Genomic DNA, 57,454 nt, shown 5'->3' on the forward strand with positions numbered 1-57,454 from the left:
CTACCTTATTTTTTCATTATCCAAATTTATTTTTCAAAATCTTTCTTAATGTTTTTTAAGGATACTTTACTCTTATTTTGTATTAGAACGTCTGCCTTGAATGCGGATGCAAAAGTAGAAACTTCCGAGCAACTTCCAAACTTTATTTTACTTTATTTTACTTTATTTTTCACTTCAAAAGTTAATCACCTAACAACAAATATCTTACATTACAATTACTACAAAATATTTTTTTTTATAATTCTTTCATCAGTTCGGCAAACAAAGTTATACTTTTTTGCCTCGCTCTATAATCATAAATAGGAGATGTTACCATTAATTCATCTACTTCTAAGACATCGCAAAAACGTTTGACATCAGAAACAAGCTCCTGCTTTGTTCCTATAAAAGAACAAGCAGTCATATTGTGCACATATTCCTTCTCCGTATCATTCCAAAGACCTTCCATACTACCTATTGGTCGTTGTAAAGGTTTTCTATCGTTTCTAATGATACCTAGAAACATTCTATAAAATGAAGTAGCTAAATAATCTGCCTCTTGTTGGGTATCGGCCAAGATAGCATTCACACAAGGCATAAAGTAGGGTCTATCCAAAAATTCACTTTTTTTAAAGTTCTTCCTATATATAGAACCAGCTTGCTGAATTTGATTGGGAGCAAAGTGACTTGCAAAGGCATAAGGCAATCCCAATTCTGCTGCTAAATAAGCACTATCAATACTAGAACCTAATATCCACATCTTCACATTAGTACCTTCTCCTGGAAATGCGCGCACAGGCACACTCGAATCATTTACACTAAAATACTGCCTAAGCTCTTGAATCTGCCTAGGAAAATCACGGGGATCAAAACTTGTATTTCTCCTTAAAGCCATAGCTGTTAACTGATCCGTACCTGGAGCCCTACCTAACCCCAGGTCAATACGGTCAGGATAAAGTGTTTCTAAAGTACCAAATTGTTCAGCCACTACTAGGCTTGAATGATTTGGCAACATAATACCCCCTGAGCCAACTCGAATACTACGGCTTCCCTGTGCCACATAACCGATTAATACAGCTGTTGCAGAACTAGCTATGTTTTCCATATTATGGTGCTCCGCCAACCAAAAACGACGATAACCCAAATTCTCAGCCATTTGAGCAGTTAGTAAAACATTATTAAGTGTTTCTTGTGTTGTCTTACCATCACCTATAATCGCTAAATCTAAAAAAGAAAAAGATATTTTTTTTTCACTCATAATACACTAATATAATATGTCTAAATATAACCAATTGACATTAAAGTAACTCCTCTATTAATCAAAGTTTAACAACCTGTATTACTATAATTCCCATAATAAACAAACCCCGCATTAAACAATACGGGGTTCATCAACAAAATAAACTAACAACTCACAACAATAAGCGGAGTATATTATTATTTACAACAATGACTTTTATAATTAAGATCTATTGTAGCAAACTATATTCAAATCTCGGGTATCCTCTGTTTCCCTTATCATCGGTAAAACTAAGCATTCTAAACTTATAATAGTTTCCTTCAGCGTCCTTTAATACATAGAAAATGTTCTTAAATAAAATCTTATCACTAGTAACATCCCTCCAGGTCCCACCTATTGTACGTAAATCAAAACTAAATTTACCTGGATCTACTTGAGATAGTTCAAAATCCTTATAATAGTTTTTATCTCCATCAGCAATAGTTACCATATATGCTGAAACTCCACCATATCTATTATTTAAGATAAAATCAGAAAACCCATAAGACCCTTTAGACTCACCTCTTTGATCTATTGTATTGGTGAAAACTGTAAAATTCATATCCCATTTATGAGCAGTGGGCTCTACTTGGGTTAAATTATTAGTATTGAAGCTAAAAAAGTTAAAATTATAACTACTATCTTTCTTTAATAACTTTTGTTCATAAGTGCTTGATTGCAAATCTGCCCATTGCAACAAATAATCATCACCTCGCTTTAAAATACGTATCTTTTTCCAACCTCTAGCCTTACCAGCTACATTAACACTACCTGCAACCACACCCACATTACTACCGGGCTCACTACCCATATTAAGAAAATAAACAAAATTCTCGTTATCATTCTCACTAATCTTGGCTATAGCTGTTTTACTTAAATTCCCACTTGGATCATCAATATATGCAATATTATAGGGGTCAAAAGTCCCAATTTTCACGCTCTGTTTTAATTCCTCTATCAAAGAAGTTGATAACGGTTGTGTTATATCAGTAAATGCAAGTTTTTTTGCAGCCATATAAATAGAACTATTTAATTTAACCACAAAATCATCTTGATTGTAAAATGCTAAATCCCAAGAATCTCTCTCCACCACATAAGTTGCTTTATCGGCAAGACTCACATAAACTTGATTTTTCTCATTTGGTCCTCCCAAATCTGGAGCAATTACCCCGCCCATCGATGCATTATTACTTACATATAAAATATCAAATCCCCTAATTACAGGCTCTGCTGCTTGATAGTTAATCTTTTCAATTTTAAATTGAACTGTCCCATCGGTTATTTCGTTTTTTTCCAGTAAATTTTCAAAAACAAATCCCACACTCGAATCTCCTTTTTCAAAAGGTAAATTTAAACGAAAACTAGAATTTGGTTCAGGAATTGTCTGAAATTCCACCCCAAGTTCAACATCTGTAGGCACCACCAATACTTCAACACTACCGCTTTGTTGAGCTATATGTGAAAATACCAAAGGAATTTCAACACTACCATTAATATCTTTATAAAGAATAGATTGTTCTTTAAAAGCAACTATGAATTCTCGCACTTCGTTATTACCTGAATTTGAATCCTTTTCACAAGAACAAACACCTAGTATAATTGTTAAACTTACAAGTATTTTACAAATTTTATTTATCATTTCTTTTAAAACCCTAAATTATATTGAACTTTTAAAAACACACTTCTCCCGTAAGCAATTGGCATTACAGTTGACCCAGGTTCATGTGCAGTGGCACCATTGGCTGTGGTTTTTAAATTTGTAACATTAAAAATATTTCGAACACCTAAAGTAGCAGTAAACTTTCTTTCTAAAAAAGGTTGTCTAACACTAAAGTCCAACCACGAATAACTATCTTGCTTACCTTTATAATAATAATCACCTATTAAATCAGATTCCATAACGTACTTATACTCGGCACCATTGTATTTATAATACAATGATAAACTAGTATTTGTTTTTGGTAGTCTGTAACTCACATTGGCGGTAACCTCTGGCGTATATAAAAATTTATCGGTATCCGTTGGAGCTTCATACATTTGCTGTGCTGATCCTGAGATAGTAAAGCCAACCCCAAAATCTAAATTCCTCCAACTAAGTTGATTTAAAAAAGTCACCCCCATATTTCTATAGCGATCAACATTCATATATTTAAATTTCAACCCAGTTGGATCACTTATTTGAACAACATCTATCTTATCGTCAACTTCTAAGTAACGTCCAGTTAAACTTGTACTTACCTCCAAATCAGACGAAAGTTCAATATCCTTTTTCAAATTTATAAAAACGGTGTTTCCTTTCTCTGGTTTTAAATTCGGATTACCTTGTAAATCATGATTAACATCTACAAAATAAGTATACATTTCTTCATAATTTGGCAATCTAGGTGAAGTACCCAATGTAGCACGAATTTCATAGCCACTATTCAATACATATTTTAAAACTAAACTATAGGCGTTCTCACTTTTAAAGGTGTTAGATGTTAATAGTCGATAACCAGGACGTATCATAAAACGCGGTAAAACATTTATTTCTGATGAAGCATAAAAATCATAACTACCTAAAGTATGGCTTTGTGGCTTTTCCCCTAACCCAGCACTCATAGCAGAAAAACCTTTACTATTTGTTAGCTCATAACCAACTTGAAATTTAGCATTTTCCCACTTAATAAAATCACTAAAAGTACCTCGAGAAAATAATACCTCTCTACTTTCTGACTTTACATCATTTCGATCAAACTTTTCATCATATTTAATTCTATACCTATAACTATCGGTATACTTATCTTGCTTTTGATAAGAAAAAGAAAGGTCAAAGAAAACCAAATCTTTTACTCGTCCGGAAGTATTCAAAACATTTGACCATCTTTGTGTATTTAATATTTTATCTGAAGCTACTGGATCGGTAGTACCAAATAAAGGATCCTCATTAATATCAAATAACTTAGAGTAGTTTTTCATTCTCTCATCAAAGTATTCAAATTTATAAAAAACACGATATGAACCTTTATGGTAATTTATAAATGCTTTTACGTTATTTTGATTCTTTGGAAGCCATTCATGTCCGCGCTTATCTTCATCTCCAAAATACGTAAATCCCTTGCGTTTATCATACCAGCCCTTAAAGTCATTATGCGTATAACTTACACTTGCATAAATATTATCATTTATATTATGTCCAATTGTAGCACCTTGTATATGTTTACCCTGATTTGTTAAATTGTATTCTTTACCAACTGTCTCTTCCTGAACAAAAGCGCTTACATTCCAATCATTAATATTATTCTTTTTTGTAATAATATTAATGATTCCCGTAACGGCATTAGCTCCATAATCCACTCCCATAGCTCCCTCTACAATTTCTATTTGTGCAATATCATCCAAATTGATTTGAGTAAGATCGGTATTATTACCAAAACCTTCATCACTTATCATAGGAACATTATCAACAAGAATCGTAAAGTATTGTCCATCTAGTCCAAACATTTTCACGCTAGAGCGTCCTGTTGAGGCATTAGGTAAAATCGAAATATTCATAACTTGATTAAGCGCGTCGGCTAGAGTTACCGCTCCAAGATTTTCAATACGTTGTCTATTTAGCACAGTAACATTATTAACTGCTTTATTTATAGATTGCGGATTATATTGCCCAGTAATAACGATTTCCTCCAATTTATGTTGCGGTGAACTTAAAGTATCTTGAGCTAAAGCACTAGAACCAAGAAAAGAACATAAACCAAGTACGTAAAGTGACTTGCGTTTCATTTATATTTTTTTTTATTAAGACCAATTTTAATTTGATAGTGCAAATATATATAAATTATTATTATTTATACTCATTTTAAATAATAATAATTAGCAAAAAAAAAGTGAAGATTATCTCTTCACTTTTGCGATCTTTATTTATGCTTTGGGCAAGAAAATCTCAGCCATCATACAACGGGCACTTCCTCCTCCACAAGCTTCTATGGTATCTAAATTACTGTGTAAAATTTCACAATGTTTTTCAATTGCGGATATCTGTTGGTTAGTTAAACAATTAAAGGCCTGACTAGACATAACCAAGTACTTCTTATCTTGAGATCCTAGGACTTCTAACATATTTCCCGCGAAAAAATTCAACTGCTGCTCAGAAATTGTTATCACTTCCTTACCAGACCTTTTTAAATGATTAAGCACAATTTTTCTTTCTTGCTTATCATCGATAGAATCTTCACAAATAATTGCAAAGGTATCACCTAAACACATCATCACATTGGTATGATAAATATTTTTTCGCTGACCATCTACTGTATGAAAAGCCTCGAAAATAACAGGATCCATTTCAAATTCTTCGCAAAACTCAATCACTAAATCTTCATGTGCACGTTCTGATAAAGCGCAATAGGCTATGCGATTAACTCTATCAAGAATTAAACTTCCAGTTCCTTCTAAAAATACATTATCTTGCTCCGCACTGGTATAATCCCATATATCCTGAATAAGAAATCCTTTCTCTTCAAGAATATCTAATATATCTTCACGTCTTTCTGCTCTTCGATTTGGAGCAAACATAGGATATAAAACAACTTCCGCTGTGTCGTGAAAAGAAATCCAATTATTAGGAAAAATACTATCTGGAGTGTTAGGCTCCACAGTATCCTGTACTACAGTTACATCTACCCCAACAGCCGTTAACTTATCAACAAAAGCATCAAATTCAGCTTGTGCCTTAGCATTTACGGTATCCGGGGAAACATTATCTAAAACCTTTTGGTAATAATTATTAACAGCCGTTTGCTCATTCATACGAAACGCAACAGGTCGTATCATTAAAATAGAATTTGTTATTTGCATACTTATATTTTTTAATTAATCTCTAATAAGTGGTAAAGTACTGCATCTTAAAAGACCTTCTTGTTTAGCTATCTCATGATAGTTTACCTCTTCTACAGTGAAACCCTGATTTTTCAACCAATTATTTAAACGAGTAAAATATTTCTCGGAAATAATAATATTTTCATCAATGGAAAAAACATTGGAAAACATGTGGTACATCTCATCCTTAGTGATATGAAATAAGTTATTCATTCCAAAAATATCCACTAATAAATGATATTCCTTAGGATCATAAAATCCCTCCTTATATATAATAGCTCTATTGCCGCCAATAGGTTGGAAGCAACAATCTAAGTGTAAAGCGTTATCTCTTGCTTGGGTTCTAGACTTTATTAAATCAAAACTTAAAACTGTTTTGTGCGGAAATAAATCGGCAATAAACTCAACTCCCAAACCATTTGTACGAGCGGTAATAAAATCCTTATAATTATCACGTTTATATGTTCCAACAAAAATATAATCATTCCATAACATTACATCGCCACCTTCAAAATGTACTTCCTCGGGTGCTGATATAATTTTATTTGGATCTATTTTGTTTAAAACATAATCTATTGCTGAAAGTTCAGCTGCGCGATCAGGAAGTATATTGGCTTTTATAAATTTATCCTCGATAACAAAACCAATATCTCTTGTGAAAATTTGATTATAATCTGGTATAACCTCTGGCCTAAAAACCTGAACGTCATACTTAAGAAAAACTTTTTCAAGGCCGTCCATCTCACCTATCATATCTTTTTCCAAGGGATAAGTTCCTTGCAAAATATGCTCTAAAGATTTCGGATCGTATGCCTCATGTGCTAAAGGGGTGGGTCCATTACTGACAGCTGTGCCAAGGACCACAGCCCGCAATCTACTAGTCTCGTTTACTACATTTAAATTCAACATATGTATACTTTTTGACAAATATAGTAAAAACACTATATAGATACTGCGCATCGCTATACAAAAACAAAAGAGCCACTCTTAAGTGGCTCTTTTTATGAATAAAAATTAATCTCTATCCTTCATAGGTACATATTCGCGTAAATTCTCACCAATATAAACCTGACGTGGTCTACCAATTGGTTCTTTGTTTATACGCATTTCTTTCCATTGCGCAATCCATCCTGGAAGACGTCCGATAGCAAACATTACAGTGAACATTTCTGTAGGGATTCCCAAAGCACGATAAATAATTCCTGAATAGAAATCCACATTAGGATATAAATGACGATCCACAAAATAAGGATCCTTTAAAGCAGCAGCCTCAAGCTTTTTAGCTATTTCCAAAACTGGATCATCCACACCTAATTTATCTAATACTTCATCAGCTGCCTTCTTGATTATACGTGCACGTGGATCAAAGTTTTTATAAACTCTATGTCCGAATCCCATTAAACGGAAAGAATCGTCTTTATCTTTAGCCTTAGCAATATACTTATCCACATCACCACCATCGTTCTGAATAGCTTCAAGCATTTCTAAAACTGCTTGATTAGCACCACCGTGTAATGGCCCCCATAAAGCAGAAACACCTGCTGAGATAGAAGCAAATAAACCTGCATGAGATGACCCAACCATTCGAACTGTAGAAGTAGAACAATTTTGCTCGTGATCAGCATGTAAAATAAATAATTTATCAATCGCATTCTTAACCACCGGATCTATCACATAAGGTTCTGTTGGCAAAGCAAACATTAATTTTAAAAAGTTATCCACATAGCTCTCTGTATTATCATAATAATTTAATGGATATCCTTTTGCTTTACGGTAAGTCCAAGTTGCGATAACAAGAAATTTAGCCATAGTCTTACACACAGCATCATACAGTGATTTTTTGCAATCAGCATCAACAACTTTAGGATTAAACGCTGTTAAAGCACTAGTTAATGAAGCTAAAACGCCCATCGGGTGTGCTGTTCTAGGAAATCCATCAATAATCTTGCGCATTTCCTCGTTTACTAAAGTATATTTTTTAATATCGGTTTCAAAATCAGCTAATTGATTTTTAGTCGGTAATTCACCAAAAATGATTAAATAAGCTACTTCTAAAAAATTAGAATTAGCAGCTAAATCCTCTATAGAGTAACCTCTATAACGTAAAATCCCCTCTTCTCCATCTAGGTACGTAATTGCACTTTGGCATGAACCTGAGTTCTTATACCCTGGGTCATATGTAATAGCTCCAGTTAGAGCACGCAATTTTAAAATATCAATTGCTACTTCATTCTCAGTACCAACTAACACAGGAAATTCGTGTCTTTGACCGTCTATTTCAATATAAGCTGTTTTAGACATATTGTATTTATTTTATTTTTTTACTATTTCTTTTTAATCTTTACTAATGCATAAAACGTTAGTAATTTTTGAGAAGGAAAGATATAAAAAAATAAACATATCTACAAGTTAAATACACACAACAACAGCAATATTAATCATATATACAAACCTTTTACACACAGAATAATTGAATAAAAATCTAAGACAATCAAAATTATCATTTCAGCAATAAATTTGGTAAAAAGATTATAAAAAAACAATACCTCGAAAAATTCGAGGTATTGGTATACTTTGTAGTTTTTAATTTATTTTAAAAGCCTTATTGCCAGGATAATAAGCAACAGAACCTAACTCTTCTTCTATTCTTAGTAATTGATTATACTTTGCCATCCTATCAGAACGTGAAGCAGATCCCGTTTTTATTTGTCCACAATTAAGCGCTACTGCCAAATCTGCTATGGTACTATCTTCAGTTTCCCCTGATCGATGAGACATAACTGATGTGAATCCAGCATTTTTAGCCATATTAACTGCCGCGATAGTTTCTGTTAAAGTACCAATTTGATTAACCTTAATTAAAATAGAGTTACCAATACCCTCTTTAACTCCTCTTTGTAATCTATCCACATTTGTAACAAACAAATCATCTCCAACTAATTGGACCTTATCTCCAATTTTTTCGGTCAAATACTTCCATCCTTCCCAGTCATCCTCATACATCCCATCCTCAATAGAAATAATCGGATACTTTTGGGTTAATTCTGCTAAGTAGTCAGCTTGTTCAAATGAACTACGCACTTTGCCACTATTACCTTCAAACTTCGCATAATCATACTTTCCATCTACGTAAAATTCCGAAGCAGCACAATCTAAAGCCAACATTATTTGATCTCCAAAGGAATAACCTGCATTCTCTACTGCTTTTTTAATGCAATCCAGGGCATCCTCTGTACCATTTAAAGTCGGAGCAAATCCTCCTTCATCACCCACAGCTGTACTCAAACCACGTTGGTGCAACACATTTTTAAGGCTATGGAAAATTTCGGCACCCATTTGCAAAGCCTGTGAAAAACTCTCTGCCTTAACAGGCATGATCATAAATTCTTGAAAAGCTATAGGAGCATCAGAGTGAGATCCACCATTAATAATATTCATCATTGGAACTGGCAAAGTATTTGCGCTAACTCCACCAATATAACGATACAAAGGCATACCTAATTCTAAAGCTGCCGCTTTAGCCACAGCTAAAGACACCCCTAAAATAGCATTTGCACCTAAGTTACTCTTATTACTTGTCCCATCTAATTCAATCATCAGCTGGTCAATTGCATTTTGATCCATGGCATCCATACCCACTATACTCTCAGCAATGATAGTATTTACATTCTCAACAGCTTTTAAAACTCCTTTACCTAAAAAAGCTTTACCTCCATCACGTAGCTCTACAGCTTCATGCTCACCAGTAGATGCTCCAGAGGGCACTGCCGCTCTACCTAAGAAACCTTGATCAGTAACCACATCTACCTCTACAGTAGGGTTCCCCCTAGAGTCTAAAATTTGACGTGCGTGCACACTAACGATTGTACTCATATTATAATTGTGTCTTTAAAATTTAGTTAAAGCAAAACTACAAATTTAAAAGCAAAAAAACTTTACAATTCAATAGTTAAAACCCACAGTAAGCAAAAAAAAGTAGCTATTATATAGCTACTTTCGTTTTTTTCATATTTTCTACAAACTCATCAAAAAGATATCTTGAATCATGTGGTCCTGGACTTGCTTCAGGGTGATACTGAACAGAGAAAACATCTTTGTCCTTCATACGCATTCCTGCAACGGTTCCATCATTTAAATGTACATGCGATAACTCAAGACTTGCATGCTCATCTAAATCTTCTTTTTTGATTGCAAATCCATGATTTTGCGAAGTAATCTCTCCTAGACCAGAAAATAAATTTTTCACTGGGTGATTAACACCACGGTGACCACTAAACATCTTGAAAGTTCCTACACCTTGAGACAAACCAATTAATTGATGTCCTAAACAAATACCAAAAACCGGTTTATCAGCATCTAATACTTGTTTTACTACTTCTAAAACACCAAGTTCTCCAAGTGCTGCAGGATCCCCAGGGCCATTAGAAAGAAAAATTCCATCTGGATTAAATTCCATCATACTTTCAAAGCTAGAATCATAAGGAAAAACCTTAACAAAGCAATCACGCTCAGCTAAACAACGTAAAATTCCAGTCTTTATTCCAAAATCTAAAGCAGCAACACGATATGTAGCATTTTCACTTCCATATGTATAAGCCACTTTAGTAGAAACTTTAGAGGCTAACTCTAATCCATCCATAGATGGTATCTGCTTAAGACGAATTTTTAATTCTTCAACAGGTGTACCATCTGTACAAATAATAGCATTCATTGCTCCATTATCGCGAATATAAGCAGTCAAAGCACGTGTATCTACATCACTTATAGCTACTAAATTATGCTCTTGAAAATAACTTAACAAACTTGCATAAGAATCTGGTCTTGAATGGAAATTGCTGAAATTTTTACAAACTAATCCAGCAATCTTAATACCATCTGAATCTGTTTCCTGCTTATTAACACCATAGTTTCCAATATGAGGACTAGTAGCTAACATTATTTGACCGAAATAAGATGGATCGGTAAAAACCTCTTGGTAACCTGTCATTCCAGTATTGAAACAGATTTCTCCATAAGCAGTACCGGGGATACCTACAGATTTTCCATAAAAAACAGTACCATCATTAAGTACTATTACTGCGCTTTCTTTCTTGTTATATTCCATTATTAACCGTTGTTTAACGCTACAAAATTAATTTAAAAAAAAACATAAAAAAAGGACATTCTCTAAAAGAATGTCCTTTTATATTATTATTTCACTAATCTATGAAAAGCAAAATTATTATTCATTAGTCTCACCTTCGTTTGAAGATTGAACTTCTGCATTTGTTACCTCTTCAGTAGCTTTTTTCTTACCTCTACGAGTAGTCTTTTTAGCTTCTTTTTTAGCAACGTTATAGATTTCGTTAAAATCTACAAATTCAATCATAGCCATATCAGCATTATCTCCTAAACGATTACCTAATTTGATAATACGAGTATAACCACCTGGACGATCTCCAACTTTTTGAGCAACCTCTCTGAATAATTCAGTAACAGCTTCTTTTTGTTTGATATAAGAGAAAACTACACGACGATTATGAGTGTCATCAGTTTTAGCCTTAGTTACTAATGGTTCGATATATTGTTGTAAAGCTTTAGCTTTAGCAACAGTAGTATTAATACGCTTGTGCTCAATTAAAGAACAAGCCATATTAGCTAACATAGCTTTTCTATGACCAGCTTTTCTACCTAAGTTATTAATTTTTTTTCCGTGTCTCATTACTTTCTAGAATTTAGACTTTATTAGGTCTAGTTTATTCTTTATCTAATTTGTATTTGGATAGATCCATACCAAAATTTAATCCCTTAACAGAAACTAATTCTTCTAACTCTGATAAAGATTTTTTACCAAAGTTTCTGAACTTCATTAAGTCATTTTTGTTAAATGAAACTAAATCTCCTAATGTATCTACTTCAGCCGCTTTCAAACAATTCAATGCTCGAACTGAAAGATCTAAATCTACCAATTTAGTTTTTAGAAGCTGTCTCATATGTAATGATTCCTCATCATATGATTCAGTTTGAGCGATCTCATCTGCCTCTAAAGTAATTCTCTCGTCAGAGAACAGCATAAAATGATGAATCAAAGTTTTTGCTGCTTCCGTTAATGCATCTTTTGGATGAATGGAACCATCAGTAACAATATCAAAAACTAACTTTTCGTAGTCAGTTTTTTGTTCCACACGATAGTTCTCGATTGCATATTTAACGTTCTTAACTGGAGTATAAATTGAATCTGTAAAGATAGTTCCGATAGGTGCATTTGGCTTTCTATTTTCTTCAGCTGGCACGTACCCTCTACCTTTTTCAATAGTTAAATCCATATTTATAGTAACACTACTATCTAAATTACAGATAACTAAATCAGGGTTAAGAACTTGAAAACTAGAGATGAACTTTTGAAAGTCACCAGCAGCTAATTGCTCTTTACCAGAGAAAGAAATACTTACAGTTTCGCTATCTACCTCTTCAATTTGACGTTTAAAACGAACCTGTTTTAAATTAAGAATGATTTCTGTTACATCCTCAACCACACCTGCTATAGTAGAAAACTCATGATCCACACCTTCTATACGAACTGAAGTAATTGCATATCCTTCCAAAGAAGAAAGAAGTACTCTTCTTAATGCATTACCAATAGTCAATCCATATCCCGGTTCTAAAGGTCTAAATTCGAATTTACCTTTAAAATCGGTCGAATCAATCATGATAACTTTATCGGGCTTTTGAAAATTAAATATTGCCATATTTGTTTCGACTGAATGTCAATTATTATTTGTTGTACAACTCTACGATTAACTGTTCTTTGATGTTTTCTGGAACTTGAAGTCTTTGAGGAATAGCTACAAAAGTTCCCTCTAAAGTTTCAGGATTCCAAGTAATCCATTCATAAACAGTACTAGAATTAGATAACGAACGTTCAATGATTTCTAGAGATTTAGATTTTTCACGAACTGCAACTTTATCACCAGGTTTTAATTGGTAAGAAGGGATATTAACTACCTCTCCATTAACAGTAATATGTCTGTGAGAAACAATTTGACGCGCTGCTGGACGAGAAGGAGCAATACCCATTCTGTAAACAACGTTATCTAATCTTGATTCACATAATTGAATCAATACCTCACCTGTTACTCCACGAGCTGCAGCAGCTTTTTTGTAAAGGTTACGGAATTGCTTTTCTAAAATACCATAAGTATATTTAGCTTTTTGTTTTTCCATTAACTGGATAGCATACTCAGATTTCTTTCCTCTTTTCTTTGCTAAACCATGTTGTCCTGGAGGGTAATTTCTTTTTTCAAATGATTTATCATCACCGAAAATAGCTTCGCCGAATTTACGCGCGATTTTAGTTTGTGGACCAGTATATCTTGCCATTTCTAAAAAATTAAAAAAAGGTAGGAGATTATGAATTCAGGTCACTTTCCTCCGATAATCCATTCCTACCTTATGTGTTATACTATAAAATTAAACTCTTCTTCTTTTCGGAGGACGACATCCGTTATGTGGCATTGGAGTAATATCAATAATTTCTGTTACTTCAATTCCGTTGTTATGTAAAGAGCGGATTGCAGATTCTCTACCGTTCCCAGGTCCTTTTACATAAACTTTAACTTTTTTAAGTCCTGCCTCAAGTGCAACTTTACCACAATCTTCTGCAGCCATCTGCGCAGCATATGGAGTGTTCTTTTTAGAACCTCTGAATCCCATTTTACCTGCTGATGACCAAGAGATCACTTCACCTTTTTTGTTAGTTAATGAAATGATGATATTGTTAAACGTCGCATTAATATGAGCCTCACCTGTTGATTCAACAAGTACTTTACGTTTTTTTGTATTCGCCTTAGCCATATTACTACTTATTATTTAGTTGCTTTTTTCTTGTTAGCAACAGTTTTTCTTTTACCTTTTCTTGTTCTAGAGTTATTCTTAGTTCTTTGTCCTCTTAGTGGAAGACCAGTTCTATGACGAATTCCTCTGTAACATCCAATATCCATTAAACGTTTAATGTTTAATGAAATCTCAGAACGTAACTCTCCTTCGATTGTGAATTGCCCTACAGCTTCACGAATTGCCCCGATTTCATCATCGTTCCAATCCTGAACTTTTTTATCTTCACTAACTTGAGCTTTCGCTAGAACTTCTTTTGCTCTACTTGAACCAACTCCGAAGATATAAGTTAAAGCAATAACTCCTCTTTTGTGTTTAGGTATATCTACCCCTGCGATTCTTGCCATAATTATCCTTGTCTTTGATTAAATCTAGGATTCTTTTTATTAATAACGTAAAGTCTACCTTTTCTACGTACTATAATGCACTCGGCACTTCTTTTTTTAACTGATGCTCTTACTTTCATTTTAATAGCCTCTTTAATATCTATAAGTAATTCTTGCTTTGGTCAAGTCATATGGACTCATTTCCAATTTAACTCTGTCTCCTGGCAGCAACTTAATATAGTGCATACGCATTTTACCTGAGATATGAGCTATTACAACATGTCCATTTTCTAATTCCACACGGAACATGGCATTAGATAATGCCTCTATGATTGCTCCGTCTTGTTCTATTGCTGATTGTTTTGCCATAAAAACTAAGCTATTGCTCTTCTATTTTTACCACTAGTCATCATGCTGTCATACTGTTTATTTAACAAATAAGCATTGACTTGCTGCATAGTGTCGATTACTACACTCACCATGATCAATAGTGAAGTTCCACCATAAAACATCGCCCATCCTTGTTGAACTCCTAAAACACTAACCACGATCGCAGGAAAAATTGCGATAACGGCTAAGTACAGAGATCCAGGGAAAGTGATTAATGACATAATCTTATCTAAGTAGTCAGCTGTCTCACTTCCAGGCTTAACACCTGGGATAAAACCACCACTTCTTTTCAAATCGTCTGCCATTTTATTAGTAGGTACTGTAATTGCGGTGTAAAAGTACGTAAAAATTATGATTAAAAAAGCAAAAAGTAAATTATACTGCCATCCAAATACATCATGAAACGTATTACTAATAGATTTCGCAGTATCAGAAGTAGACAGTCCAGCGACTGCTGCAGGCACAAACATGATTGCTTGAGCAAAAATGATTGGCATAACTCCCGATGCATTTAACTTTAATGGAATCCACTGACGATTACCGCCTAACATAGATTGATCATAACTTCCAGAAGCACTTCTTCTTGCATATTGAACTGGAATTCTTCTTACAGCAAGAGTTAAATAGATACAAGCAACAATGATTAACAACCATAAAATTACTTCTATTACCACCATCATTAGGCCTCCATTATTTTCACTAATTCTAGACTGGAATTCTTGAATAAATGAGACAGGAAGTCTCGCAATAATACCAATCATAATTAATAATGAAATACCATTTCCAATACCTTTATCAGTAATCTTTTCACCTAACCACATTGCAAAAACAGTTCCGGTAACTAGTATAATTACTGAAGAAAACAAGAATGAGAAAGAATTGAAACCTAGCAAAAATGCATCCGAAGGCAATTGCACATACAAGTTATAGATGTAACTTGGACCTTGTAACAAGGTAATTCCTATTGTTAACCATCTTGTAATTTGGTTCATTTTCTTTCTACCGCTTTCTCCATCATTTTGTAGCTTTTGTAAATATGGAACCGCAATTCCCATTAGCTGTACTACAATAGAAGCAGAAATATAAGGCATAATACCTAATGCGAATACAGAAGCTTGTGCGAAAGCACCTCCTGTAAAGACATTAATTAACCAACCAATACCTTGATCAGTCTGCTCTGTTAAAGCTTGCAATTTTGTTGCATCAATACCTGGAAGGGTTACTTGTGTACCAAAACGGTACACAAGTAATAGTCCTAAAGTTAAAAAGATTTTGTTCTTTAATTCTTCGATTTTCCAAATACTGGCAAATGTTTCAAAAAACTTTTTCATCTTGTTCACTAAGATTTTATAACGTTACAATTTCTCCTCCAGCTGCTGTGATAGCCTCTACAGCAGATGCTGAAAACTTGTGAGCTGAAACTTTTAATTTTGCTTTTAACTCACCACGTCCTAAAACCTTAACTAAACTATTCTTAGAAGTTAAACCTAAATCAACTAATAGATCAAAATCTACAGTATCTGTAATGATTCCATTATCTACTAATGACTGTAACTTCTCTAAATTAATAACATCGTATTCTACTCTGTTAATATTTTTGAAACCAAATTTAGGTACACGTCTTTGAAGTGGCATTTGCCCTCCTTCAAATCCTAGTTTTTTAGAGTATCCTGAACGTGATTTAGCTCCTTTATGTCCTTTTGTAGAAGTTCCTCCTTTTCCAGACCCTTCACCACGACCAACACGTTTGTTTTGGTTGTGTACTGAACCTTCTGCTGGCTGTAAATTACTTAAATTCATACTTTACAAAATTATTTAATTTCTTCTACAGAAACTAAGTGTTGAACTTTTTTTACCATTCCCATGATTGAATTAGTAGCTTCATGTTCCACTACTTGATTCATCTTGCGAAGTCCTAAAGCCTCCAATGTTCTCTTTTGTTCAAGAGGACAGTTGATTTGGCTTCTTACTTGTTTTACTAATATCTTTGACATAACTTCTTTCAATTAACCTTTAAATACTTTTTCTAAAGAAATTCCTCTTTGTTTTGCAACTGTAGAAGCATCTCTTAGGCGTAATAAAGCATCGAAAGTAGCCTTCACCACGTTATGTGGGTTAGAAGAACCTTGCGATTTAGATAATAAATCCGTAATACCTACAGCCTCTACAACCGCTCTCACAGAACCTCCAGCAATAACTCCAGTACCTAATGATGCAGGCATCAATAAGACTCTAGCTCCACTAAATTTTCCTTTTTGCTCGTGAGGGATAGTATGTCCATTTAAAGGAACTCTTACTAAATTTTTCTTCGCGTCTTCAACTGCTTTAGCGATAGCTTCAGAAACATCTTTCGATTTACCTAAACCATGACCCACTACACCGTTCTCGTCACCTACAACAACTACTGCAGAAAAACCGAATGCACGACCTCCTTTAGTTACTTTGGTAACACGATTTACACTAACCAAACGGTCTTTTAAATCAAGACCACTTGGTTTTACAAATTCTACGTTTTTATAATTTTGATACATAACTAATTAGAATTTTAATCCAGCTTCTCTAGCGCCTTCGGCTAGTGATTTAACACGTCCGTGGTATAAATAACCATTTCTATCGAAAGAAACAGTTTCTATCCCAGCTTTTAAAGCTTTCTCTGCAATTAGTTTCCCAACCGATGCAGCAGTTTCAATATTGGTTCCTCTTGTTATACCAGCTTCTCTTGAAGATGCTGAAGTTAGAGTTACTCCACTCACGTCATCTATGATTTGCGCATAGATCTCTTTATTACTTCTGAATACAGAAAGTCTTGGTTGAGCAGCTGTACCGCTTACAACCTTTCTGATTCTGAATTTTATACGTTGTCTTCTTTCAGATTTTGTTAATGACATAGTCTTAATTTTTAAGCTGATTTACCTGCTTTTCTTCTTAACTCTTCACCCACAAACTTGATACCTTTTCCTTTGTAAGGTTCTGGTTTACGGTATGAACGGATTTTAGCTGCAACTTGACCAACTAATTGTTTATCAAATGAAGTCAATTTTACAATTGGATTTTTTCCTTTCTCAGAGATAGTTTCAATAGAAACTTCTGGTGCTACATCAATAACGATGTTATGAGAAAATCCTAATGCCAAATCCAACTTTTGCCCTTGATTAGCAGCACGGTAACCTACCCCTACTAATTCTAAAGCAATTGTGAATCCTTCTGACACTCCTGTGATCATGTTGTTCACTAAACTACGGTATAATCCGTGTTTTGCTCTTTCTTCTTTTAAATCAGAAGAACGCTCTACTACAACGTGATTATCTTCAACTTTAATACTAACTGTATCGAATTTCTGAGTAAGCTCTCCTAATTTCCCTTTAACAACGATTTCCCCATCTTTAACGTCAACCGTTACACCTGCAGGAATTGCTATTGGACTTTTTCCTATTCTTGACATCTCTTAGTCTTTTTAAATTAGTATACGTAACAAACTACTTCTCCACCAACATTAAGTTGTTTCGCTTGTTTCCCAGTCATCAATCCTTTTGATGTTGAAACGATAGCGATTCCTAAACCATTCAAGATTCTAGGAAGATCAGCTGCAGAAGCGTATTTACGCAAACCTGGTTTACTAATTCTTTGGATATCTCTAATTACAGACTCTTTCGTGTCTTTATCATATTTTAAAGCTATTTTGATTGTACCTTGTACAGTACTATCATCAAATTTATAGCTTAAGATATATCCTTGATCGAATAAAATTTTCGTGATTTCTTTTTTGAAGTTAGATGCAGGTACCTCTACCACTTTGTGGTTAGCACGAACAGCATTTCTAACTCTTGTAAGATAATCTGCTATTGGATCTGTATACATTGTTTTTACCTTTAAATCTTAATTACCAACTTGCCTTTTTAACTCCAGGTATCAATCCTTGGTTAGCCATTTCACGGAAAGTAACACGTGAAATACCGAATTGACGCATATACCCTCTAGGTCTTCCTGTTAACTTACATCTGTTATGTAAACGAACTGGAGAAGCATTTTTAGGTAATTTTTGTAGTCCTTCGTAGTCACCTGCCTCCAAAAGAGCTTTTCTTTTAGCAGCATACTTATCTACTAATGCTTGTCTTTTTACCTCACGGGCCTTCATTGATTCTTTAGCCATACTTAATTCTTTTTAAAAGGTAATCCTAAATTAGCAAGTAAAGATTTCGCTTCTTTATCTGTTTGTGCAGATGTTACAAAAGTGATATCAAAACCAGCGATTTTGTTTACTTTATCAATATTGATTTCTGGGAAAATTATTTGCTCAGTTACACCTAAGTTATAATTTCCTCTTCCATCAAATCCGTCAGATTTAATACCTGAAAAATCTCTAACTCGTGGTAATGCTGAAGTTACTAAACGGTCTAAAAATTCATACATTTTTTCACCACGTAAAGTTACTTTAGCCCCAATAGGCATTCCTTTTCTTAATTTAAAAGAAGCAACGTCCTTTTTAGAAATTGTAGCTACTGCTTTCTGACCTGTAATCTTTGTTAACTCTTCTACTGCGTAGTCAACTAATTTTTTATCAGATACAGCTGCACCTACACCACGGCTAACAACGATTTTTTCAAGTTTAGGAACTTGCATAACGTTTTTGTAACCAAATTCCTCAGTAAGAGCAGAAATTATTCTGCTTTTATATTCCTCTTTAAGTCTTGGTATATAAGCCATAACTATAATACTTGATTTGATTTTTTAGAAACTCTTACATTTTTTCCATCTACTTCTTTGATAGCTACTTTAGTTGCAACATTGTTTGCATCTAAAACCACTAAATTAGAAATATGAATTGGAGCTTCTTTTTTAACAATTCCACCTTGAGGGTTAGTAGCACTAGGCTTAACATGCTTAGAAATGATGTTAACCCCTTCAACAATAGCTTTGTTTTTTTCACGTAATACTCGTACGATTTTTCCTTCCGATCCTTTGTGATCTCCAGCTATAACGCGTACTGTATCTCCTGTTTTTACTTTTAGCTTAATCATCTTTTTGAAAGAATTATAACACCTCTGGTGCTAATGATACAATTTTCATGAATTGTTTTTCACGAAGTTCTCTCGCTACTGGACCAAAAACACGAGTACCTCTCATCTCACCTGCAGCATTTAATAACACACATGCGTTGTCATCAAATCTGATGTAAGATCCATCGGCTCTTCTCACTTCTTTTTTGGTACGTACAACAACTGCAGTTGATACAGCTCCTTTTTTAACGCTTCCGTTTGGAGTAGCATCTTTAATAGTAACTACAATTTTATCACCTACAGAGGCATAACGACGTTTCGTTCCTCCTAAAACACGAATAGTCAAAACTTCTTTTGCTCCCGTGTTATCTGCTACTTTAAGTCTAGATTCTTGTTGTACCATAATTATTTCGCTCTTTCAATGATTTCAACTAATCTCCAACATTTAGATTTAGATAATGGACGAGTCTCCATAATCTTAACTGTATCTCCAATGTTGCAGTCATTTGTTTCGTCGTGTGCAACGTATTTCTTCGTTTTCATCACGAACTTTCCATATAATGGGTGTTTTACTTTACTTACTTCCGCAACTACAATAGACTTATCCATTTTGTTACTAGTAACAACACCTATTCTCTCTTTTCTTAATTTTCTATTTTCCATCTTTCAGCAGAATACAATTATTGTAACTCTCTTTTGCTTAATTCAGTCTTAACTCTTGCAATACTTCTTCTTACATTTCTGATTTGAAGAGGATTCTCAATCGGAGAAACTGCGTGAGTTGACGTCAAGTTATTGTATGTAGTAGTCAACGTTGCTAGTTGATCTTGTAATTCAGCTACAGATAGATTTACTATTTCTGATTGTTTCATGATAAAATAAAATTATGCTTCGAAATCTCTAGCAATTACAAATTTAGTTCTTACTGGAAGTTTTTGTGCAGCTAAGCGTAAAGCTTCTTTTGCTACTGCGATTGGCACACCACCAACCTCAAACATAACTCTTCCCGGTTTTACCACAGCAACCCAATATTCTACTGCACCTTTTCCTTTACCCATACGTACTTCAAGAGGCTTTTTAGTGATTGGTTTGTCTGGGAAAATATTAATCCATAATTGTCCTTCACGTTTCATGTAACGAGTAGCTGCGATACGAGCTGCCTCAATTTGACGAGAAGTAATAAATGATGAATCTAATGATTTGATTCCAAACATTCCACTTGAAAGCTCATGCCCTCTTTGAGCAATCCCCTTCATCTTACCTTTCTGTACCTTACGGTATTTTGTTCTTTTAGGCTGTAACATTTTTCTTCAGTTTAAAAATTACTTTCTTTTGCGTTGGTTTGGTTTACCTTTAGATCCTGCAGGTTTAGATTGTTTTTTATCCATTCCAGCTAACGGAGAAAGATCTCTTTTACCGTAAACTTCACCTTTCATGATCCACACTTTAATACCCATTCTACCATAAGTAGTGTGAGCCTCAGCAAGTGCGTAATCGATGTCAGCTCTGAAAGTTGATAAAGGAATACGTCCTTCTTTGAAACTTTCTGAACGTGCCATTTCAGCACCGTTTAAACGACCTGAGATTTGAATTTTGATACCTTCTGCATTCATTCTCATCGCTGCTGCGATAGCCATACGAATTGCTCTACGGTAAGAGATTCTGTTCTCAATTTGACGAGCAATACTTGCAGCCACAAGTAACGCGTCTAATTCTGGACGTTTGATCTCAAAGATATTGATTTGAACTTCCTTATCAGTAATCTTTTTTAATTCCTCTTTTAACTTGTCTACCTCTTGTCCACCTTTTCCGATAATGATACCAGGTCTAGCAGTAGTGATAGTAACGGTTACAAGTTTTAAAGTTCTTTCAATGATTACTTTTGAAACACTAGCTTTTGATAAACGAGCATGGATATACTTTCTGATTTTATAGTCCTCAGCGATTTTATCACCGTAGTCATTTCCACCATACCAGTTTGAGTCCCATCCTCTAATAATACCAAGGCGATTCCCGATTGGATTAGTCTTTTGTCCCATACTGCTTATTAATTGCTTTGTGTGTTATTATTAGATCCTAATACGATTGTAACGTGATTAGAACGTTTTCTTATTCTGTGTGCTCTCCCTTGAGGTGCAGGACGTAATCTTTTTAACATCATACCACCATCAACTCGAACTTCCTGTACAATAAGACCAGCTTCTTCAATATTAGCTTCACTGTTCTTTGCTTGCCAGTTAGCGATTGCAGATAAAAGTAATTTCTCTAGTTTACGAGAAGCTTCCTTTGAACTGAATCTTAATATATTTAGAGCTTTTTCTACTTTCTGTCCTCTTACTAAATCCGCTACTAAGCGCATCTTTCTTGGAGAAGTAGGGCAATTGTTTAGCTTAGCAAAAGCAACTTGCTTGTTTGCTTCTTTAATTTGCTCAGCTCTTTCTCTTTTACGAACTCCCATAGCTTCTTATTATTTTTTACCTTTATTCTTTGCACCAGCGTGACCTCTAAACGATCTTGTTGGTGAAAATTCTCCTAACTTATGTCCTACCATGTTCTCTGTTACATATACAGGAACAAATTGACGACCATTATGTACTGCAATAGTTTGTCCAACAAAATCTGGAGTAATCATTGAAGCTCTTGACCAAGTTTTGATCACAGCTTTATTACCACCCTCAGCATTAACTTGAACTTTTTTCTCTAATTTATAGTGAACATAAGGTCCTTTTTTTAACGAACGTGCCATGTCTTAATCTTTTATTTCTTTCTACGTTCAACGATATACTTATTACTCGACTTAACTTTAGAACGAGTTCTGTAACCCTTAGCAGGTAAACCTTTTCTTGAACGTGGGTGTCCTCCTGACGAACGACCTTCTCCACCTCCCATTGGGTGATCTACTGGGTTCATTGCTACAGCTCTTGTTCTTGGTCTTCTACCTAACCATCTAGATCTACCAGCTTTACCAGAAACGATTAATTGGTGATCGTGATTAGATACAGCTCCAATTGTAGCCATACACTCTAATAAAATTAAACGGATTTCTCCAGAAGGCATTTTTATAGTAGCGTATTTACCATCTCTTGCAACTAACTGAGCGAAAGTACCTGCTGAACGCGCGATTAACGCACCTTGTCCAGGACGTAATTCGATACAAGAAATAACAGTTCCTAGAGGAATATTTCTTAAAGGCATTGCATTACCAACTTCTGGCGATGCATCAGGTCCAGAAACTACAGTTTGACCTACTTTCATACCGCTTTGTGCAATAACATAAGCTTTTGCTCCATCCGCATAGGCAATTAATGAAATAAATGCTGAACGGTTTGGATCATACTCTATTGATTTAACAGTAGCTGGAACACCAACCTTTGTTCTTTTAAAATCAATAACACGGTATCTTTGTTTATGACCACCACCCATGTTGCGCATGGTCATTTTTCCTTGACTATTTCTACCTCCAGATTTTTTTTGCGGTGCTAGTAAACTACGCTCCGGCTTATCAGTTGTAATAGCGTCAAAACTATTCACAACTCTAAAACGCTGACCTGGGGTAATAGGTTTTAATTTTCTAACTGACATTATTTATTAGATATTTGAATAAAAGTCTATACTCTCTCCTTCTTTCAATTCAACTACTGCTTTTTTATATGCATTAGTCTTAGCGTTGATCATACCACTTTTAGTGTATTTAACAGAACGCTTCGCAGCATAGTTCATAGTATTTACACCAACAACAGTAACTCCGTAAGCTGCTTCAACAGCTTTTTTGATTTCGATTTTGTTAGCTTTTCTATCAACTACAAAACCAAAGCGGCCAAAAATCTCACCGTCTTTAGTTATTTTTTCTGTAATTATAGGCTTAATTAAAACACTCATGCTACTATTATTTACTTAAATTTTCAACAATTCCTGCTACAGAACCTTCAGTTAACACTAAGCTACCAGCATTTAAAATTGCGTAAGTGCTTAATTCTGAGTTAGTTACAACAGCAGCCTTCTCTAAATTGCGTGATGACAAATATACATTTTTATTTGATTCACCCAACACAAATAGAGATTTTTTATTTTCCAACCCTAAAGCATTCACTAAGTTAATAAAATTCTTAGTACTTGGAGTTTCGAAATTAAAGTTTTCAACAACGATTAAATTTGATTCTTTCATCATGATAGAGAAAGCAGATTTTCTCGCTAAACGTTTTAAACTTTTGTTTAATTTTAAAGAATAAGATCTTGGTCTTGGCCCGAAAACTCTTCCTCCACCTCTAAACAATGGATTTTTAATACTTCCAGCTCTAGCCGTTCCTGTTCCTTTTTGCTTTTTAATCTTACGAGTACTTCCAGCAATTTCAGCTCTTTCTTTCGCCTTGCTAGTTCCTTGTCTTTGATTTGCTAAGTATTGCTTAACATCAAGGTATACTGCGTGATTATTTGGTTCTATACCGAATACTGAATCTAAAAGTTCAACTTTTCTACCAGTATCTTTTCCTGTGATATCTAAAACTTTTACTTCCATTACTTCTGAACGATTACATAAGAGTTTTTGTGTCCAGGAACTGCTCCTTTAACCACAAGTAGGTTCTTTTCAGCTACTACTTTTAAAACTCTAAGGTTTTGTACTGTTACATTTACTCCTCCAGTTCTTCCTGCCATTCGCATTCCTTTAAATACTCTTGAAGGGTAAGAAGATGCTCCGATAGATCCTGGTGCTCTTAAACGGTTCTTTTGTCCGTGAGTAACTTGTCCAACCCCACCAAAACCGTGACGTTTAACAACCCCTTGGAAACCTTTACCTTTAGATACACCTTGTACATCTACGTACTCTCCTTCTTCGAATAAATCAGCAGTGATAACATCACCTAATTTATATTCTCCTTCGAACTCTTTAATTTCAACGACTTTTCTTTTAGCAGATGTACCAGCTTTTTTAAAGTGACCTAACTCAGCTTTAGTAGCGTGCTTATCTGTCTTGTCATCGAAACCAAGTTGTAACGCTTCATACCCGTCAACCTCTATGGTTCTGACTTGGGTAACGACATTTGGACCACATTCGATTACTGTACATGGAATATTTTTTCCATTTTCATCGAAAATACTAGTCATGCCGATTTTTTTACCAATTAACCCAGACATAAATATTTATTTAATTATGAAATTTATTTTATTTTTTTAAATCCAGGTGCAAAAGTAAACCTTTTACACCTGAATTCAATATCTTTTTGCAGTAAATTATCACACTTTAATTTCTACCTCTACTCCACTAGGTAACTCTAATTTCATTAAAGCATCGATAGTTTTAGAAGAAGATGAATAGATATCTAACAATCTTTTGTAAGAACTTACTTCAAACTGCTCTCTAGCCTTCTTGTTAACGTGTGGAGAACGAAGAACAGTGAATATTTTTTTGTGTGTTGGTAACGGAATTGGTCCTGTTACTACTGCACCTGTACTTTTTACAGTTTTTACGATTTTCTCCGCTGATTTATCAACCAACATGTGATCGTAAGATTTTAATTTTATTCTGATTTTTTGACTCATTTTTCTCTAAGATTAAGCGTTTCCTTTAGCTTTTTCAATTACAGCTTCTGCAATATTAGAAGGCGTTTCAGCATAATGAGAGAACTCCATTACAGATGTTGCTCTACCTGATGACAATGTTCTTAATGTAGTAACATATCCAAACATTTCTGATAATGGCACAGAAGCCTTAACAACTTTAGCTCCATTTCTATCATCCATGCTGTTGATCTGACCACGACGACGGTTTAAGTCACCCACGATATCTCCCATGTTCTCCTCTGGAGTTAACACTTCTAATTTCATGATTGGTTCTAAGATAACAGCTCCTGCAGCTTTTGCTGAGTCTCTGTATCCCATTTTCGCAGCTAATTCGAAAGATAAAGCATCCGAGTCAACCGCGTGGAAAGATCCATCGCTTAAAGTCACTTTCATTGAATCCATTTCGAATCCAGCCAAAGGTCCTTGTTTCATCGCTTCTCTAAATCCTTTCTCTACTGAAGGAATATATTCTTTAGGAACGTTACCTCCTTTTACTTCATTTACGAACTGTAATCCTACAAACGGCTTACCATCTACATCCTCAGCTGGTCCAATTGTAAACACGATATCAGCGAATTTACCACGACCTCCAGATTGCTTCTTGTAAACCTCTCTGTGTTGTGCTCCACGAGTTAAAGCCTCTTTATACTCAACTTGTGGTTCACCTTGATTAACTTCCACTTTGAACTCACGTTTCATACGGTCGATTAACACGTCTAAGTGCAACTCTCCCATTCCTGAAATTACAGTTTGTCCTGAAGCTTTATCTGTTTTTACAGTAAATGTTGGATCTTCCTCAGCAAGTTTTGCTAATGCATTACCCATCTTATCCATATCTGCCTTAGTTTTAGGCTCAATAGCTACCCCGATTACTGGGTCTGGGAAAATCATACTTTCTAAAACAATTGGTGCTTTTTCATCACAAAGAGTATCTCCGGTTTTAATATCTTTAAAACCAACTGCAGCTCCAATATCTCCTGCCTCAATATACTCTACTGCATTTTGCTTATTAGCATGCATTTGGTATATACGAGAAATACGCTCTTTATTTCCTGAACGAGTGTTTAACACATAAGAACCTGCATCTAAATGCCCTGAATAAGTTCTAAAGAAAGCTAAACGTCCCACAAATGGGTCTGTAGCAATCTTAAATGCTAAAGCAGCAAAAGGCTCACTAACAGATGGCTTACGTAAAATAGGCTCTTCTGTATCAGGATCTGTACCTTCGATAGCTTCCTTATCCAATGGAGAAGGTAAGTAACGACAAACAGCATCTAACATGAACTGAACTCCTTTGTTCTTAAATGAAGAACCACAAGTCATAGGAATGATACTCATGTCTAAAGTAGCAGCTCTTAATGCTGTATGGATTTCCTCTTCTGAAATTGAAGATTCATCCATCATATATTTTTCTAAAAGATTCTCATCGTATGCAGCAACCTCTTCGATTAATTGACCTCTGAATTTCTTAACATCATCAACCATATCAGCTGGGATATCAACAATATCAAAAGTACTTCCATGATTTTCATCATGCCAAACAATCGCACGGTTTTTTACTAAATCTACGATTCCTTTGAAATCAGCCTCATCTCCAATTGGTAAAACAATTGGCACTGCGTTTGACTTCAACATATCTTTAACTTGTTGAACAACTCCTAAGAAGTTTGCACCTTGACGGTCCATTTTGTTCACAAATCCCATACGTGGAACCTTGTAATTATCAGCTAATCTCCAGTTAGTTTCAGACTGAGGCTCTACACCATCAACTGCACTAAATAAGAAAACTAATCCATCTAATATACGTAAAGATCGGTTAACCTCTACTGTAAAGTCAACGTGTCCCGGAGTATCAATAATATTGAAATGGTATTCCATTGACTCTGCAATCTTCTCTCCCTGCTTTGTTGGGAAATTCCACGTACAAGTCGTAGCGGCTGAAGTAATTGTAATACCTCTTTCTGCCTCTTGCTCCATCCAGTCCATTGTAGAAGAACCCTCGTGAGTTTCTCCCATCTTATGGTTTTTACCTGTATAGAACAAAATACGCTCTGTAGTAGTAGTTTTACCAGCATCGATGTGAGCAGCGATACCAATGTTTCTAGTATATTTTAAATCTCTTGCCATTGTATATAGTTTCTGTATGGATTAAAATCTAAAGTGAGAGAACGCTTTATTAGCCTCAGCCATTTTATGCGTATCCATTCTTTTCTTAACTGCAGCTCCTTCTTCTTTAGCAGCAGCTAAAATTTCAGATGCCAATTTAGCAGCCATAGATTTCTCATTTCTTCTTCTTGCATACAAAATCATCCATTTCATTGCCATAGAGATTTTTCTATCTGGACGAATTTGCATTGGAATTTGGAATGTTGCACCACCTACACGACGAGAACGAACCTCTACGTGTGGCATAACATTAGTTAATGCATCTTTCCACATCTCTAATGAAGTTTTTTCTTCATCTTGTTTTTTCTCTTCTACAATATCTAACGCATCGTAGAATACTTTAAACGCTGTAGACTTTTTTCCATCCCACATTAAGTTATTAACGAAACGTGTTACTAACTGATCATTAAACTTTGGATCCGGTAAAAGAGGTCTCTTCTTAGCCTGTCTTTTTCTCATGTCTTGTTCTTAAACGTTTATACGATTATTTTTTGTCTTTAGGGCGTTTTGCACCGTATTTAGATCTTCTTTGAGTTCTACCGTTTACTCCAGCAGTATCCAAAGCTCCACGTACAATGTGGTATCTAACACCTGGCAAATCTTTCACCCTTCCTCCTCTAACTAATACTATCGAGTGCTCTTGTAAATTGTGTCCTTCTCCTGGGATGTAAGCGTTTACTTCATTACCATTTGTCAAACGTACCCTTGCAACTTTACGCATTGCAGAGTTAGGTTTTTTTGGCGTAGTAGTATAAACACGTGTACAAACACCTCTTCTTTGAGGACAAGAATCCAAAGCAACCGATTTACTCTTCTTAGTCAATTGGGTTCTCCCTGTTCTTACTAATTGTTGAATTGTTGGCATAATGTTTATTAATAATTTCTACAATATATTATCCCGCACTATATACGGGGTTGCAAATGTATAAACTTTATTTTATTTTTCAAAAGGCAAATCACTAATTTTCAACGATATTATCATTTTTTTTTCATCAACACTATCTCAGGTTTAAGTAATAAGGATTTTGTTAACAACAAAAACTAAAACATCTGAATACTAGAGTCTTTTATTATTCAATTTTTTACTTTGCTATTTTTTTATGGCAAACAACAATTTAAATATTTAAAATTCGATAACTTTATTACACAAACAGGATTATTTGGTAAATCATTGAATCTTTACTTATTTCTAGGCTAACAATAAAAAATATAAACCTAATACATATGAGTAGATGCAACTTATTTGATATTAATAATATTCAAATAAAAATGCAATTAAAATCAACAGATTTATAAATTACACTTTTACCGGAGCTATATCTTGTAAATCCCATCGAAGAGGATTCAATTATATTTACCCCTGCATATGTAATTCTACAGATTATTATAATAAAATATATTTACCTTTGCATTATGGAACAAGACAATCAAATATTTGGTATTCGCGCTATTCTCGAAGCCATTGAAGCAGGAAAAGATATTGATAAGGTATTCATCCAAAAAGATGCTAGCGGGGAATTAATGTCATCATTATTAAAGACCCTGAAAAAAAACAATATCAACTTCTCGTATGTACCAATTGAGAAATTAAATCGACTTACTAGTAAAAATCACCAAGGCGCAATAGCCAGTATATCACCAATAGGATTTGTATCTATAGAAACTTTAGTGGAACAAGTACTAGAAAAAAAAGATAAACCGCTATTTCTAGTTTTAGATCAGTTATCGGATGCAAGAAATTTTGGCGCAATAATTAGAACTGCCGTATGTTGTGGTGCCGATGGAATTATTATTTCAAAAAATGGTGCTGCTCCAGTAAACGGTGATACAGTTAAAACATCTGCAGGTGCAGTATTTAATATACCAATCTGCAAAGTTGATCACATAAAAGATGCTGTTTTTTACTTGCAAGGCTCTGGTGTAATTACCTTAGGCGCTACTGAGAAAGCAGAGCAATTAATTTACGATGTCGATTTAAATCAACCCCTTGCCATAATTATGGGAAGCGAAGATAGAGGAATTAACCCATCTGTCCTGAAGATAATAGACCAACAGGCAAAGCTGCCAATGTTTAGCGTTATTGACTCTTTGAATGTCTCAGTAGCTTGCGGTGCTTTTCTATATGAAGCAATTCGTCAAAGAAGATAAATTTTGAAAGATATAAAAGCCTTAAAGAAAAAGCCAAACTTCCAAATAAGCCCTAACCTTAGGGCCTATTTGGAAAAGTACGAGCGCATTACAACCACTAGCGTCTCTTATGATGATTTAATGAGGTTTTCTGGATATATAAATCTGGAAGACAAAAATGGCAATGACACTTTATGGTTAAGAGTGTATTATCCTGAGTTCGAATATAAAGAAATAGAATCCGCTCTTACAAGAATATACACTTATTTACATTCTGATGGAGATGAAGACTCCCTCCCTTTTCTAACAATTGATAGTATAGATTACTGCTCTTTTGGCAATTCCAAACCTTTTCGTATAAAAGTTAGAAACATATTAAATGATAATTTCACTAATCTTTATATAAAAAAAGCCGATGCTTCTAGAATATATGGTTTAGAAATAGAGGAGATGCTGTCCCCGTATACAATGAACTATTTGGTACATAATAACACCTTAATAGAAGAACATATCTTAGGTATACCAGGTGATGTATTTATTAAAGAACATTTAGAGCATTGCACAGATTTAGAAAAGTCCCAAATAGCAAAAGAATTTGTAAAATTCAATGACAAATGCTTTATTGGTCTACTAGGAGATATGCGTTCTTATAATTATGTGGTAATTCCAACTCATGATTTTGATCAGGTGAACTATAAAATTAGAGCAATTGATTTTGATCAAGAGGCCTACGAAGGAAACTACAAATTTTATCTTCCTCAATTTTATAAGGAAAACTTCGCAATGGTTGATATGGTTTTAAGAAGATTAAAATCAAACTCTATTGGGCAATATCGAAAAGAAATAAGATCTGTTTTAGTTAGAAGGCTTATGAGTAATAAAAAAAGAGCTAATGATCTTTTAACAGTTATGAAAACAGATACCATCTCTACTTCAGATAGAGTTTTAGAGTTAAAAATGAGCCTATTTAAAATCACCAAAGATATCAAATTTAAAAACTGCACCTCCATGGGAGAGATTTTAGATACCGTTTTACAGTTTGTAATACGCAATTATAAAAGCAGTCTATAATCATAACCGCCTAATGATTTAAATAATATTATCTGAACCCAATCCAGTACTAGCCGATAAATTTCTGAAGAACTTTAAATCATCTATGTAAGTTAAAAAAAGCATTGTATTTTTGAACTATTAAATCATACAAATTATGGATGCACCTTTAGCCGAGCGAGTAAGACCAAAAACACTAGATCAGTATGTTAGTCAATCCCACCTTGTAGGTGAAAAGGGAATTCTAACTAATCAATTAAAAATAGGCTTTATACCCTCAATGATTTTTTGGGGTCCCCCAGGAACGGGTAAGACAACCTTGGCAGAGATAATTGCTCAACAAAGTGAGCGTCCATTTTATGCCCTAAGTGCTATTAACTCCGGGGTAAAAGACATCCGTGATGTCATTGAGAAAGCCAAAAAAAACACTGGCTTATTTACAGCTAAAAACCCTATATTATTTATAGATGAAATTCATCGCTTTAGTAAATCTCAACAAGACTCTCTATTGGGAGCCGTAGAAAAAGGTTGGATTACATTGATAGGTGCAACTACTGAAAATCCAAGTTTTGAAGTAATTCCCGCCTTACTTTCTCGATGTCAAGTTTATGTTTTGAATCCATTTACAAAACAAGACTTAAACGATTTATTACTTCGAGCTATTGAACAAGACCTATTACTAAAAGATAAAGAAATTATCTTGGAGCAAACAGAAGCTTTATTTAGATTATCGGGAGGTGACGGTCGTAAGCTACTTAACACCTTTGAATTAATTGTAAATTCATCTACTGAAAATAAAATTATACTCACCAACGAGTTAGTTACCCAAATTGTTCAAAAAAACACAGTTCTGTACGACAAAACAGGAGAGCAGCATTATGATATAATATCAGCTTTTATAAAATCTATCAGAGGAAGCGATCCCAATGCCACGGTATACTGGTTAGCACGAATGATTGAAGCTGGGGAAGATCTAAAGTTTATAGCTAGGCGATTAATCATCGCAGCATCCGAAGATATAGGTAATGCAAATCCCACTGCACTGATAATGGCCAACAGTACATTTCAAGCCGTTTCAGTTATTGGGTACCCAGAGAGTAGAATTTTATTAAGCCAATGTGCGATATACCTGGCAACATCACCTAAAAGCAATTCAACTTATTTGGCCATAGGCAAAGCGCAACAAACAGTTAAGCAAACAGGAGATCTTTCAATTCCCTTACACCTAAGAAATGCTCCTACTAAGTTAATGAAAGAATTAGGTTATGGTCAAGAGTATATGTATTCACATGATTACCCAAACAACTTTGCTTTTCAAGAATTTCTGCCCGAGCAACTTACTGGCACTATCTTTTACCAGCCAGGAAACAATACTAGAGAGAATTCAACACGAGAGTTCCTGTTAAATAGATGGTCAACAAAGTACAATTATTAAAGAAAAACCAAAATTTTGTAATTCCAACTTAAACAATTCACTTCTTCTAACCTTACACTCTAGCCAATAAAAACTTTCTTGTGCTAATTGTATCAAGGTCAGTCATCCATAAATCACTAAGTACAAATCCGTACTATTTTCGGGAATAAACATAGCTTTCCAAGGTGGAAAATAAGTAATGAAAACACTACTTATTACTAACTCTTACAAGTTGAAAGAAATATATTGTTCAAACACACATGAGGGCAAAAGGCAAAAAAATAAAAGGCAAAGTTTCTATAACTTCACCTTTTATTATTTATTTAGAAAACCTAACTTATGTTAAATTTGAAATTATTTACTATTTTTTAAAGATATTTTTTTATATCTATTAATCTATTTACTTGTAGAATTTCTAAAGAGGTTTGTTTATTTAACTCGTTATAAAAGATTGCATCTATTCCTGCTTTTTGAGCCCCTTGAACATCTGCTAAAAGATTATCTCCAATCATAATACTATTTTTAGCAAGGGTTTTAGCACTAGTTAAAGCAAAATTAAAAATCTCTACATCTGGCTTTTTTACTCCCGCAATTTCAGAGTCTGTAATGGTTTGGAAAAAATCAACTATGTTAGAATTACGCAGCTTTTCATGCTGAACCTTATTAAAACCATTAGTAATAATGTGCATATTGTAACCTTTTGTTTCTAAGTATTGCAAAAGGTCGATTGCCCCATCTAACAAATAATTATTTTGTGGCAAATAATCTAAGTACTTATCTGCTATCTCTAAGATTTCTTTATTCGAGACATTATGTGACAAACACTTTAAAGTATCAGAAATTCTACCAATTCGCAACTCCTCACGAGAGATCAAATTAAGACTATATTTATCCCAATATGTAGCATTAATATCTACATAGAAATTTAAAAAATCTTCTATCTCAAAAGGCATGTGGTACTCTTTAAGCACCTTGTCAAAGGCCAATGCAGAGTTTTTCTCAAAATCCCAAAGGGTATGGTCTAGGTCAAAAAAAATATCTGTTTTATCAACAAATCCTGTTTTACTCATCTTATTTAATATTCGAATTTCCAATATTTACTTTACACTATCAAACCTTCATCAGCGAAACTGTAATACCCACAATTACTAATAATTAAATGATCTAAAACTTTCAAATCTAATATTGCAGCGGCTTCACTAATTTTCTTTGTTAAAGAAATATCTGCACGACTTGGTTGTAACTTCCCTGAGGGATGATTATGTATTAAAATTAACCCTATACCACCATGAAGTAAGGCCTGTTTAAAAAGCAAGCGTAAATCCACTAATGTAGCAGTTATGGTACCTTTACTTAAAAAAACTTCCCTTTTTACAACATTGGCATTATCCAGTAACAATACCCAAAATTGCTCGTGATCAATATCTCTTAGCTTATCTATCATAAACTCATAGACACAATGACTACTGATAATATTTTTACCAATAGTCTGCTTTTCACTCAACTTGCGTCGATATAATTCAAAACAAGACATTAACCTAACTATCTGATCCCGGCTAAAACAATCTAACTCAGATAGTTCTTGAAAGCTTTTATGAAACAAATCATCTAACGTTCAGTTACTGACCAGGTCAAGCTTTCCAGAGACCTCTAAAAGTTTAATCTCCCTAAGACTTAAACCTAAAATAAGGAATAGCAAGTCCTTATTACTTAATTCTTGTTTTCCTTGTTTAAACATATCCCCATAAATTGAAGTATGTAAAAGGCTTTGAAAATTCTTAATTTGTTTACTCATATTTGACAATAATAGTTACCTCTATTACTAGTCAACTCCTAAAACTGTTTCTCCACGAAAGAAAGCAGTAGTTTTTCTCTTTTCTTCTCGATCACTTGCTAAAAATACAATTTTATCTCCAGATTCTATAATAGTTGAACCATTAGGAATAAAAAATCTCTTATTTCTCCTAATCATTGCAATAATAACACTTGAAGGCAAATCTATATCCACTAAACTTTTTGACACTACTGGATAATAATCTTTTACATCTACAATGGACATTAAAGTCATTTCCCTTTGATCTAAATCTAAAGCCAACTGCTCTTTAAGCTTTTCTGTTTCTGGTAAATCGAGTTTGAGCCACTTAGCAAACAAAGATATTGTGCTACCTTGACATAAAATAGATATTAAAGTAATGAAAAACACAATATTAAATATTGTATCAGCCCCCTTAACACCTGCCACCATTGGATAAGTAGCAAATACAATTGGTACAGCTCCACGTAGTCCTACCCAGGAGACAAAAACTTTGGTTCGCAAGTCAATCTTAAAAAATGCTAGGCAAAGAAACACGGCCACAGGTCTTGCTACTAAAATCATAAAGATAGAAACCGCTATTCCTATGCCAGCAACTGCTATTATCTCTGAAGGAAAAACTAACAATCCAAGAGTAAGGAAAAGGACAATTTGCATAATCCATGCCATACCATCAAAGAATTTAATAATTTGTTTTTTGTGTATAATTTTAGAATTTCCCAGTACAAGCCCTGCCAAGTATACGGCTAAAAAACCATTACCTTTAATAATATCCGTAAAAGAAAACGTAAAGAACATTAAGGCTAAAACACTTACCATATAAAGGCCTTCATATCCTAAATCTAACTTATTAAGTACAAAACGACCAACTTTCCCCATTATATAACCAACAGCAACACCCAACAACATTTGGAGTGCAAAGGCTTCTAATACATCTGCCCAATTGGTATCGGGTATTTGCATAAAACCTATGACAGTAATGGTCAAAACATAAGCCATTGGATCATTACTTCCACTTTCCAATTCTAACATGGGTCTGATATTATTTTTAAGCCCTAAACCCTTTGATCTTAAAATCGAGAAAACAGCAGCCGAGTCAGTTGACGATACAATAGATCCTAGTAGTAACGATTCTAGGAAACTAAAAGGTGATACATAATAAACAAAACCTGCTACGGCAAAAGCCGTTATTAATACTCCTAAAGTTGACAGAATGACGCCTTCCCTTGCAACGGGTCGGATATCATCTCTGTGTGTATCTAATCCTCCTGAGAACAGTATAAAGTTTAATGATACCATTCCTACAAATTGGGTTACGATGGGGTTATCAAAGTAAATTCCCCCTATTCCCTCCGAGCCTGCTAACATTCCAATAAATAAGAACATTAACAAAACGGGAATTCCAAATTTAAAGGAAGTTCTACCAGCTAAAATACTGATAAATAAAAGTACTGAACCAACTAATAAAATATTCTCAGGAGTAATAGTATTCATATATAATTAAGTTATTCTATTTTGTATAAAATTATTTAAATCTAAACCGCCATAGTTTCCAGAACTCATAAAAAGTAAAACTGTTTGGTTTAAATCTATGGTTTGTAAAAAAGCGTCAAAATTTTGGGAATGGCTATAAACTAACAAATCTTCCTTAGAAAATCCATTTCTAATTTCTTGTTCATTCAAAGCATTAATTTTTTTAATTTTCAATGCTTCTTGAGAGAAGAAAACCACTGCTTTATCCGCCGAATCTAAAGTTGAGTTGTAATTAATTAAAAAGTCCTTATTTAAACTACTATAGGTGTGCAATTCCAATAAAGCAACTAACTTCTTATTGGGGTACTGTTTTTTTACTGCCTCTACAGTAGCTTTAACTTTTGAAGGAGAATGAGCGAAATCTTTAAAAACGACAACCTCTGGTTTATCCACCAACTTCTCTAACCTCTTAGAGGCTCCTTTAAAACTTGCGATTGCTTCGTAAAAATCCTCCTCATCTACACCCATATTTTGGCATACCCATTTTGCGCCTTGCAGATTACTAAGATTATGTTCACCAAAAATTTCCAATGGCATATCACCATCAGGTGTCTGTAAATAGGTTATTCCATTTTCGATAAAATGCTCTGCAGTAGAATATGGAATTTTTCGAATCGGATTTAAACTATTTGAAACCAATGCATCTAAGACTGAATCTTGTTGGTTATAGACTAAAATCCCACCATCGACAATCTTATCAATAAAAGTGGAAAATTGTTCAATATAATTCTCTAAAGTAGGAAATACATTTATATGATCCCATGCAATACCACTAATCAAAGCTATATTAGGTTGATACAAATGAAATTTAGGTCTGGAATCTATAGCCGAACTTAAATACTCATCACCTTCAATTAAGATGAATTCATTCTTATTTGTTAAATGAACCATACGCTCAAATCCCTCTAGTTGAGCTCCAACTAAATAGTCAATAGAGATATCATGATAGCTCATAACATGTAATACCATAGCAGTTATTGTCGTCTTTCCATGAGACCCTCCAATTACCACTCTAGTTTTCCCTTTAGATTCTTCAAAGATAAATTCGGGATAAGAGTATATTTTCAAACCCAATTCTTGGGCTTTTAATAATTCAGGATTATCAGACCTAGCGTGCATCCCTAAAATAACGGCATCAATTTCTGTGTTAATGTTTTCTGGAAACCATCCTAGGCTTTTTGGCAAAAGACTTTTTGCTTTTAATCTACTTTTAGAAGGTTCAAAGATAATATCATCACTACCTGTTACAAGGTCACCTCTTTCGTGCATAGCTAAAGCTAAATTATGCATTGCACTACCTCCTATTGCGATAAAATGTATACGCATTATTATATATTTTTGATAGATTTTGTTGTTTAACTGTAAAAATACAACTTTATTAGTTTACACAAATTATATAAACCTACTTATGACTGAAAACCAAAGGTATTTTCCTGATAAATCATAACAAAGTAGTATAAAACAAAAAAGGTGCCTAATCACCTTAGGCACCTTGTATAATTATTTAATTGACAATGGTTAACTCATCTATAATATTTTGAGCTCCTGCATACTTATCAATGACAAATAACACATAACGTATATCAACATTAATAGCTCGCTGGAGTTCTGGGTCAAAAATAACATCCCCTGCCATAGCTTCGATATTCCCGTCAAAAGCCAATCCAATTAATTCTCCTTTACCATTTAAAACTGGAGATCCAGAATTTCCACCAGTAATATCGTGATCTGTTAAAAAGTTTACCACAAGATCACCATCTTTATCTGCATAAATCCCATAATCCTTGTTTTTCTCCAACTCTATCAATTTACTTGGATTTTCGAATTCCTCATCACCGGCAACATGCTTGGCTATAGTTCCTTGTAGAGTAGTATACCAATTCTCTTTAGCATCATTGACTTTAGCTCCACGTGGCAAGGCTCTAACAGTCCCATAAGACAACCTTAAAGTAGAGTTGGCATCTGGATAAAATTTTGCCTCTGGGTTACTTTTTTGCAAACCATCTACAAATAGACGGTACGCTTTCAAATAGGAGTTCTCTAAAGTTGCTAACTCTTGACTCTTGTAACGATAAGTTTCCATTAAAGCATTACTTAACTTTAACAAAGGATCGTTTTTAAGCACTTTCTCAGATGGTTTGGCTAAAAAGCGATTCATGGCATCTTTATTTGCAAAAATACTCTTTGCAAAAGCTTGATCTATATACTTTTCAAAATCACCTTTGTATTTTTTTTGAATTTCACCAACATAAGTACTAATAGGATAGCCCTGACTTTTTGTAGCATATAACTCTAATTGCTTGGCTAACATTTCTTTTTCTAAATTTTCATTTAAATTAGAATAAATCCCGTCAATATAATTTTGAAAATCAGCTAATTCACTTTCTTGCTTAGTTTTACCCAATCCAACAAACTCTTGCACTGGCTTAACCAAACGACTAGGAAGTCCAACCATTGCTGAAGTCCTAATCATCGTTGTAAGATAATTATCATGCCTTGCCTTTTGGTTAGTTGCTTGATAATACGTATTTAAATCATTGATTACATTACCATATTTTTGCACATTCTCAGGTAAGTTAGCCCATTGTTGAAAAGCATTTTCATTTTCCGTTTTCGCAGCTACTGTTTCATGCTGAGTCAGCGCATCGATCATCCCTTGTCTGTTTTTCCAATAATTTGCTACTCCAGCATATTTAGAAGCATATGCTAGTCGAACTTGGTCATCCTTATCCATATGCTTTTTCATCACATCCATACCTAACTTAGAACCTTCTACCCAAGCAGGATAGGCAAATTCAATATTTTGATAAACTCCTTGTGCTGGCATCCAACGATTAGTTCTACCAGGGTAACCTAATATCATAGCAAAATCACCTTGCTCAATACCCTTTAAAGAAACGGGTAAATGATGCTTAGGTTTCATAGGAATGTTATCAGGTGAATACTTAGCAGGATTTCCTTGTTGATCTGTATAGACACGGAAAATGGAAAAGTCTCCCGTATGTCTAGGCCATTCCCAGTTATCGGTATCCCCACCAAACTTTCCAATGCTATTTGGAGGTGTACCCACTAAGCGTACATCATTGAAGTCTTCGTAAACAAAGTAATAATATTCATTTCCTTGGAAAAAAGATTTTACAGAAACAGTATACTTACCATCTTGATCATTTTCACTTTGAATTTTTGCAATTTCTTGGTTAATAGCTTTTTCACGATCTTGCTCACTCATAGAGTCGTCTACTACTCCTAAAATACGATCAGTCACATTATCCATGCGTACGAAAAACCTTACAGATAAACCCTTTGCTGGTCTTTCACTTTGCTTATCTTTTGCCCAAAAACCATTTGTCAAAATGTCATCCTGCGGAGTTGCTAAATCTGCTATCTTATCATAACCACAATGGTGATTGGTAAAAACTAGTCCCTCACTTGAAACAATTTCGGCAGTACATCCTCCATCAAATTGTACAATAGCATCCTTTAAAGAATGGTTATTAATACTATAGATTTCCTCAGCAGTTAACTGAAGTCCCATAGTTTCCATATCACGCTGGTTTAAGCGCTCAATAAACATCAAAAACCACATACCTTCATTAGCCCTAATATTTAATGGTGCCAATAAAAACAAAGTGGTTATTACTAAAATGATTTTTTTCATAATTACCTATACGTATTTTAAAGTAGCTAATATACTTTTTTCTCAACAAATCACCTAACTAAAAAACATTCCTAATAAAAAAACCGACTTATATAAATAAATCGGTTTCTTCTCCACGAGAGTAAATGCTATTACCTATTTAACATTTTCCACAACTCGTCTTTTAATTCGTTTAATCCTTGCTGTGCAACAGCCGAAATAAATAAATATGGTATACCTTGGAATCCCTTATCTAATTCGGGTTTTAATTCTTGTTTTAACTCTTGATCAAGCATATCACTTTTAGTAATTGCCACCAATCTATCTTTATCAAGCATCTCCGGATTATATCTTCTTAACTCATCTAATAATATTTCATATTCACCCACAATATCTTTAGCATCGGCAGGAATCATAAACAATAAAGTAGAATTTCGCTCTATATGTCTTAAAAAATAATGACCTAATCCCTTACCTTCTGCAGCACCCTCAATAATACCAGGAATGTCAGCCATTACAAAAGATTGATGATCTCTATAGGCTACAATTCCCAAATTAGGTTTTAAAGTAGTAAAAGGATAATCTGCAATTTTAGGCTTAGCCGAAGTCAATACAGAAAGTAACGTAGACTTCCCTGCATTTGGAAAACCAACCAAACCAACATCTGCTAAGACTTTCAATTCTAAAATAATATCTAATTCTTGACTTGGAATTCCAGGTTGTGCATATCTTGGAGTCTGATTGGTTGAAGTCCTAAAGTGCCAGTTTCCTAAACCACCTTTACCACCTTCAGCAACAATACGTTTTTCTCCATTTTTGGTAATTTCAAATAAAACCTCACCAGTCTCCTTATCTTTAACAACGGTTCCTAATGGCACCTCAATATATCTATCCGCTCCATCAGCTCCAGTACTTCTAGAACTTCCTCCATCTCCACCATGCTCAGCCTTAATATGTCTGGCGAACTTTAGGTGATATAACGTCCATAAACCTTCGTTGCCTACAATGTAAACATGTCCTCCACGTCCACCATCTCCACCATCAGGGCCACCTTTTTCAATAAATTTTTCACGGTGTAAGTGTGTAGATCCCCTACCTCCTTTACCTGAAGCTACATATATTTTTACGTAATCGACAAAATTTCCTTCAGTCATATTCCTTAAATTATTTATTTAATTGCCTATTGCTCTTTCTCTAAGTAATTTTTCGTACTTATAAAAAATACAATTATTTTAAGATACTATCAATCGCTTTATTTAATCTTTGGGTAACCTCCTCAATGCTACCAATTCCATCCACTGCACTATACTTATTTTGCTTGGTATAAAAATCAATTAAAGGTGCAGTCTTTTGGTTATATTCCTCATAGCGATTTCTAATTTTATTTTCATCTTGATCATCACTCCTGCCACTTGTTTTACCTCTTTCCAAAATACGTGCTACTAGCACATCATCGTTTGCATCAATCCCAACAGTACCAGCAAAAGTTATATTTCTTTCCTTTAATAATTGTTCTAAAGCTTGAGCCTGCTTTATTGTTCTTGGAAAACCGTCAAATAAGAATCCTGCTTTATCCATATTTTTCGCAACCTCAGCACCCAACATATCTATAGTAAGAGAATCAGGAACCAATTCTCCATTATCCATAAACACTTTTGCTTGCTTACCCAAATCGGTTTCGTTTTTTAAATTATAACGAAATACATCACCTGTTGAAATATGAGTCAGATTATACTTTTGCTTTAAAAATTCTGCTTGTGTGCCTTTCCCTGCACCTGGTTTTCCAAATAAAACTATTGCAATCATTATTTATTTTTTACCTGTTACTGTTTGGTTTAATTATTCTTTAATTTGATATATTTCTGGTATGTTACGACCGTGCTTATTATAATCCATACCATAGCCTACTATAAACTTATTTTCAATTTCAAAAGCCACGTAATCTAAAGCGATATCTTTATCATAAGCCTCCGGTTTTAAACACAAAGTAGCGATTTTCAATTCTTTAACTCGTTGTTGATCAAATAGCCTTTTCAAGGCTACAACCGTATTTCCAGTATCTACGATATCCTCGACTAAAATTACCACTCGATTGGTAACGTCGATATCTAAGCCCAATAACTGATCCACTTTATTAGTTGACTGAGTCCCTATATAAGAGGCCATCTTAACGAAACTCATCTCACAATCTCCTTTGTAATACTTAACAAGATCAGAAAGCACCATAAAAGATCCATTTAAAACTCCTATAAACACAGGAACTTCACCTTGTACATCTTCTAAGATTTGTTTGGCTAACTCTTTTAATCTACTTTGAATTTGATCCCCTGATATAAAAGGGACGAATTTCTTATCTAAAACTTGTATTTCCATGGCATTGAATATTGCTAATGTGCAAATATACAAAAACAAAGGCGTTTGTTTTGTTTTACTTTTAAAGGATTTGCTTACTATTTCTTAAAATAATACAGACAAACCAATACCATGTTACTCTAGCGCATTGCCAGAATTAAAAATTCATTCATTATTTCCTATTCCGATAAAAATAAGTGCAAATCAATTTTAAAAAACACAGTCCTTATTGTAAAGCTGTCCCATAGCCTCCAAGATTAATTCTATAGGCAACTCTATCAAATATATATTATCTTTTTTAAAGTAACTAAATTTTATTAACTTTTATTTTTATTTTTTTAACTAGTGATACGTAACAGAACAAAACAATTATTAAACAATAACATATAATTAAAAAATAATCAAATAATATTAACAGTAATATAAAATTAAGAATAATAAACTACTCTATCTAAACCTAAGACAACATTGGTACCTTTTTTTACTTTTTTGAAGTATCTTTGCCAGATAACTATACAACAACACAATGAATTACTTTTCATCCGATTTCCGATTAGGAATACTAGGCGGAGGGCAATTAGGTAAAATGATCCTTAGCGACGCCCGTAAATTTGATATAGCCACCTATGTATTAGACCCAAGTAAAGATGCGCCAGCACAATTCGGTGCTCATAAATTTATCCAAGGTGACTTAATGGATTTTCAAACAGTTTATGATTTTGGCAAACAAGTCGATGTTTTAACAATAGAAATTGAAAACGTTAATTTACAAGCCTTAGAGCAACTTGAATCAGAAGGAAAAATAGTTTACCCTTCTTCAAAAACATTGAAATTAATCCAAAATAAAGGTCAACAAAAAGACTTTTATATAAAGCATGGAATACCTACCGCGCCTTATAAACGATATAATTCACTGAAAGATCTAAAACAAAGTATTACAGCAGGAGTACAAACTTTTCCATTTGTCTGGAAGTCGGCTCAATTTGGTTATGATGGTAATGGGGTAAAGGTAGTACGTGAAGATCATGACCTTTCACAACTTCCGGAGGTAGAATGTATTGCCGAGCAAATGATTCCCTTTAAAAATGAACTTGCAGTAATTGTTGCAAGGTCCGCTAGTGGTCAAGTAGAAACATATCCTGTGGTTGAAATGGAGTTTCATCCAGAAGCAAATCAAGTTGAATATGTAATTTGTCCCGCAAGAATTGATAAGCAAGTGGCTCAAAAAGCACATCAAATAGCTCTTGAAGTTTCAAAGAACTTTAATCATGTTGGTCTATTGGCCGTGGAAATGTTCCAGACAATGGACGATCAAATCTTAGTTAATGAAGTAGCACCAAGACCTCACAATTCAGGCCATTATTCTATTGAAGCTAGTTTTACTTCACAATTTGAACAACACATAAGAGCGATATTAGACTTACCTTTAGGTTCCGCACAAAGTAAACTTGCGGGAATAATGGTAAATCTTTCAGGATCGGAAGGTTACAATGGTCCCGTATTTTACAAAGGCATGGATACAATCTTAGCTATTCCAGGGGTAACCCCACATATTTATGGTAAGCAACAAACACGCCCTTTTAGAAAGATGGGTCACGTAACAATTGTTAATCACGATATGACAAAGGCACGAGAAATAGCTCAAAAAGTAAAAGAAACTATACAAGTAATAACCAAATAGAACATGAAGATAGCAGTAGTAATGGGTAGTATCTCCGATATGCCAGTAATGCAAGATGCAATTGATATTATCAAACAATTCGGTGTTGCGACAGAAGTAGATATTGTATCTGCACACAGAACTCCAGAAAAATTAGTTGATTTTTCAACCAATGCCCATAAAAAAGGAATAAATGTTATTATTGCCGGAGCAGGCGGAGCTGCACATTTACCTGGAATGGTTGCCTCTATGAGTCCACTTCCAGTAATAGGTGTACCGGTAAAGTCTAGTAATTCAATTGATGGTTGGGATAGCGTTTTATCTATCTTACAAATGCCAGGAGGGGTGCCTGTGGCAACAGTAGCCTTAAACGGTGCAAAAAATGCCGGTCTACTAGCTATACAAATTCTAGCTAGTCAAAACCAAGAATTATTAGAAAAAATAATTCAATACAAGCAAGATCTAAAACAGGCCGTTTTAGATGCTGCTGAATCAATAAAATAAGAGGAATTGAACTGTCTATGCCCTATATAATATGAAATTTATAGGGCATAATTCTTATCGAATAAACAAACTATGTTGACAAGCGGTTAAAATATCGGTATAGATAATACCAATATTACTATTTTTTTTACATAGTTCTAAACCTAAATAAGGAGCAACCTTCATTAGTTGATCTCTACCTGTTAAAACTACAGCTTTACAAACACGAATAACCTCTTGTTCTACCTCCTTGGTTATTTCTTCACCTTTTAAAATTCTGGACCAGCAATCTTCGGCTAATCTATAGAATTCTTCTCTGTGATTTTGCAATTGTTGCTCCGCGGTATGTACTAATTTTTTATGTTTATCCAAAAAAGGATTATGTTCCAGACCCTGAAAATACAATAAGGCTTGTTTCAGAAAGTTCTTACGCATACCCAATAAATTAATGGCCAGGGTGAAACGGGCAAATACAAAAAAAGGTATTTGGTATATAGGATTGTCATTAAAACTAGCGTGCTTATCAATACTAAAAGTCCTTAATTTATCAACATTAAGTTCTTCAACAATATAACCATGACTTCCGGTAGCTTTCAATCCAATCATATCCCAGCTTTTAACTGGTTGAATCTCGTGAGGGTAGAAGAAAAAAGATTGATAAATTTCTTCTCCTTTATCCACCTCAACGGGCCTTTGATTATCAATAATTAAACAGTTCGCCGTAAAAACGGTGCAATGTTCCAAACCTGTTACAACGTCCCATTTACCACTTATTTTATAACCAGTATCTGTCTTAATTGCCTTGCCAGAGATCTTTCCACTACCACCGAAACAAACATTTTTATCTCTAAAAAGGTCTTTTGCAATCTCGGGTTGTAAAAAACCAACAAACATATTAGCGCCACTACACAAAGTAACGGTCCAGCCTAAGCTTCCATCAATACTTGCTAATTGCTCTTGCACTTGTAAACCTTGAAGTAAATCAAGTTCTAGGCCATTGTATATCTTAGGTACAAATAAATTAAATAAATTATTTTTTACGATTATTTCTAATTGAGTTTCTGTTAAGCTTCCTTTAGTATTGGCAAGTAGTATCTGATTCCTTAATATTGTTTGATCTTTTGAACTAAGCATTTTTTTAACTTTTGTTAATTGACAAACAAAGCTATCATCTTTCTAGTAAAACAAAAAATAATACATCATCAAAAAAAAACTAACTCCCTCTTAATTTTACCAGTTAAACTATTTTTTCTAATTACAAAAAGATTCCCTTTTATTTAACAGCCTTTTGCAGATAATTACCTTACTTTTATATCTCAAATCCATTTAAATAAATCATTTATGTCAGTTTTAAATAACGATTTTACTACAAAATATAAAAGCGCACCATTTAACCATATAAAACCAGAGGATTATTTACCAGCTTTTGATAAAGCCATAGAAGAGACAAAAAAAGAAATTGATTACATAGTAAAAAATAATCAGTCACCATCATTTAAAAACACAATTGAAGCCTTAGCATTTAGTGGAATGCATTTAGATGTGCTTTCAAATATATTTTTCAACCTCAATTCTGCCGAAACAAACGATGAGTTGCAAACTATTGCTCAACAACTAGCTCCAAAACTTGCTGAATTAAGTAATGATATTACTTTAAATCAAGAGTTGTTTGATAAAGTAAAGTCAGTATATGACAAACGACATACCCTTGACTTAACAACTGAACAAAACACATTATTAGATAAAAACTATAAAAATTTTGTTCGAAATGGTGCTTTATTAAACCATAAGGAGAAAGAAGAACTACGAAAAATAGATATGCTACTTTCAAAAATTAGTCTGAGTTTCGGTGAAAACGTTTTAGCAGAAACCAATAATTATCAGCTTCATATTACCGATGAAATTCTATTAGAAGGATTGCCAGAATCCCCAAAAAAACAAGCGGAAAATTTGGCCAAACAAATGGGGAAAACGGGTTGGATATTCACACTAGACTATCCTAGTTATCTTCCATTTATGACCTACGTGAAAAACAGAGAACTACGCAAGGAGTTTTCATTGGCACAAGGAAGAAAAGCCTATCAAAACAATTCATACAATAATGTTGACAATGTAATGCAAATCGTCAAGCTAAGACATACACGAGCAAATCTACTTGGTTATAAGTCCCATGCAGATTTTGTACTTGAGCAAAGAATGGCTCAAAGCCCTGATAATGTCTATTCGTTTTTAAATGACCTACTAAATAAGGCTAGACCTGCAGCCTTAAAAGAATTTGCAGAATTATCTGAATTTGCAAAACAGCTTGATGGGATTGATCAATTACAAAAATGGGATACTGCGTATTATAGTGAAAAACTAAAACAAAAGTTATTTAACCTAGACGATGAAACACTAAAACCATACTTTCCCCTTGAGAGTGTATTACAAGGAGCTTTTAAAGTTGCTAATAAATTATTTGGTTTGAACTTTAAGAAAATTACAGACATACAGACCTATCATCCACAAGTAACTACTTTTGAGGTAAGTGATCAAAACGGTAATTTTATTAGCCTACTTTACACCGACTTTTTTCCAAGAAAGGGTAAACGAAATGGCGCATGGATGACTAGCTTTAGAAATCAGTATATATATAATGGAGTTAATCACAGACCTCATATATCTATAGTTTGTAATTTTACACCTCCCACAAAGGATCAACCATCTTTATTGACCTTTAATGAAGTTACTACTTTATTTCATGAATTTGGTCATGCCTTACATGGAATGCTAGCCAATACAACCTATCCAAGTTTATCTGGTACAAATGTATTCTGGGATTTTGTTGAATTACCAAGTCAAATATTTGAAAATTGGTGTTATGAAAAACAAGCTTTAGAATTATTTGCTAAGCATTATCAAACAAGCCAAGTAATACCAATGGAGCTTATAGATAGAATTAAACAAAGTGCTTCTTTTCAAGAAGGTTTGGCAACCCTAAGGCAATTAAGTTTTGGATTACTTGATATGGAATTCCATAGCCAAGACCCAAATGAAATAACAGATTTAAAGACCTTTGAAAAACGACAATTTCAAAAGACAGATTTATACCCAGATATAGAACAAACCCTAATGAGTACTTCATTCTCACATATTTTTCAAGGAGGATATTCCGCGGGTTACTATAGCTATAAATGGGCAGAGGTACTTGATGCAGATGCCTTTGCATACTTTCAAGAAAAAGGAATTTTCAATAAAGAAGTAGCCGATAAATTCAAAGATCATATTTTATCACAAGGTGCAACTAAACACCCTATGGAATTATATAAAGACTTTCGAGGACAAGAACCAAAATCGGATGCACTTTTAAAAAGAGCCGGATTAATTTAATAAACTCTTATGGCCTATAACATCTTGATAATTAAGTGTTTTAATTGGTAAGCACCTAAAATAAAAAATGTCCCAAGATCATAATTCTTGGGACATTTTTTTATTCATTTAATGATTAAATGAATAAATATCGAATTTTGTTTTAATAGTCAAAAGTCCTTTTTGGAGATTTACTTTGTGGCCATTCTAAACGATTACCATCTTTAGTAAACGGCAGTATTGCTCTTTCACGATTAACTTGTTCATCTTGCTCACTAGCTTTATAAACCATAATAGCAATTAGTATTGCATTATTTTGTAAATCATCATAAACTAATTTGTCAGCTGTATCTCTATTTGTATGCCAAGTATATCCACCATATCCCCATCCTAAAGAACTTAGCATAAATGCTGGAACATCTTTACTTACAAAAGATATATGATCGGAACTTCCACCTATAGCAGTTCCTGGAAACTCTGTTTTCAAGTCTGTTTTATATTCTTGAGGAACAGCAGAAAGCCAATCACCTAAGAATTGATAGGAATGTAAAAATCCTCGCCCTGAAATATTTGCAACACGTCCAGTTCCGTTATCTTGATTAAATACTACTTGTATTTTGTCAAGTAACTCCGGATGATCTTCAACAAAGGCACGAGATCCGTTTAATCCTTGTTCTTCACTTCCCCAGTTACCTACGATAATAGTACGCTTTGGGTTTGGTAATACTTTCTTTAATATACGCATTGCCTCCATCATAGTAATAATCCCTGTTCCATTATCGGTAGCACCTGTACCTCCGTCCCAGCTATCTAAGTGCGCAGATAAAATAATATATTCATCTGCTTTTTCAGATCCTTTAAATTCTGCAATTGTATTGAAAGTAGGTACAGTTCCTAAATCTTTACTTTGTGTATTAATAGATATTGTTGGCTTGTGACCATTTTCAGCTAAACGGTATAAAGTTCCATAATCTTCTAAAGCCATATCAATAGCTGGAATATTTTCGGTATGAGCAGCAAATATCTTATTGGTTCCAACAACTCCACTCCAATTAGAAGTAACAATACCAACAGCACCAGCTTTCTCTAAAGCGCCTGGTAATTGTTTTGCAGTATATCCTGTAGCTTTGATGCGGTCTGACCAGTTTTTAGCTACCTCTTGCTTCTTAGCGACCATTTTATCGTAAGACTCTTTAGTGGCATATTCTTTCCATTGGTAATCAGGACGTCCTGTAGGCTGTTCCATAGATATTAAGACAATTTTTCCTTTAACTGAAGGTAACCAAGCTTCAAATTCTGCTTGATTTGCAAAATCTCCTAAAATTACTACCTCAGCTTCAACACCTTTTTTCTTAGTGGCTGGACTCCAAGCCAATTGGGTAGCTTCAAGAGTTTTTACGCGTGGTGAAGTCATTGTAATAACAGAAGGTCCTCTTTGCCATCCTTTCCATGTTCCGTACTCTTCATTTCTAGCTTCAATCCCCATATCGGTATATTTATCCACTACCCAATTATGAGCTTGAGTCATCTCAGGTGTCCCAACCAATCGAGGGCCAATAACATCTAATAGCTCAAATGCATATTCTGGTAAATGTGAATTTTCGGTGGCTTCCTTGACGATAGCCTGTACGATTGGATCATTACTTTGGGCAAAAGAAAAAGATCCAGAAATTAACGCTAATCCAAGTACCCCTTGTTTTACTACAGTACTCAGTCCTAAATTAATTTTCATATTTGATAGATTAAGGTTTTTAGTTTGAAGGGCGAAAAATACACATTTCCAACACGCTAGACAAATAAAAAACCACTTTGAATAAGTAAATAATTTAAAATTAAAATCATTTTCATTATCATAACTCAACAATATCTAAACTAAAATTAAGATTATTGAAATGCGATTACAAAATTTCACTTATTTTATGTGAAAATATATAATTAAAAGCATGAGGCCAAAACAGGCATAATTTTCAATAAATCGACCATTTTTTAAAATTCTCTCTTTCCTTGCTTACTTGTAGGCCAAAAAACTTGTTCCCCTTTACTGTTTTTAGGCAGAACAATTCTTTCGCGTGAGCCCTGTGCTTGTTGCTCACTTGCTTTATACGCCATAATAGCAATTAAAATAACATTGCTTTTTAAGTCATCATATACAATTTTATCAGCTGTATCACGATTAGTATGCCAAGTGTAATCATCATATCCCCATTCCAAAGAATTTAAAAAGAACGCCGGTACTCCATGACTAACAAAAGCCGCATGATCACTTCCTGAGACAGAAGGTAAGGCAGGAAACTCAGTCTTTAAATCTGTTTTATATTCTAAAGGAACATTAGCTAACCAATCCGATAGGTACTCATAAGAATGCAAAAAGCCCTCTCCAGGTAAATAGTCTATCCTTCCCGTTCCTGCATCTTGATTAAGTACAACCTGAATATCATCTAAAATCTCGGGATGATCTTCCACAAATGCCCTAGATCCATTTAGTCCTTGTTCTTCACTCCCCCAGTTTCCTACTAAAATAGTCCTTTTAGGACTAGGCAATACCTTTTTTAAAATACGCATTACCTCTAACATGGTGATTATACCTGTCCCATTGTCGGTAGCACCAGTTCCACCATCCCAGCTATCCAAATGAGCAGACAAAACCACATACTGATCCTTTAATTCATTACCCTTAAATTCAGCTATCGTATTGTAGGTAGGTACTATTCCTAAATCCGTATTTTGAACTTTCACATCAATAGTAGGTTTTTTCCCTTTTTCAGCCAAACGGTATAATAAACTGTAGTCCTCAAAACTTAAATCAATTGTTGGAATTTTTGTTGTCGTGGCACTAAAAATTCGATTAGATCCTATAACTCCTGTCCAATACGACATTAAAATTCCACTTGCTCCTGCTTCTTGTAAAATCATAGGAAGTTCACTTAAAGAATAACCACTATTTTGGATGCGTTCATTCCAATTCTTATCTACCCCTTGCCTTTGATCCAACATTCTTTGATAAGAGGACTCCGTGGCGAACTCCTTCCATTGTTTTAAAGGCCTACCTGACTCATAAACTTTCGAAATCATCACAAATTTTCCCTTGATTGTTTCCAACCATTCCTTGAACTCTTGTGGATTATTTACATAAGGTAAAACAACCACCTGGCCATGAACTCCTTGTTTTACAGTAGATGGGCTCCATGCTAGTTGAATTGCCTCTAAAGATTTAACCCGTGGAGAACTTAAAGTAACAGATGTAGTGCCTCTTTGCCAACCTTTCCAAGTTCCATATTGTTCGTTGTAAGCATCCACTCCTAACTGCGTATATTTATCCACCACCCAATTATGAGCTTGCAGCATTTCTGGACTTCCAACAAGACGAGGACCAATTACATCTAATAGTTCAAAGGCATACTGCTCTAGATTTGAATTCTCGGTAGCCTCCTTCACTATAGCTTGAATAATAGGATCCTTTTCTTGTGCTAAAGCCACAACTCCAGGCAATAAAGAAACAACCAAAAAACCATTCCCAATTAACTTTCTAAACTTTATTTTAATATTCGTCATAAGTTTTTAAATTTTATTAAAAGCAGCGCGAAAAGTACTATTAATAAGTTTAAACCACAACCATATATTAACAAATAATTATAAATTGAAGATAAAAAAACGCCTTATTATCCTACCGAATAATAAAGCGTTTTAAACTAATTATCTCAAGATAATCAATTACTCTCGTTTTGCTTTACTTTGTGTGGGCCATAATCGACGCTCTGCTTTATTATCAAGTGGCATAACTCTTTTATCTTTAGAAGTAGAGTTCTCATCTTGTAATGCTTTATAGGCTAAAATTGCTATTAATATTGCGTTGTTTTGTAAATCATCATAAACAATCTTATCAGCAGTATCGCGATTGGTATGCCATGTATACCCACCATATCCCCAATGTAAAGCCCCCAAAGAGTGAGCAGGAGCCCCTACCGCTACAAACGATGCTTGATCACTTCCCCCAGAGGAAGGATTCCCGGGAAAATTAGTCTTTAATTCTTTTTTATATTCTTGAGGAACTGCCTCTAGCCAGTCTCCCAAATATTGGTATGAATTCAAAAATCCTTCCCCTCCTAGATTTACCACACGACCGGTACCATTATCTTGATTAAAAACTACTTGAATATTATTAATCACATCTGGATTATCTTCAACAAAAGCACGGGAACCATTTAAGCCTTGTTCTTCACTACCCCAATTTCCCACAAGCAAAGTACGTTTTGGATTAGGGAGTACCTTACTAAGAATTCTTGAAGCCTCTAACATAGCAATAATACCTGTACCGTTATCTGTGGCACCACTACCACCATCCCAGCTATCTAAATGGGCAGATAGAATCACATACTCATCCTTTTTCTGTCCACCTTTTAACTCAGCTATTGTGTTATAAGTTTTAGCTGTTCCTAAATCTTGTGAGATAGCAGTTATATTTATCACTGGTTTTTTACCGTTCTCAGCAAGTCTATAGAGTAGTCCGTAATCTTCAACTGCTAAATCTACCGTTGGAATAGATGTTGTTTCTGCTCCAAATATTCTGTTTGCACCCATAATACCTGTCCAAAAAGACATTACGATACCCGAAGCGCCCGCCTGCTCAAGTACTTTAGGAAGTTCTTTAGCAGTATATCCAGTTGCTTGGATTCTATTATTCCAATTCTCTATATCTTGTTTCCTTTGTTCGACCATCCTTTCATAAGACTCTGGAGTAGAAAACTCCTTCCACTGATAATCAGGTCGACCTGTTTTCTGGTGCATAGACATCAAAACAATTTTACCTTTTATAGTTTTTAACCATTGTTCAAATTCCGCTTTATTGGCAAAATCCTCTAAAATAATTACCTCACCCTGTATTCCTTTATTACCCGTTGATGGGCTCCATGCCAGTTGAGTTCCCTCTAAAGATTTAACTCTAGGCGATAGCATGGTTATTTCAGATGGTCCTCTTTCCCAAGCTTTCCAGGTACCATATTCCTGGTTATAGGCATCAAATCCCAACTGCTTGTAATTATCCACAACCCAATTATGAGCTTGCATCATTTGAGGAGTTCCTACCAAACGAGGACCTATTTCATCCAAAAGTTCAAAAGAATAGTTATGTAATTGAGAGTTTTTTGTTCCCTCCTCAATGATAGCTTGGATAATTGGATCCGGATTCTGCCCTAGGGCATTAGCACTAATGCACATAGATAATGCTAAAACACCCATTTTAAAGGTATTGTAGCAAGTCATTTTAATTTTCATAATATTGGTTTTAGTTAATTCAAGAAAATTACCTAATAATTATAGAAGCTACAAATAAATATTATCAAAATCACTTATATGTTTAACAAAGGACAGTAGTTGATAAAAACCAATCAAATCATATCCACTTTTAGGTCACAGAAACACGAAAACCTATCTTTGCACAAAAAATAATGAAGAGTCTAAAAGGAATTATTTTCGCACTTATCTCATCTGGTACTTTTGGCCTAGTACCTCTTTTCTGCTTACCATTAATGGTAAGCTCCTTACGTCCAGAACATGTTCCTGTTATAGGTATCCCTACTATTTTATTTTATCGTTTTCTTTTTTCAAGTATTACAATGGCAGGAGTATGTCTTTGGAAAAAAGTATCTTTAAAAATATCAGTCAAGAATTTACTATCAATTTTCCTCCTAGCATTATTATACGCTGCCACTGCAAAATATTTAGTAGACTCTTACGAGTATATAGCCAGTGGCTTATCCACGACATTACACTTTCTATACCCAATATTTGTAAGCTTTATAATGATTGTGTTTTACAAAGAAAAAAAGTCACTTGCACTATTGTTTGCCAGTATACTTTCTCTTCTAGGAGTTGGATTAATGTGTATACATGGGCAGCCATCGGTAGCTCTTTTCAAAGGCTTAGCTTTATCTGGCATAACGATATTCACCTATGGCCTATACATTGTGGGTTTAAATAAATCATCGGCCGGTGAGCTACCATTTGAATCATTAACTTTCTATGTGTTACTTATGGGATGTTTTATTTTTCTTATTTATGCTTTACTGACAACTTCCATCGAACCTATTAATTTGACAAGTGATTGGCTAAATCTGATTTACCTAGGTTTTTTTGCAACATTTATCTCCGATATGTGTTTAGTCTTAGCCGTTAAATATGCGGGTAGTACTATCACCTCCATATTAGGTTCTATGGAGCCATTAGTCGCTGTTGTAATTGGAAGTCTATTTTTCAACGAACACTTTGGTTTAACTAGCGCACTGGGACTAATTCTAGTGCTAGCTGCAGTGACAATTGTTATAATAGCTAGTCAAAAAAAAGCAAAAACTTAAAAATAAAACACCTTAAACATACAAAAGCTAGCTGTCTTTTGGAGTTTTCTAGTAGTACAACTACAAACCCCTAGAAATAGAAGACTAACTTAGTGACAAGTAGTTTTTAATTCCGAATTTGTAAGGAAATTAAAAACACATTAAATATTTATTTACTAACTCAATTCGTACTAATTTAAATACAAAAAGCTCGGCGCAATACCGAGCTCTTTGTATTTAAAAGATTCTATAGCTTCCCTACATTTTGTGTAAAATTAAGCTTATATCTTTCCGCTTTTTAAGCCAATATACTAGCGAACAACCAAGCGATAAACATTGTTATTGAAAGAATTGCAAACCATATGCCATAGATAATTTTAAAAAACACTCGAACTAACAACCACTGGTGATTGATCATCGAATCAAAAAATATTTCTATGTTACTCTTTGGCTTTGCCAGTTCTTTAGCTAACTCTAGTTCAGCATTCTTTTTGATCTCTAGTTCTCTTCGCTTTTGATAATCTAATATAGCTCCACAAAACTCACAAAGCTGATCATTGGTATTAAATTCCTTACATTTATAACACCTTATATGAATCTTTGAGCTACTCATTCTATATCCTTTTAACTTCTCTTTATTTGTGAATATTATCTTTAGTATGTTCTCCTATGCGGTGTTCAACAATCTCAAGCTGAGGATTCACATAATAAGCACTACCGAATCCATTTACATAAGAACCGCTTTGTATTTTGAAATTAAAAAGGACAAAGTCTTCTAAAGATTCAAGGACGTCAATTATTTTTCCATTACGAGCTTTTAAATCTTCTAGAGCTCTTTGGTATAAGAGTGTATCTTTTGCTACTAATTCACTATTCACTTGTAATGTTAAACGATGTCTTGCATAAATTTGCTTACAATTTGCCTCGTCTTCTACAAACATAATGGATACCTTGTTACGTTCCTGTAGATTCAAAGTATGCTTGGCCATGTAAGAAACTAAAATTTGAAACTCATTATCAACCCTAGAATATGGTGCAGTACTAACAAGTGGGGTACCATCCTGATTAATAGTTGCCAACATAATAGACTTACAACTATTAATCAACTCCTGAACTTGAGGAGATTTTGGCTTAACTTGACGATGATCGAAATTCGAATTTATAGATTCGCTCATATTTTATCTATTTACAGTTAATATTTTATTTAATTCAGATACGAAAACCTTAAATGCTTATTGCCCTTTATAGTTAGTTAAAAAATTAACAAAAGTACGTACGCCGGTTCCAGTTCCACCTATTCCCTTATAATCTCTTTGGGAATCCATCCATGCAGGTCCCGCAATATCTATATGAACATAAGGATATTTTGCAAAATGTTCCAAAAACTTTCCAGCGGTAATACTTCCAGCATATCTTCCGCCAACATTTTTTAAATCTGCAATATTACTTTTTAATAAATCTTTATAATCGTCCCAGAAAGGCAATTCACACAATCTCTCGTGTACTTTACAGCCCGAGGTAACTAACTCTTGAATTATTTGTTTGTCATTCCCCATAATACAAGAAGCACTATCACCAGCAACAATTAAAGCAGCTCCTGTTAAAGTAGCAGCATCTATGATCACTCTAGGGTCATACTGAGTTGCATAAGAAATTGCATCTGCCAAAATCATTCTTCCTTCTGCATCGGTATTTAACACCTCAACACTGGTTCCATCAAACATGGTAATTACATCTCCCGGTGCATAAGCATCCCCTCCAGGTCTATTATCAGTGGCCGGTATTAATCCAATAACATGCACAGGCACTTGATTCAAAGCACAGCCATAAATTGCACCGGCAACACAAGCAGCACCACCCATGTCACTTTTCATCGAATCCATTGATCCTAAAGTAGGTTTTAAACTTAAACCTCCTGTATCGTAAACAACCCCTTTTCCAACCAAAACAATTGGTTTATCATTAACAGGATTCTCAGGTTTATATTCCATTATAGTAAAAGTAGGCTGCTGTAAAGATCCTTTATTTACAGCTAAAAGCCCACCCATATTTAATTGTTGAATATCCTGCTTATTTAAAATTTTCACAGAAATATCTGCTGTTTTAGATAACTCCTGGATGTGTTTGGCTAACATTGTTGCAGTTAAATAGCTTACTGGCTCATTAACCATATCTCTGGCCCAATATACTGCTTGAATAATGTGATTTAAATCATTTACTTGTTTTTGGGTATAATTCCCCACTAAAAAAATAGTTTTTAAAGCAAACTCTTGCTCTTTTTTATCCTTAAAGTACTTTAAAAATTGATAATTAGACAAAGCTATACCTTCACATAAAGCCAAAGATGCTTCGCCATTGCCAACTACAGTTACTTGGCTTATGTGTTTATCTAATATTTTTCGTACCTGATATCCAGCCACACGCATTTTCTCTAAATCACAATTCTCCTTAACAAAAAAAAGAAATTGCCTACCAATCTTAGCGAAATCCTCATGTTTATCACTTGTTATAAACTCTTCTACAAAGCCATGCAATGCTTTTGGTATATCTTGGGAGATTTTAAAATCTTTATTCACGCAAAAAACCACACTAGTATCTTGCATTAGTTGACTACTTAACTGAATCATAAAAATAACTTTTTCTAAAAATATTATGCACAAGGTACAACACTTTTTCTAAAATTAGAATTGATTTATAATATTCCCAAATATTGCTCAAAAACAATTATAGCCCACCAAACTATAGGTACACTCTCTACCCAAAACAAAGTAAAATATGGTCCACTAGCACTGGAGGCCTTATAAATAAACCAACTTGTAAGTATAACAATAACCAGATTATTATAAGCTTGTATGGGATTGAATCCTATTTTAAAAAACTCTAAGAAAAAAAATATTAATAATAAAAAAAACAATAACAACTTGGTTTTTGTGACACCCAAAATTTGAGGTAAAGTCTTTAATTCTTTAGAGTCTTTAGATAGATCGACAATCTCAAAAACCCCAATTAAAATAAGAACTAAAATAAAACGCTGAATAAACTTAAGTAAAATATCCACATCAACTGCTGCATGTGCATTTAACACAGGTACAATCAAAGTAACCGTTGCCCAGGAGAAACAAACCATATAAATTTTAATCCCTGCAGAATTCCGTAAATTAGAATGTCTTTTTCCAAGTGGTACTGCATACAAAATAGCTAGTCCTAATAGTATAATACAAGTAATTTGAGCTGCTAAATTCAAAGCTAAAAATCCAATAAAGGAAATCCCTAAGGCACATATACTAAGCAAGTAAATAACCTTTAGGTTGCAAGAGGCAGGTTTTCTAGAATATAAAAAAACCTGAATATACTTGATAAAATTATAGGAAAATAAAGTTCCAAAAAAACCTAAAATACATACAGCATAATCAAATGGCAATTTACAAAAGTAAAAAGTCATCTGTATAAGGGCCAATACTGCTAAAGAAACATGTATACTTCCATTTAAATAAATAGGCACAATGTGATTTTTTAACAAATCCATATAACTTCTTTCTTTATGATAACAACTTGTAATAACTTTTCAAAAATAATAGTTATATAGGTATAAATGTCATATTTATAGTTATTTTTGTGTGTTTAAACACAACTTATATTATATATTGCCCAAATGAAAACAAATGCATTTGCTTTAAGACACATTGGTCCTCGTGAAACGGACCTGGCAGAAATGTTTAGTACTGTAAAAGTTGAAAACATCGATCAGTTAATAGATGAAACTTTTCCAAAGGCTATCCGTTTAGAAAAAGATTTAGATCTTGCTGCAGCAATGACAGAGTATGATTATTTATCATACATCCAAGATTTAGGTAACAAAAATAAAATATTCCGTACTTTTATCGGTTTAGGATACAATGAAGCTGTAGTCCCTGCGGCTATAATTCGTAACGTATTTGAAAACCCAGGATGGTACACTGCTTATACGCCATACCAAGCAGAAGTAGCTCAAGGTCGTTTAGAAGCCTTATTAAACTTCCAAACAACTGTAATTGAACTAACAGGAATGGAGATTGCTAATGCATCACTTTTAGATGAGTCTACATCAGCCGCTGAGGCAATGATTCTTTTATTTGACGTTAGATCAAGAGAACAAAAGAAAAACAATGCAAATAAGTTCTTTGTATCAGAAGAAATTTTACCTCAAACCTTATCTGTTTTACAAACACGTGCAACTCCTTTCGGTATTGAATTAGTTGTTGGTAATCATCAAGAATTTGATTTCAATCAAGAATTCTTTGGAGCTA

The 57,454-nt window shown here is 34.1% G+C and carries 65 protein-coding genes (1 of these 65 cut by a window edge); 8 read left to right on the plus strand and 57 right to left on the minus strand.

Annotation, left to right across the window (positions count from 1 at the left end):
- Window positions 1-235 precede the first annotated feature (235 nt).
- The 40 genes from ACYSNV_RS11550 to rpsL form a co-directional block, all read right to left on the minus strand.
- Window positions 236-1,237: an LLM class flavin-dependent oxidoreductase gene (locus ACYSNV_RS11550; protein WP_461762706.1), complete on the minus strand. Its 1,002-nt coding sequence runs from the start codon at window positions 1,235-1,237 to the stop codon at window positions 236-238.
- 211 nt (window positions 1,238-1,448) lie between these two features.
- A complete protein-coding gene (locus ACYSNV_RS11555) occupies window positions 1,449-2,897 on the minus strand; it encodes an HmuY family protein (RefSeq protein ID WP_461762707.1) in 1,449 nt (482 codons plus the stop codon).
- Window positions 2,898-2,902: 5 nt separating this feature from the next.
- Window positions 2,903-5,020, minus strand: a complete 2,118-nt coding sequence (locus ACYSNV_RS11560) for a TonB-dependent receptor plug domain-containing protein (protein WP_461762708.1) — start codon at window positions 5,018-5,020, stop codon at window positions 2,903-2,905.
- Between the two features lie 138 nt (window positions 5,021-5,158).
- Window positions 5,159-6,091, minus strand: a complete 933-nt coding sequence (gene ctlX, locus ACYSNV_RS11565) for a citrulline utilization hydrolase CtlX (protein WP_461762709.1) — start codon at window positions 6,089-6,091, stop codon at window positions 5,159-5,161.
- 15 nt (window positions 6,092-6,106) lie between these two features.
- Complete coding sequence (locus ACYSNV_RS11570) at window positions 6,107-7,021, minus strand: dimethylarginine dimethylaminohydrolase family protein (protein ID WP_461762710.1); 915 nt, start codon at window positions 7,019-7,021, stop codon at window positions 6,107-6,109.
- A gap of 105 nt (window positions 7,022-7,126) precedes the next feature.
- Window positions 7,127-8,413, minus strand: a complete 1,287-nt coding sequence (locus tag ACYSNV_RS11575; RefSeq protein WP_461762711.1) for a citrate synthase — start codon at window positions 8,411-8,413, stop codon at window positions 7,127-7,129.
- A gap of 282 nt (window positions 8,414-8,695) precedes the next feature.
- A complete protein-coding gene (gene eno, locus ACYSNV_RS11580) occupies window positions 8,696-9,985 on the minus strand; it encodes a phosphopyruvate hydratase (protein ID WP_461762712.1) in 1,290 nt (429 codons plus the stop codon).
- 109 nt (window positions 9,986-10,094) lie between these two features.
- On the minus strand, window positions 10,095-11,216 hold the full coding sequence (gene carA / locus ACYSNV_RS11585) for a glutamine-hydrolyzing carbamoyl-phosphate synthase small subunit (protein ID WP_461762713.1): 1,122 nt from the start codon (window positions 11,214-11,216) through the stop codon (window positions 10,095-10,097).
- Window positions 11,217-11,333: 117 nt separating this feature from the next.
- Window positions 11,334-11,813: a 50S ribosomal protein L17 gene (gene rplQ / locus ACYSNV_RS11590; protein ID WP_461762714.1), complete on the minus strand. Its 480-nt coding sequence runs from the start codon at window positions 11,811-11,813 to the stop codon at window positions 11,334-11,336.
- 34 nt (window positions 11,814-11,847) lie between these two features.
- A complete protein-coding gene (locus ACYSNV_RS11595; protein WP_461762715.1) occupies window positions 11,848-12,840 on the minus strand; it encodes a DNA-directed RNA polymerase subunit alpha in 993 nt (330 codons plus the stop codon).
- A 25-nt stretch (window positions 12,841-12,865) separates the two neighbouring features.
- A complete protein-coding gene (rpsD, locus tag ACYSNV_RS11600; RefSeq protein WP_461762716.1) occupies window positions 12,866-13,471 on the minus strand; it encodes a 30S ribosomal protein S4 in 606 nt (201 codons plus the stop codon).
- A 90-nt stretch (window positions 13,472-13,561) separates the two neighbouring features.
- Window positions 13,562-13,945: a 30S ribosomal protein S11 gene (gene rpsK, locus ACYSNV_RS11605; protein WP_010251764.1), complete on the minus strand. Its 384-nt coding sequence runs from the start codon at window positions 13,943-13,945 to the stop codon at window positions 13,562-13,564.
- Between the two features lie 11 nt (window positions 13,946-13,956).
- Window positions 13,957-14,331, minus strand: coding sequence for a 30S ribosomal protein S13 (rpsM, locus tag ACYSNV_RS11610; RefSeq protein WP_461762717.1), 375 nt, complete (start codon window positions 14,329-14,331; stop codon window positions 13,957-13,959).
- 2 nt (window positions 14,332-14,333) lie between these two features.
- On the minus strand, window positions 14,334-14,450 hold the full coding sequence (gene ykgO, locus ACYSNV_RS11615) for a type B 50S ribosomal protein L36 (protein ID WP_461754261.1): 117 nt from the start codon (window positions 14,448-14,450) through the stop codon (window positions 14,334-14,336).
- A gap of 13 nt (window positions 14,451-14,463) precedes the next feature.
- Entirely contained in the window at window positions 14,464-14,679 is a 216-nt protein-coding gene (gene infA / locus ACYSNV_RS11620; protein ID WP_002987492.1) for a translation initiation factor IF-1, read from the minus strand.
- A gap of 5 nt (window positions 14,680-14,684) precedes the next feature.
- The gene (gene secY, locus ACYSNV_RS11625; RefSeq protein ID WP_461762790.1) at window positions 14,685-16,031 is read right to left on the minus strand and encodes a preprotein translocase subunit SecY; all 1,347 of its coding nucleotides are present in this window, start codon (window positions 16,029-16,031) and stop codon (window positions 14,685-14,687) included.
- Window positions 16,032-16,047: 16 nt separating this feature from the next.
- Entirely contained in the window at window positions 16,048-16,500 is a 453-nt protein-coding gene (rplO, locus tag ACYSNV_RS11630) for a 50S ribosomal protein L15 (RefSeq protein ID WP_461762718.1), read from the minus strand.
- An 11-nt stretch (window positions 16,501-16,511) separates the two neighbouring features.
- Window positions 16,512-16,694, minus strand: a complete 183-nt coding sequence (rpmD, locus tag ACYSNV_RS11635; protein ID WP_461762719.1) for a 50S ribosomal protein L30 — start codon at window positions 16,692-16,694, stop codon at window positions 16,512-16,514.
- Window positions 16,695-16,706: 12 nt separating this feature from the next.
- The gene (gene rpsE, locus ACYSNV_RS11640) at window positions 16,707-17,231 is read right to left on the minus strand and encodes a 30S ribosomal protein S5 (protein ID WP_461762720.1); all 525 of its coding nucleotides are present in this window, start codon (window positions 17,229-17,231) and stop codon (window positions 16,707-16,709) included.
- 6 nt (window positions 17,232-17,237) lie between these two features.
- The gene (gene rplR, locus ACYSNV_RS11645; RefSeq protein WP_461762721.1) at window positions 17,238-17,588 is read right to left on the minus strand and encodes a 50S ribosomal protein L18; all 351 of its coding nucleotides are present in this window, start codon (window positions 17,586-17,588) and stop codon (window positions 17,238-17,240) included.
- A gap of 11 nt (window positions 17,589-17,599) precedes the next feature.
- Window positions 17,600-18,142: a 50S ribosomal protein L6 gene (rplF, locus tag ACYSNV_RS11650; protein ID WP_461762722.1), complete on the minus strand. Its 543-nt coding sequence runs from the start codon at window positions 18,140-18,142 to the stop codon at window positions 17,600-17,602.
- Between the two features lie 17 nt (window positions 18,143-18,159).
- A complete protein-coding gene (gene rpsH, locus ACYSNV_RS11655; protein ID WP_461762723.1) occupies window positions 18,160-18,558 on the minus strand; it encodes a 30S ribosomal protein S8 in 399 nt (132 codons plus the stop codon).
- A 22-nt stretch (window positions 18,559-18,580) separates the two neighbouring features.
- Complete coding sequence (rpsN, locus tag ACYSNV_RS11660; protein ID WP_010251725.1) at window positions 18,581-18,850, minus strand: 30S ribosomal protein S14; 270 nt, start codon at window positions 18,848-18,850, stop codon at window positions 18,581-18,583.
- Between the two features lie 2 nt (window positions 18,851-18,852).
- Complete coding sequence (rplE, locus tag ACYSNV_RS11665; protein ID WP_461762724.1) at window positions 18,853-19,404, minus strand: 50S ribosomal protein L5; 552 nt, start codon at window positions 19,402-19,404, stop codon at window positions 18,853-18,855.
- 2 nt (window positions 19,405-19,406) lie between these two features.
- A complete protein-coding gene (gene rplX / locus ACYSNV_RS11670) occupies window positions 19,407-19,718 on the minus strand; it encodes a 50S ribosomal protein L24 (protein ID WP_461762725.1) in 312 nt (103 codons plus the stop codon).
- A gap of 13 nt (window positions 19,719-19,731) precedes the next feature.
- Window positions 19,732-20,100: a 50S ribosomal protein L14 gene (rplN, locus tag ACYSNV_RS11675; protein ID WP_461754271.1), complete on the minus strand. Its 369-nt coding sequence runs from the start codon at window positions 20,098-20,100 to the stop codon at window positions 19,732-19,734.
- 2 nt (window positions 20,101-20,102) lie between these two features.
- Entirely contained in the window at window positions 20,103-20,360 is a 258-nt protein-coding gene (gene rpsQ, locus ACYSNV_RS11680; RefSeq protein ID WP_461762726.1) for a 30S ribosomal protein S17, read from the minus strand.
- A gap of 17 nt (window positions 20,361-20,377) precedes the next feature.
- Window positions 20,378-20,569 carry a 50S ribosomal protein L29 gene (gene rpmC, locus ACYSNV_RS11685; RefSeq protein WP_461762727.1) on the minus strand — a complete coding sequence of 64 codons (192 nt, stop codon included), beginning with the start codon at window positions 20,567-20,569 and terminating at the stop codon, window positions 20,378-20,380.
- Window positions 20,570-20,581: 12 nt separating this feature from the next.
- Window positions 20,582-21,001, minus strand: coding sequence for a 50S ribosomal protein L16 (gene rplP, locus ACYSNV_RS11690; protein WP_461762728.1), 420 nt, complete (start codon window positions 20,999-21,001; stop codon window positions 20,582-20,584).
- Between the two features lie 18 nt (window positions 21,002-21,019).
- On the minus strand, window positions 21,020-21,736 hold the full coding sequence (gene rpsC / locus ACYSNV_RS11695; protein WP_461762729.1) for a 30S ribosomal protein S3: 717 nt from the start codon (window positions 21,734-21,736) through the stop codon (window positions 21,020-21,022).
- Between the two features lie 8 nt (window positions 21,737-21,744).
- Entirely contained in the window at window positions 21,745-22,155 is a 411-nt protein-coding gene (gene rplV, locus ACYSNV_RS11700; protein WP_461754276.1) for a 50S ribosomal protein L22, read from the minus strand.
- 9 nt (window positions 22,156-22,164) lie between these two features.
- Complete coding sequence (gene rpsS / locus ACYSNV_RS11705; protein ID WP_461762730.1) at window positions 22,165-22,443, minus strand: 30S ribosomal protein S19; 279 nt, start codon at window positions 22,441-22,443, stop codon at window positions 22,165-22,167.
- A gap of 11 nt (window positions 22,444-22,454) precedes the next feature.
- Window positions 22,455-23,279: a 50S ribosomal protein L2 gene (gene rplB / locus ACYSNV_RS11710; RefSeq protein WP_461762731.1), complete on the minus strand. Its 825-nt coding sequence runs from the start codon at window positions 23,277-23,279 to the stop codon at window positions 22,455-22,457.
- A 6-nt stretch (window positions 23,280-23,285) separates the two neighbouring features.
- The gene (gene rplW / locus ACYSNV_RS11715; protein WP_461762732.1) at window positions 23,286-23,576 is read right to left on the minus strand and encodes a 50S ribosomal protein L23; all 291 of its coding nucleotides are present in this window, start codon (window positions 23,574-23,576) and stop codon (window positions 23,286-23,288) included.
- A gap of 7 nt (window positions 23,577-23,583) precedes the next feature.
- Window positions 23,584-24,213 (minus strand): 50S ribosomal protein L4, encoded by a 630-nt coding sequence (gene rplD / locus ACYSNV_RS11720; RefSeq protein ID WP_461762733.1) that lies wholly within the window; start codon window positions 24,211-24,213, stop codon window positions 23,584-23,586.
- Window positions 24,213-24,830 carry a 50S ribosomal protein L3 gene (gene rplC / locus ACYSNV_RS11725; protein ID WP_461762734.1) on the minus strand — a complete coding sequence of 206 codons (618 nt, stop codon included), beginning with the start codon at window positions 24,828-24,830 and terminating at the stop codon, window positions 24,213-24,215. Before rplC ends, rplD begins: the two co-directional genes overlap by 1 nt.
- Window positions 24,831-24,929: 99 nt before the next feature.
- The gene (gene rpsJ / locus ACYSNV_RS11730) at window positions 24,930-25,235 is read right to left on the minus strand and encodes a 30S ribosomal protein S10 (RefSeq protein WP_026710316.1); all 306 of its coding nucleotides are present in this window, start codon (window positions 25,233-25,235) and stop codon (window positions 24,930-24,932) included.
- A gap of 12 nt (window positions 25,236-25,247) precedes the next feature.
- Window positions 25,248-27,383 (minus strand): elongation factor G, encoded by a 2,136-nt coding sequence (fusA, locus tag ACYSNV_RS11735; RefSeq protein WP_461762735.1) that lies wholly within the window; start codon window positions 27,381-27,383, stop codon window positions 25,248-25,250.
- Between the two features lie 21 nt (window positions 27,384-27,404).
- Window positions 27,405-27,881 carry a 30S ribosomal protein S7 gene (rpsG, locus tag ACYSNV_RS11740; RefSeq protein ID WP_461762736.1) on the minus strand — a complete coding sequence of 159 codons (477 nt, stop codon included), beginning with the start codon at window positions 27,879-27,881 and terminating at the stop codon, window positions 27,405-27,407.
- Window positions 27,882-27,906: 25 nt separating this feature from the next.
- Window positions 27,907-28,287, minus strand: coding sequence for a 30S ribosomal protein S12 (rpsL, locus tag ACYSNV_RS11745; protein ID WP_002987523.1), 381 nt, complete (start codon window positions 28,285-28,287; stop codon window positions 27,907-27,909).
- 548 nt (window positions 28,288-28,835) lie between these two features.
- Between rpsL and rlmB the strand changes: the two genes are divergently transcribed.
- The 3 genes from rlmB (at window position 28,836) to ACYSNV_RS11760 (ending at window position 32,034) form a co-directional block, all read left to right on the plus strand.
- The gene (rlmB, locus tag ACYSNV_RS11750) at window positions 28,836-29,570 is read left to right on the plus strand and encodes a 23S rRNA (guanosine(2251)-2'-O)-methyltransferase RlmB (protein ID WP_461762737.1); all 735 of its coding nucleotides are present in this window, start codon (window positions 28,836-28,838) and stop codon (window positions 29,568-29,570) included.
- A 3-nt stretch (window positions 29,571-29,573) separates the two neighbouring features.
- A complete protein-coding gene (locus ACYSNV_RS11755) occupies window positions 29,574-30,620 on the plus strand; it encodes a hypothetical protein (protein WP_461762738.1) in 1,047 nt (348 codons plus the stop codon).
- 136 nt (window positions 30,621-30,756) lie between these two features.
- Window positions 30,757-32,034, plus strand: coding sequence for a replication-associated recombination protein A (locus ACYSNV_RS11760; RefSeq protein ID WP_461762739.1), 1,278 nt, complete (start codon window positions 30,757-30,759; stop codon window positions 32,032-32,034).
- A gap of 347 nt (window positions 32,035-32,381) precedes the next feature.
- On the opposite strand, the gene ACYSNV_RS11765 is transcribed toward ACYSNV_RS11760, so the two are convergent.
- The 9 genes from ACYSNV_RS11765 to hpt all read right to left on the minus strand — a co-directional run bounded on the left by ACYSNV_RS11765 (window position 32,382) and on the right by hpt (window position 41,369).
- The gene (locus ACYSNV_RS11765; RefSeq protein WP_461762740.1) at window positions 32,382-33,083 is read right to left on the minus strand and encodes a YjjG family noncanonical pyrimidine nucleotidase; all 702 of its coding nucleotides are present in this window, start codon (window positions 33,081-33,083) and stop codon (window positions 32,382-32,384) included.
- A gap of 32 nt (window positions 33,084-33,115) precedes the next feature.
- On the minus strand, window positions 33,116-33,547 hold the full coding sequence (locus ACYSNV_RS11770) for a JAB domain-containing protein (protein ID WP_461762741.1): 432 nt from the start codon (window positions 33,545-33,547) through the stop codon (window positions 33,116-33,118).
- Between the two features lie 81 nt (window positions 33,548-33,628).
- Window positions 33,629-33,808 (minus strand): hypothetical protein, encoded by a 180-nt coding sequence (locus ACYSNV_RS11775; protein ID WP_461762742.1) that lies wholly within the window; start codon window positions 33,806-33,808, stop codon window positions 33,629-33,631.
- A 27-nt stretch (window positions 33,809-33,835) separates the two neighbouring features.
- The gene (locus ACYSNV_RS11780) at window positions 33,836-35,320 is read right to left on the minus strand and encodes a potassium/proton antiporter (protein ID WP_461762743.1); all 1,485 of its coding nucleotides are present in this window, start codon (window positions 35,318-35,320) and stop codon (window positions 33,836-33,838) included.
- 6 nt (window positions 35,321-35,326) lie between these two features.
- Window positions 35,327-36,685: a UDP-N-acetylmuramate--L-alanine ligase gene (locus ACYSNV_RS11785; protein WP_461762744.1), complete on the minus strand. Its 1,359-nt coding sequence runs from the start codon at window positions 36,683-36,685 to the stop codon at window positions 35,327-35,329.
- Between the two features lie 178 nt (window positions 36,686-36,863).
- On the minus strand, window positions 36,864-39,017 hold the full coding sequence (locus tag ACYSNV_RS11790; RefSeq protein WP_461762745.1) for a S46 family peptidase: 2,154 nt from the start codon (window positions 39,015-39,017) through the stop codon (window positions 36,864-36,866).
- 131 nt (window positions 39,018-39,148) lie between these two features.
- Window positions 39,149-40,150: a GTPase ObgE gene (obgE, locus tag ACYSNV_RS11795; RefSeq protein ID WP_461762746.1), complete on the minus strand. Its 1,002-nt coding sequence runs from the start codon at window positions 40,148-40,150 to the stop codon at window positions 39,149-39,151.
- 73 nt (window positions 40,151-40,223) lie between these two features.
- Entirely contained in the window at window positions 40,224-40,802 is a 579-nt protein-coding gene (locus tag ACYSNV_RS11800; protein ID WP_461762747.1) for an adenylate kinase, read from the minus strand.
- Between the two features lie 33 nt (window positions 40,803-40,835).
- Window positions 40,836-41,369, minus strand: coding sequence for a hypoxanthine phosphoribosyltransferase (hpt, locus tag ACYSNV_RS11805; RefSeq protein ID WP_461762748.1), 534 nt, complete (start codon window positions 41,367-41,369; stop codon window positions 40,836-40,838).
- 505 nt (window positions 41,370-41,874) lie between these two features.
- Here hpt and ACYSNV_RS11810 point away from each other — a divergent pair.
- Window positions 41,875-43,029 carry a 5-(carboxyamino)imidazole ribonucleotide synthase gene (locus tag ACYSNV_RS11810; RefSeq protein ID WP_461762749.1) on the plus strand — a complete coding sequence of 385 codons (1,155 nt, stop codon included), beginning with the start codon at window positions 41,875-41,877 and terminating at the stop codon, window positions 43,027-43,029.
- Between the two features lie 3 nt (window positions 43,030-43,032).
- Complete coding sequence (gene purE / locus ACYSNV_RS11815; RefSeq protein ID WP_461762750.1) at window positions 43,033-43,512, plus strand: 5-(carboxyamino)imidazole ribonucleotide mutase; 480 nt, start codon at window positions 43,033-43,035, stop codon at window positions 43,510-43,512.
- Window positions 43,513-43,566: 54 nt separating this feature from the next.
- Here purE and ACYSNV_RS11820 read toward each other — a convergent pair whose 3' ends face one another.
- Window positions 43,567-44,625 (minus strand): acyl-CoA dehydrogenase family protein, encoded by a 1,059-nt coding sequence (locus tag ACYSNV_RS11820; protein ID WP_461762751.1) that lies wholly within the window; start codon window positions 44,623-44,625, stop codon window positions 43,567-43,569.
- Window positions 44,626-44,832: 207 nt separating this feature from the next.
- Between ACYSNV_RS11820 and ACYSNV_RS11825 the strand changes: the two genes are divergently transcribed.
- Window positions 44,833-46,860, plus strand: coding sequence for a M3 family metallopeptidase (locus ACYSNV_RS11825; RefSeq protein WP_461762752.1), 2,028 nt, complete (start codon window positions 44,833-44,835; stop codon window positions 46,858-46,860).
- A gap of 142 nt (window positions 46,861-47,002) precedes the next feature.
- Here ACYSNV_RS11825 and ACYSNV_RS11830 read toward each other — a convergent pair whose 3' ends face one another.
- The 3 genes from ACYSNV_RS11830 to ACYSNV_RS11840 all read right to left on the minus strand — a co-directional run bounded on the left by ACYSNV_RS11830 (window position 47,003) and on the right by ACYSNV_RS11840 (window position 52,110).
- Entirely contained in the window at window positions 47,003-48,571 is a 1,569-nt protein-coding gene (locus ACYSNV_RS11830) for a M20/M25/M40 family metallo-hydrolase (RefSeq protein WP_461762753.1), read from the minus strand.
- A gap of 254 nt (window positions 48,572-48,825) precedes the next feature.
- Window positions 48,826-50,391 (minus strand): M20/M25/M40 family metallo-hydrolase, encoded by a 1,566-nt coding sequence (locus tag ACYSNV_RS11835; RefSeq protein WP_461762754.1) that lies wholly within the window; start codon window positions 50,389-50,391, stop codon window positions 48,826-48,828.
- A gap of 159 nt (window positions 50,392-50,550) precedes the next feature.
- Window positions 50,551-52,110 carry a M20/M25/M40 family metallo-hydrolase gene (locus tag ACYSNV_RS11840; protein WP_461762755.1) on the minus strand — a complete coding sequence of 520 codons (1,560 nt, stop codon included), beginning with the start codon at window positions 52,108-52,110 and terminating at the stop codon, window positions 50,551-50,553.
- A gap of 173 nt (window positions 52,111-52,283) precedes the next feature.
- Between ACYSNV_RS11840 and ACYSNV_RS11845 the strand changes: the two genes are divergently transcribed.
- Window positions 52,284-53,189 (plus strand): DMT family transporter, encoded by a 906-nt coding sequence (locus tag ACYSNV_RS11845; RefSeq protein ID WP_461762756.1) that lies wholly within the window; start codon window positions 52,284-52,286, stop codon window positions 53,187-53,189.
- Window positions 53,190-53,466: 277 nt separating this feature from the next.
- Here ACYSNV_RS11845 and ACYSNV_RS11850 read toward each other — a convergent pair whose 3' ends face one another.
- From ACYSNV_RS11850 to ACYSNV_RS11865, 4 genes are all read right to left on the minus strand, one after another.
- Entirely contained in the window at window positions 53,467-53,781 is a 315-nt protein-coding gene (locus ACYSNV_RS11850) for a hypothetical protein (RefSeq protein WP_461762757.1), read from the minus strand.
- Between the two features lie 22 nt (window positions 53,782-53,803).
- Window positions 53,804-54,343 carry a HugZ family pyridoxamine 5'-phosphate oxidase gene (locus ACYSNV_RS11855; RefSeq protein WP_461762758.1) on the minus strand — a complete coding sequence of 180 codons (540 nt, stop codon included), beginning with the start codon at window positions 54,341-54,343 and terminating at the stop codon, window positions 53,804-53,806.
- Window positions 54,344-54,400: 57 nt separating this feature from the next.
- Window positions 54,401-55,795 carry a leucyl aminopeptidase family protein gene (locus tag ACYSNV_RS11860; RefSeq protein ID WP_461762759.1) on the minus strand — a complete coding sequence of 465 codons (1,395 nt, stop codon included), beginning with the start codon at window positions 55,793-55,795 and terminating at the stop codon, window positions 54,401-54,403.
- A 65-nt stretch (window positions 55,796-55,860) separates the two neighbouring features.
- Window positions 55,861-56,694 (minus strand): UbiA prenyltransferase family protein, encoded by an 834-nt coding sequence (locus ACYSNV_RS11865; RefSeq protein WP_461762760.1) that lies wholly within the window; start codon window positions 56,692-56,694, stop codon window positions 55,861-55,863.
- Between the two features lie 126 nt (window positions 56,695-56,820).
- On the opposite strand from ACYSNV_RS11865, the gene gcvP reads away from it, so the two are divergent.
- On the plus strand, window positions 56,821-57,454 hold the start of the coding sequence (gene gcvP / locus ACYSNV_RS11870) for an aminomethyl-transferring glycine dehydrogenase (protein WP_461762761.1). The gene runs 2,225 nt beyond the window's last position; 634 of the gene's 2,859 nt are visible here — the first part of the coding sequence; it begins with the start codon at window positions 56,821-56,823; its stop codon lies off the right edge, out of view.

It is taken from the genome of Myroides sp. LJL119 (assembly GCF_054871605.1).

Excerpts from the sequence above, each read along its gene's own strand:
- ACYSNV_RS11865 (WP_461762760.1), bottom strand. The coding sequence starts at position 56,694 with ATGGATTTGTTAAAAAATCACATTGTGCCTATTTATTTAAATGGAAGT.
- ctlX (WP_461762709.1), bottom strand. The coding sequence starts at position 6,091 with ATGCAAATAACAAATTCTATTTTAATGATACGACCTGTTGCGTTTCGT.
- ACYSNV_RS11830 (WP_461762753.1), bottom strand. The coding sequence starts at position 48,571 with ATGAAAATTAATTTAGGACTGAGTACTGTAGTAAAACAAGGGGTACTT.
- ACYSNV_RS11845 (WP_461762756.1), top strand. The coding sequence starts at position 52,284 with ATGAAGAGTCTAAAAGGAATTATTTTCGCACTTATCTCATCTGGTACT.
- carA (WP_461762713.1), bottom strand. The coding sequence starts at position 11,216 with ATGGAATATAACAAGAAAGAAAGCGCAGTAATAGTACTTAATGATGGT.
- ACYSNV_RS11770 (WP_461762741.1), bottom strand. The coding sequence starts at position 33,547 with ATGTCTTGTTTTGAATTATATCGACGCAAGTTGAGTGAAAAGCAGACT.
- ACYSNV_RS11595 (WP_461762715.1), bottom strand. The coding sequence starts at position 12,840 with ATGGCAATATTTAATTTTCAAAAGCCCGATAAAGTTATCATGATTGAT.
- rplO (WP_461762718.1), bottom strand. The coding sequence starts at position 16,500 with ATGAATTTAAGTAATTTACAGCCAGCAGAAGGTTCAGTACACAACCAA.
- rplV (WP_461754276.1), bottom strand. The coding sequence starts at position 22,155 with ATGGGAGTTCGTAAAAGAGAAAGAGCTGAGCAAATTAAAGAAGCAAAC.
- ACYSNV_RS11800 (WP_461762747.1), bottom strand. The coding sequence starts at position 40,802 with ATGATTGCAATAGTTTTATTTGGAAAACCAGGTGCAGGGAAAGGCACA.
- ACYSNV_RS11860 (WP_461762759.1), bottom strand. The coding sequence starts at position 55,795 with ATGATTCAGTTAAGTAGTCAACTAATGCAAGATACTAGTGTGGTTTTT.
- rlmB (WP_461762737.1), top strand. The coding sequence starts at position 28,836 with ATGGAACAAGACAATCAAATATTTGGTATTCGCGCTATTCTCGAAGCC.
- rpsD (WP_461762716.1), bottom strand. The coding sequence starts at position 13,471 with ATGGCAAGATATACTGGTCCACAAACTAAAATCGCGCGTAAATTCGGC.
- ACYSNV_RS11850 (WP_461762757.1), bottom strand. The coding sequence starts at position 53,781 with ATGAGTAGCTCAAAGATTCATATAAGGTGTTATAAATGTAAGGAATTT.
- ACYSNV_RS11575 (WP_461762711.1), bottom strand. The coding sequence starts at position 8,413 with ATGTCTAAAACAGCTTATATTGAAATAGACGGTCAAAGACACGAATTT.
- ACYSNV_RS11570 (WP_461762710.1), bottom strand. The coding sequence starts at position 7,021 with ATGTTGAATTTAAATGTAGTAAACGAGACTAGTAGATTGCGGGCTGTG.
- rpmC (WP_461762727.1), bottom strand. The coding sequence starts at position 20,569 with ATGAAACAATCAGAAATAGTAAATCTATCTGTAGCTGAATTACAAGAT.
- ykgO (WP_461754261.1), bottom strand. The coding sequence starts at position 14,450 with ATGAAAGTAAGAGCATCAGTTAAAAAAAGAAGTGCCGAGTGCATTATA.
- infA (WP_002987492.1), bottom strand. The coding sequence starts at position 14,679 with ATGGCAAAACAATCAGCAATAGAACAAGACGGAGCAATCATAGAGGCA.
- rpsJ (WP_026710316.1), bottom strand. The coding sequence starts at position 25,235 with ATGAGTCAAAAAATCAGAATAAAATTAAAATCTTACGATCACATGTTG.
- purE (WP_461762750.1), top strand. The coding sequence starts at position 43,033 with ATGAAGATAGCAGTAGTAATGGGTAGTATCTCCGATATGCCAGTAATG.
- rpsG (WP_461762736.1), bottom strand. The coding sequence starts at position 27,881 with ATGAGAAAAAGACAGGCTAAGAAGAGACCTCTTTTACCGGATCCAAAG.
- hpt (WP_461762748.1), bottom strand. The coding sequence starts at position 41,369 with ATGGAAATACAAGTTTTAGATAAGAAATTCGTCCCTTTTATATCAGGG.
- rplC (WP_461762734.1), bottom strand. The coding sequence starts at position 24,830 with ATGTCTGGGTTAATTGGTAAAAAAATCGGCATGACTAGTATTTTCGAT.
- ACYSNV_RS11765 (WP_461762740.1), bottom strand. The coding sequence starts at position 33,083 with ATGAGTAAAACAGGATTTGTTGATAAAACAGATATTTTTTTTGACCTA.
- fusA (WP_461762735.1), bottom strand. The coding sequence starts at position 27,383 with ATGGCAAGAGATTTAAAATATACTAGAAACATTGGTATCGCTGCTCAC.
- rplW (WP_461762732.1), bottom strand. The coding sequence starts at position 23,576 with ATGAGTGTTTTAATTAAGCCTATAATTACAGAAAAAATAACTAAAGAC.
- rpsH (WP_461762723.1), bottom strand. The coding sequence starts at position 18,558 with ATGTATACAGATCCAATAGCAGATTATCTTACAAGAGTTAGAAATGCT.
- ACYSNV_RS11835 (WP_461762754.1), bottom strand. The coding sequence starts at position 50,391 with ATGACGAATATTAAAATAAAGTTTAGAAAGTTAATTGGGAATGGTTTT.
- ACYSNV_RS11555 (WP_461762707.1), bottom strand. The coding sequence starts at position 2,897 with ATGATAAATAAAATTTGTAAAATACTTGTAAGTTTAACAATTATACTA.
- rplR (WP_461762721.1), bottom strand. The coding sequence starts at position 17,588 with ATGTCATTAACAAAATCTGAAAGAAGACAACGTATAAAATTCAGAATC.
- ACYSNV_RS11840 (WP_461762755.1), bottom strand. The coding sequence starts at position 52,110 with ATGAAAATTAAAATGACTTGCTACAATACCTTTAAAATGGGTGTTTTA.
- rplX (WP_461762725.1), bottom strand. The coding sequence starts at position 19,718 with ATGATTAAGCTAAAAGTAAAAACAGGAGATACAGTACGCGTTATAGCT.
- ACYSNV_RS11560 (WP_461762708.1), bottom strand. The coding sequence starts at position 5,020 with ATGAAACGCAAGTCACTTTACGTACTTGGTTTATGTTCTTTTCTTGGT.
- ACYSNV_RS11825 (WP_461762752.1), top strand. The coding sequence starts at position 44,833 with ATGTCAGTTTTAAATAACGATTTTACTACAAAATATAAAAGCGCACCA.
- ACYSNV_RS11785 (WP_461762744.1), bottom strand. The coding sequence starts at position 36,685 with ATGCGTATACATTTTATCGCAATAGGAGGTAGTGCAATGCATAATTTA.
- rpsS (WP_461762730.1), bottom strand. The coding sequence starts at position 22,443 with ATGGCACGTTCGTTAAAAAAAGGACCTTATGTTCACTATAAATTAGAG.
- rpmD (WP_461762719.1), bottom strand. The coding sequence starts at position 16,694 with ATGTCAAAGATATTAGTAAAACAAGTAAGAAGCCAAATCAACTGTCCT.
- ACYSNV_RS11810 (WP_461762749.1), top strand. The coding sequence starts at position 41,875 with ATGAATTACTTTTCATCCGATTTCCGATTAGGAATACTAGGCGGAGGG.
- rplQ (WP_461762714.1), bottom strand. The coding sequence starts at position 11,813 with ATGAGACACGGAAAAAAAATTAATAACTTAGGTAGAAAAGCTGGTCAT.
- rplE (WP_461762724.1), bottom strand. The coding sequence starts at position 19,404 with ATGGCTTATATACCAAGACTTAAAGAGGAATATAAAAGCAGAATAATT.
- rpsE (WP_461762720.1), bottom strand. The coding sequence starts at position 17,231 with ATGTATCAAAATTATAAAAACGTAGAATTTGTAAAACCAAGTGGTCTT.
- ACYSNV_RS11775 (WP_461762742.1), bottom strand. The coding sequence starts at position 33,808 with ATGAGTAAACAAATTAAGAATTTTCAAAGCCTTTTACATACTTCAATT.
- rplB (WP_461762731.1), bottom strand. The coding sequence starts at position 23,279 with ATGTCAGTTAGAAAATTAAAACCTATTACCCCAGGTCAGCGTTTTAGA.
- ACYSNV_RS11550 (WP_461762706.1), bottom strand. The coding sequence starts at position 1,237 with ATGAGTGAAAAAAAAATATCTTTTTCTTTTTTAGATTTAGCGATTATA.
- rplD (WP_461762733.1), bottom strand. The coding sequence starts at position 24,213 with ATGGAAGTAAAAGTTTTAGATATCACAGGAAAAGATACTGGTAGAAAA.
- ACYSNV_RS11790 (WP_461762745.1), bottom strand. The coding sequence starts at position 39,017 with ATGAAAAAAATCATTTTAGTAATAACCACTTTGTTTTTATTGGCACCA.
- ACYSNV_RS11855 (WP_461762758.1), bottom strand. The coding sequence starts at position 54,343 with ATGAGCGAATCTATAAATTCGAATTTCGATCATCGTCAAGTTAAGCCA.
- rpsC (WP_461762729.1), bottom strand. The coding sequence starts at position 21,736 with ATGGGACAAAAGACTAATCCAATCGGGAATCGCCTTGGTATTATTAGA.
- rpsM (WP_461762717.1), bottom strand. The coding sequence starts at position 14,331 with ATGGCAAGAATCGCAGGGGTAGATATACCTAAACACAAAAGAGGAGTT.
- rpsL (WP_002987523.1), bottom strand. The coding sequence starts at position 28,287 with ATGCCAACAATTCAACAATTAGTAAGAACAGGGAGAACCCAATTGACT.
- rpsK (WP_010251764.1), bottom strand. The coding sequence starts at position 13,945 with ATGGCTAAGGCGAATACAAAAAAACGTAAAGTACTTGTTGAATCAACA.
- obgE (WP_461762746.1), bottom strand. The coding sequence starts at position 40,150 with ATGACTGAAGGAAATTTTGTCGATTACGTAAAAATATATGTAGCTTCA.
- eno (WP_461762712.1), bottom strand. The coding sequence starts at position 9,985 with ATGAGTACAATCGTTAGTGTGCACGCACGTCAAATTTTAGACTCTAGG.
- ACYSNV_RS11760 (WP_461762739.1), top strand. The coding sequence starts at position 30,757 with ATGGATGCACCTTTAGCCGAGCGAGTAAGACCAAAAACACTAGATCAG.
- ACYSNV_RS11820 (WP_461762751.1), bottom strand. The coding sequence starts at position 44,625 with ATGCTTAGTTCAAAAGATCAAACAATATTAAGGAATCAGATACTACTT.
- rpsQ (WP_461762726.1), bottom strand. The coding sequence starts at position 20,360 with ATGGAAAATAGAAAATTAAGAAAAGAGAGAATAGGTGTTGTTACTAGT.
- rpsN (WP_010251725.1), bottom strand. The coding sequence starts at position 18,850 with ATGGCTAAAGAATCAATGAAGGCCCGTGAGGTAAAAAGACAAGCATTA.
- rplN (WP_461754271.1), bottom strand. The coding sequence starts at position 20,100 with ATGGTACAACAAGAATCTAGACTTAAAGTAGCAGATAACACGGGAGCA.
- ACYSNV_RS11780 (WP_461762743.1), bottom strand. The coding sequence starts at position 35,320 with ATGAATACTATTACTCCTGAGAATATTTTATTAGTTGGTTCAGTACTT.
- secY (WP_461762790.1), bottom strand. The coding sequence starts at position 16,031 with ATGAAAAAGTTTTTTGAAACATTTGCCAGTATTTGGAAAATCGAAGAA.
- rplP (WP_461762728.1), bottom strand. The coding sequence starts at position 21,001 with ATGTTACAGCCTAAAAGAACAAAATACCGTAAGGTACAGAAAGGTAAG.
- rplF (WP_461762722.1), bottom strand. The coding sequence starts at position 18,142 with ATGTCAAGAATAGGAAAAAGTCCAATAGCAATTCCTGCAGGTGTAACG.